45 protein-coding genes, 1 tRNA gene and 1 pseudogene are annotated in these 50,249 nt (G+C 64.1%); 35 read left to right on the forward strand and 12 right to left on the reverse strand.

Annotated elements, in window-relative coordinates; genetic code table 11:
* Positions 1-68: 68 nt before the first annotated feature.
* Genes Q0687_RS11530 through Q0687_RS11550 form a run of 5 tightly spaced genes read right to left on the reverse strand, consistent with a single transcriptional unit; the run spans position 69 to position 6,835 of the window.
* Complete coding sequence (locus Q0687_RS11530) at positions 69-1,046, reverse strand: cation diffusion facilitator family transporter (RefSeq protein WP_298876267.1); 978 nt, start codon at positions 1,044-1,046, stop codon at positions 69-71.
* Positions 1,039-4,260: a CusA/CzcA family heavy metal efflux RND transporter gene (locus Q0687_RS11535; RefSeq protein ID WP_298876270.1), complete on the reverse strand. Its 3,222-nt coding sequence runs from the start codon at positions 4,258-4,260 to the stop codon at positions 1,039-1,041. Before Q0687_RS11535 ends, Q0687_RS11530 begins: the two co-directional genes overlap by 8 nt.
* Positions 4,253-5,230 carry a divalent metal ion exporter adaptor subunit IhpB gene (gene ihpB, locus Q0687_RS11540; protein WP_298876273.1) on the reverse strand — a complete coding sequence of 326 codons (978 nt, stop codon included), beginning with the start codon at positions 5,228-5,230 and terminating at the stop codon, positions 4,253-4,255. The genes Q0687_RS11535 and ihpB overlap by 8 nt, the downstream gene beginning before the upstream one ends.
* Positions 5,227-6,501, reverse strand: coding sequence for a divalent metal ion exporter subunit IhpA (gene ihpA / locus Q0687_RS11545; protein ID WP_298876276.1), 1,275 nt, complete (start codon positions 6,499-6,501; stop codon positions 5,227-5,229). The genes ihpB and ihpA overlap by 4 nt, the downstream gene beginning before the upstream one ends.
* Before the next feature lie 58 nt (positions 6,502-6,559).
* A complete protein-coding gene (locus tag Q0687_RS11550) occupies positions 6,560-6,835 on the reverse strand; it encodes a hypothetical protein (RefSeq protein ID WP_298876392.1) in 276 nt (91 codons plus the stop codon).
* Between the two features lie 445 nt (positions 6,836-7,280).
* Here Q0687_RS11550 and Q0687_RS11555 point away from each other — a divergent pair, with 445 nt between their 5' ends.
* Positions 7,281-8,174: a hypothetical protein gene (locus tag Q0687_RS11555; RefSeq protein WP_298876279.1), complete on the forward strand. Its 894-nt coding sequence runs from the start codon at positions 7,281-7,283 to the stop codon at positions 8,172-8,174.
* An 11-nt stretch (positions 8,175-8,185) separates the two neighbouring features.
* On the opposite strand, the gene pepT is transcribed toward Q0687_RS11555, so the two are convergent.
* Positions 8,186-9,433 carry a peptidase T gene (gene pepT, locus Q0687_RS11560; RefSeq protein ID WP_298876282.1) on the reverse strand — a complete coding sequence of 416 codons (1,248 nt, stop codon included), beginning with the start codon at positions 9,431-9,433 and terminating at the stop codon, positions 8,186-8,188.
* Positions 9,434-9,551: 118 nt separating this feature from the next.
* Positions 9,552-9,881 (reverse strand): HU family DNA-binding protein, encoded by a 330-nt coding sequence (locus Q0687_RS11565; RefSeq protein WP_298876284.1) that lies wholly within the window; start codon positions 9,879-9,881, stop codon positions 9,552-9,554.
* 232 nt (positions 9,882-10,113) lie between these two features.
* On the opposite strand from Q0687_RS11565, the gene Q0687_RS11570 reads away from it, so the two are divergent.
* Positions 10,114-10,190, forward strand: a tRNA-Asp gene (locus Q0687_RS11570).
* A 193-nt stretch (positions 10,191-10,383) separates the two neighbouring features.
* On the opposite strand, the gene Q0687_RS11575 is transcribed toward Q0687_RS11570, so the two are convergent.
* Positions 10,384-10,587: a hypothetical protein gene (locus Q0687_RS11575; RefSeq protein ID WP_237861871.1), complete on the reverse strand. Its 204-nt coding sequence runs from the start codon at positions 10,585-10,587 to the stop codon at positions 10,384-10,386.
* 217 nt (positions 10,588-10,804) lie between these two features.
* Here Q0687_RS11575 and Q0687_RS11580 point away from each other — a divergent pair, with 217 nt between their 5' ends.
* Positions 10,805-11,710 (forward strand): alpha/beta hydrolase, encoded by a 906-nt coding sequence (locus tag Q0687_RS11580; protein ID WP_298876291.1) that lies wholly within the window; start codon positions 10,805-10,807, stop codon positions 11,708-11,710.
* Positions 11,711-11,716: 6 nt separating this feature from the next.
* Here Q0687_RS11580 and Q0687_RS11585 read toward each other — a convergent pair whose 3' ends face one another.
* The gene (locus Q0687_RS11585) at positions 11,717-13,009 is read right to left on the reverse strand and encodes an MFS transporter (protein ID WP_363323945.1); all 1,293 of its coding nucleotides are present in this window, start codon (positions 13,007-13,009) and stop codon (positions 11,717-11,719) included.
* Positions 13,010-13,069: 60 nt separating this feature from the next.
* On the reverse strand, positions 13,070-14,260 hold the full coding sequence (locus Q0687_RS11590) for an aromatic ring-hydroxylating dioxygenase subunit alpha (RefSeq protein WP_298876299.1): 1,191 nt from the start codon (positions 14,258-14,260) through the stop codon (positions 13,070-13,072).
* A 202-nt stretch (positions 14,261-14,462) separates the two neighbouring features.
* Between Q0687_RS11590 and Q0687_RS11595 the strand changes: the two genes are divergently transcribed.
* The 25 genes and pseudogenes from Q0687_RS11595 (at position 14,463) to mtnK (ending at position 39,722) form a co-directional block, all read left to right on the forward strand.
* Positions 14,463-14,978, forward strand: coding sequence for a MarR family transcriptional regulator (locus Q0687_RS11595; RefSeq protein WP_298876302.1), 516 nt, complete (start codon positions 14,463-14,465; stop codon positions 14,976-14,978).
* A 172-nt stretch (positions 14,979-15,150) separates the two neighbouring features.
* A pseudogene (locus Q0687_RS11600) lies at positions 15,151-17,395 on the forward strand (TonB-dependent siderophore receptor).
* 22 nt (positions 17,396-17,417) lie between these two features.
* Positions 17,418-18,554 carry a PepSY-associated TM helix domain-containing protein gene (locus Q0687_RS11605; protein WP_298876304.1) on the forward strand — a complete coding sequence of 379 codons (1,137 nt, stop codon included), beginning with the start codon at positions 17,418-17,420 and terminating at the stop codon, positions 18,552-18,554.
* A gap of 467 nt (positions 18,555-19,021) precedes the next feature.
* Entirely contained in the window at positions 19,022-19,387 is a 366-nt protein-coding gene (locus Q0687_RS11610; protein WP_092290902.1) for an NADH-quinone oxidoreductase subunit A, read from the forward strand.
* The gene (locus Q0687_RS11615; protein WP_298876312.1) at positions 19,378-19,965 is read left to right on the forward strand and encodes an NADH-quinone oxidoreductase subunit B; all 588 of its coding nucleotides are present in this window, start codon (positions 19,378-19,380) and stop codon (positions 19,963-19,965) included. The genes Q0687_RS11610 and Q0687_RS11615 overlap by 10 nt, the downstream gene beginning before the upstream one ends.
* Positions 19,966-19,976: 11 nt before the next feature.
* Positions 19,977-20,591, forward strand: coding sequence for an NADH-quinone oxidoreductase subunit C (locus tag Q0687_RS11620; protein WP_298876315.1), 615 nt, complete (start codon positions 19,977-19,979; stop codon positions 20,589-20,591).
* A gap of 2 nt (positions 20,592-20,593) precedes the next feature.
* Positions 20,594-21,790: an NADH-quinone oxidoreductase subunit D gene (locus tag Q0687_RS11625; RefSeq protein WP_298876318.1), complete on the forward strand. Its 1,197-nt coding sequence runs from the start codon at positions 20,594-20,596 to the stop codon at positions 21,788-21,790.
* Positions 21,790-22,752 (forward strand): FkbM family methyltransferase, encoded by a 963-nt coding sequence (locus Q0687_RS11630; protein WP_298876320.1) that lies wholly within the window; start codon positions 21,790-21,792, stop codon positions 22,750-22,752. Before Q0687_RS11625 ends, Q0687_RS11630 begins: the two co-directional genes overlap by 1 nt.
* A gap of 10 nt (positions 22,753-22,762) precedes the next feature.
* Entirely contained in the window at positions 22,763-23,374 is a 612-nt protein-coding gene (nuoE, locus tag Q0687_RS11635) for an NADH-quinone oxidoreductase subunit NuoE (protein WP_298876323.1), read from the forward strand.
* Positions 23,375-23,412: 38 nt separating this feature from the next.
* Positions 23,413-23,577 carry a hypothetical protein gene (locus tag Q0687_RS11640; RefSeq protein WP_298876326.1) on the forward strand — a complete coding sequence of 55 codons (165 nt, stop codon included), beginning with the start codon at positions 23,413-23,415 and terminating at the stop codon, positions 23,575-23,577.
* A gap of 15 nt (positions 23,578-23,592) precedes the next feature.
* Positions 23,593-24,918, forward strand: a complete 1,326-nt coding sequence (gene nuoF / locus Q0687_RS11645) for an NADH-quinone oxidoreductase subunit NuoF (protein WP_298876328.1) — start codon at positions 23,593-23,595, stop codon at positions 24,916-24,918.
* A gap of 5 nt (positions 24,919-24,923) precedes the next feature.
* Positions 24,924-26,999, forward strand: a complete 2,076-nt coding sequence (nuoG, locus tag Q0687_RS11650; protein WP_298876331.1) for an NADH-quinone oxidoreductase subunit NuoG — start codon at positions 24,924-24,926, stop codon at positions 26,997-26,999.
* Positions 27,000-27,003: 4 nt separating this feature from the next.
* Positions 27,004-28,071, forward strand: a complete 1,068-nt coding sequence (nuoH, locus tag Q0687_RS11655) for an NADH-quinone oxidoreductase subunit NuoH (RefSeq protein ID WP_128961317.1) — start codon at positions 27,004-27,006, stop codon at positions 28,069-28,071.
* Between the two features lie 14 nt (positions 28,072-28,085).
* The gene (nuoI, locus tag Q0687_RS11660) at positions 28,086-28,574 is read left to right on the forward strand and encodes an NADH-quinone oxidoreductase subunit NuoI (RefSeq protein WP_027529879.1); all 489 of its coding nucleotides are present in this window, start codon (positions 28,086-28,088) and stop codon (positions 28,572-28,574) included.
* Between the two features lie 134 nt (positions 28,575-28,708).
* Positions 28,709-29,347 carry an NADH-quinone oxidoreductase subunit J gene (locus tag Q0687_RS11665; RefSeq protein WP_298876341.1) on the forward strand — a complete coding sequence of 213 codons (639 nt, stop codon included), beginning with the start codon at positions 28,709-28,711 and terminating at the stop codon, positions 29,345-29,347.
* A complete protein-coding gene (gene nuoK, locus Q0687_RS11670) occupies positions 29,344-29,652 on the forward strand; it encodes an NADH-quinone oxidoreductase subunit NuoK (RefSeq protein WP_008547737.1) in 309 nt (102 codons plus the stop codon). Before Q0687_RS11665 ends, nuoK begins: the two co-directional genes overlap by 4 nt.
* Before the next feature lie 8 nt (positions 29,653-29,660).
* Entirely contained in the window at positions 29,661-31,736 is a 2,076-nt protein-coding gene (gene nuoL / locus Q0687_RS11675) for an NADH-quinone oxidoreductase subunit L (protein ID WP_298876344.1), read from the forward strand.
* Positions 31,737-33,245 (forward strand): NADH-quinone oxidoreductase subunit M, encoded by a 1,509-nt coding sequence (locus tag Q0687_RS11680; RefSeq protein WP_298876347.1) that lies wholly within the window; start codon positions 31,737-31,739, stop codon positions 33,243-33,245.
* Between the two features lie 22 nt (positions 33,246-33,267).
* Complete coding sequence (gene nuoN, locus Q0687_RS11685) at positions 33,268-34,704, forward strand: NADH-quinone oxidoreductase subunit NuoN (RefSeq protein WP_298876350.1); 1,437 nt, start codon at positions 33,268-33,270, stop codon at positions 34,702-34,704.
* A 1-nt stretch (position 34,705) separates the two neighbouring features.
* The gene (locus Q0687_RS11690) at positions 34,706-35,512 is read left to right on the forward strand and encodes a biotin--[acetyl-CoA-carboxylase] ligase (RefSeq protein WP_298876354.1); all 807 of its coding nucleotides are present in this window, start codon (positions 34,706-34,708) and stop codon (positions 35,510-35,512) included.
* Positions 35,512-37,182 carry a ribonuclease J gene (locus tag Q0687_RS11695; RefSeq protein ID WP_298876357.1) on the forward strand — a complete coding sequence of 557 codons (1,671 nt, stop codon included), beginning with the start codon at positions 35,512-35,514 and terminating at the stop codon, positions 37,180-37,182. The genes Q0687_RS11690 and Q0687_RS11695 overlap by 1 nt, the downstream gene beginning before the upstream one ends.
* Before the next feature lie 43 nt (positions 37,183-37,225).
* Positions 37,226-37,630 (forward strand): methylmalonyl-CoA epimerase, encoded by a 405-nt coding sequence (gene mce, locus Q0687_RS11700; protein ID WP_298876360.1) that lies wholly within the window; start codon positions 37,226-37,228, stop codon positions 37,628-37,630.
* Positions 37,631-37,639: 9 nt separating this feature from the next.
* Positions 37,640-37,915 carry a DUF1467 family protein gene (locus Q0687_RS11705; RefSeq protein WP_298876363.1) on the forward strand — a complete coding sequence of 92 codons (276 nt, stop codon included), beginning with the start codon at positions 37,640-37,642 and terminating at the stop codon, positions 37,913-37,915.
* A 141-nt stretch (positions 37,916-38,056) separates the two neighbouring features.
* The gene (locus tag Q0687_RS11710) at positions 38,057-38,404 is read left to right on the forward strand and encodes a hypothetical protein (protein ID WP_298876366.1); all 348 of its coding nucleotides are present in this window, start codon (positions 38,057-38,059) and stop codon (positions 38,402-38,404) included.
* Between the two features lie 31 nt (positions 38,405-38,435).
* Entirely contained in the window at positions 38,436-39,722 is a 1,287-nt protein-coding gene (mtnK, locus tag Q0687_RS11715) for an S-methyl-5-thioribose kinase (RefSeq protein WP_298876369.1), read from the forward strand.
* 90 nt (positions 39,723-39,812) lie between these two features.
* Here mtnK and Q0687_RS11720 read toward each other — a convergent pair whose 3' ends face one another.
* On the reverse strand, positions 39,813-40,652 hold the full coding sequence (locus Q0687_RS11720; protein ID WP_298876372.1) for a hypothetical protein: 840 nt from the start codon (positions 40,650-40,652) through the stop codon (positions 39,813-39,815).
* 276 nt (positions 40,653-40,928) lie between these two features.
* On the opposite strand from Q0687_RS11720, the gene Q0687_RS11725 reads away from it, so the two are divergent.
* The 6 genes from Q0687_RS11725 (at position 40,929) to Q0687_RS11750 (ending at position 47,729) form a co-directional block, all read left to right on the forward strand.
* Positions 40,929-42,518, forward strand: a complete 1,590-nt coding sequence (locus Q0687_RS11725) for an ABC transporter substrate-binding protein (protein WP_298876375.1) — start codon at positions 40,929-40,931, stop codon at positions 42,516-42,518.
* Positions 42,519-42,579: 61 nt separating this feature from the next.
* Entirely contained in the window at positions 42,580-43,503 is a 924-nt protein-coding gene (locus tag Q0687_RS11730) for an ABC transporter permease (protein WP_298876401.1), read from the forward strand.
* Positions 43,500-44,321, forward strand: a complete 822-nt coding sequence (locus Q0687_RS11735) for an ABC transporter permease (RefSeq protein ID WP_298876377.1) — start codon at positions 43,500-43,502, stop codon at positions 44,319-44,321. Before Q0687_RS11730 ends, Q0687_RS11735 begins: the two co-directional genes overlap by 4 nt.
* Positions 44,318-45,298 (forward strand): ABC transporter ATP-binding protein, encoded by a 981-nt coding sequence (locus Q0687_RS11740; RefSeq protein WP_298876380.1) that lies wholly within the window; start codon positions 44,318-44,320, stop codon positions 45,296-45,298. Before Q0687_RS11735 ends, Q0687_RS11740 begins: the two co-directional genes overlap by 4 nt.
* Positions 45,291-46,343 carry an oligopeptide/dipeptide ABC transporter ATP-binding protein gene (locus Q0687_RS11745; RefSeq protein ID WP_298876383.1) on the forward strand — a complete coding sequence of 351 codons (1,053 nt, stop codon included), beginning with the start codon at positions 45,291-45,293 and terminating at the stop codon, positions 46,341-46,343. Before Q0687_RS11740 ends, Q0687_RS11745 begins: the two co-directional genes overlap by 8 nt.
* A 255-nt stretch (positions 46,344-46,598) precedes the next feature.
* Positions 46,599-47,729 carry a sterol desaturase family protein gene (locus Q0687_RS11750; RefSeq protein WP_298876385.1) on the forward strand — a complete coding sequence of 377 codons (1,131 nt, stop codon included), beginning with the start codon at positions 46,599-46,601 and terminating at the stop codon, positions 47,727-47,729.
* A gap of 74 nt (positions 47,730-47,803) precedes the next feature.
* Here Q0687_RS11750 and chrA read toward each other — a convergent pair whose 3' ends face one another.
* Entirely contained in the window at positions 47,804-49,042 is a 1,239-nt protein-coding gene (gene chrA / locus Q0687_RS11755; RefSeq protein ID WP_298876388.1) for a chromate efflux transporter, read from the reverse strand.
* Here chrA and Q0687_RS11760 point away from each other — a divergent pair.
* Complete coding sequence (locus tag Q0687_RS11760) at positions 48,991-49,941, forward strand: hemerythrin domain-containing protein (protein ID WP_298876390.1); 951 nt, start codon at positions 48,991-48,993, stop codon at positions 49,939-49,941. The genes chrA and Q0687_RS11760 overlap by 52 nt on opposite strands.
* Positions 49,942-50,249 lie beyond the last annotated feature (308 nt).

Here is a 50,249-nt window from a genome sequence, read left to right on the forward strand (position 1 = left end):
GGGCCGTCGCCCTTCGAGGGCCGCTGAAGAAGCGGCCACCTCAGGGTGACGGTGAGAGATTGGGACCCTCACACCACATCGTCGGGCGCCAGCGCACATCCGTTATCCGGATGCCTCTCGATCTGCAGCGTGGTGTGGCCGATGCGGAAGCTCGTCTTCAGCTGCTGCGCGGTCTCCATCAGGAACGCATCGACGGTGCCTGCGGGCATCACGAGATGACAGGTCAGCGCGGTCTCGGTGGTGGAAATCGGCCAGACGTGGAGATCGTGGATCGCCGAGACGCCGGGACGCGCCAGCAGGAACGCCTTGATCGCGGCGAGGTCGGTGCCCCTGGGCGCGGCCGCCATGGACATGTCGATGGAGCCGCGCAACAGGTTGGTCGTGCCCCAAAGGATGCTGGCGCAGATGACGAGGCTGGTGACGGGGTCGAGCCAGAGCCATCCGGTCCAGATGATCAGCGCCGCCGAGATCACGACGCCGAGTGAGACCGCGGCGTCGGCAGCCATGTGCAGATAGGCGCCCTCGATATTGATGTCGTCCTTGCGACCGCTCGCAAACAGCATCGCGGTAAAGCCGTTGACGAGGATGCCGATGCCGGCGACCACCATCACGGTCACACCCGCGACCGGCTCCGGCTCGCGCAGCCGCAGGATCGCCTCCCAGCCAATTGCGCCGGTTGCGACGAGGAGAAACACGGCATTCGCGAGTGCCGCGAGGATCGTGGAGGCGCGAAAGCCATAGGTGAAGCGGCCGCTCGGCGCGCGCTTTGCCGCGACCGAGGCGCCCCAGGCCACGACGAGGCCGAGCACATCGGACAGATTATGGCCGGCGTCGGCGAGCAGTGCGGTGGAATTGCCGAGATAGCCGTAGACCGCCTCAGCCACGACCAGCGCGGTGTTGAGCGTGATGCCGATCGCGAACGCCTTGCCGAAATTGGCGGGCGCATGGACATGCGCGTGACCGTGACCCTGGGAATGATCGTGGCCGTGATTATGCGCGTGGTCGTGGTCATGGTGGTGATGACCGTGATGGTCGTGGCTACCCAAACCTGGCGCTCCCGGCTTCAGTCAAATCAGGTGCCATTGTAGGCGTTTCGCCCGCGCCGTCACGCCGGAACAGCAGATAGAGCGCTGGCAGCACCAGCAATGTCAGGACGGTCGAAGAGATGATGCCGCCGATCACGACGGTGGCGAGCGGCCGCTGCACCTCGGCACCGGCGCCGGTCGCAAGCGCCATCGGCACGAAGCCGAGGGAGGCAACCAGCGCCGTCATCAGCACCGGGCGCAGCCGTGTCAACGCGCCCTCGCGCACGGCCTCGGCGACCGGACGCCCCTCGCTGCGGAGCCGTTCGATGAAGGCGATGATGACGAGGCCATTGAGCACGGCGACGCCTGACAGCGCGATGAAGCCGACCCCGGCGCTGATCGACAGCGGAATGCCGCGCAGCAGGAGCGCTGCGACACCGCCGGTCAGCGCCAGCGGCACACCGGAGAACACCAGTGCGGCGTCCGCCGCCGATCCCATTCCCATGAACAGCAGCAGGAACACCAGCGCGAGCGCCACAGGCACCACGATCGTCAGCCGCTTGCTGGCGGAGACCAGTTGTTCGAACTGGCCACCCCAGCCGATCCAGTAGCCCGGCGGCAGCTTGACCTTTTCGGCAAGGGCGGCTTGCGCTTCCGTCACGAAGGAGCGCAGGTCACGCCCGCGCACATTGGCCATGACAACCACGCGGCGCTTGCCGTTCTCGCGGCTGATCTGATTGGGGCCGGGCGCGATCTCGATCGCGGCCACGGAGGACAGCGGCACATAGCGGAGCGCCGAACCCGATGCGCCAGACCAGGCGGTTTTCGTGACGGTCGCTGCATCCTCGGCCGGCGGCAGCGGAATCGGCAGCGATCTGATCGCGTCAGGGTCGGCCCGCAGGCTCTCCGGCAGCCGCACCACGATGTCAAAGCGGCGGTCGCCCTCGAACAGCTTTCCGACCGGTTTGCCACCGATCGCGATCTCGACGAGGTTCTGCACTTCGCTGAGGCTGAGGCCGTAGCGTGACAGCGCCTGGCGGTCGAGCTTGACGGTGAGGATCGGCAGGCCCGCGATTTGCTCGGTCTTGACGTCGGCCGCGCCCTCGATGCCACGCACGACGCCATTGACCTGCTGCGCAACATTGGCCAGCACATCGAGATCGTCGCCAAAAATCTTGACGCCGACGTCGCTGCGGATGCCGGCGATGAGCTCGTTGAAGCGCATCTGGATCGGCTGGGTCATGCCGTAGGCGGTGCCGGGCAGGGTGTTGGCGGCGCGTTCGATCGCCTCGATCACCTCATTCTTCGGCTTGGCGGGATCGGGCCATTCCTCGCGCGGTCTCAGCGTGACATAGGTGTCGGCGACGTTCGGCGGCATCGGATCGTTGGCGATCTCCGCGGTGCCGATCTTGGAGAAGATGGTTGCCACCTCCGGAACCTGCTTCACCGCCTTCTCCAGCCGCAACTGCATGTCGACGCTCTGGGTCAGGCTGGTGCCGGGAATCCGGATCGTCTCGATGGTGATGTCGCCTTCATCGAGGCTCGGGATGAACTCGCCGCCCATCCGCGTTGCGGCAAACAGGCTGGCGGCGACGATCAGCACGACGCCGAGCGCGACGCTGCGCCGATAGCGGATGGCGCGATCGAGCAGCGGCAGATAGACGCGCTTCGCCGCGCGCATGAAGATGTTCTCCGTCTCCGAGACCTTGCCGGTCACGAAGATCGCAACCGCGGCCGGGACGAAGGTGACCGACAGCAGCGCGGCGCCGGCGAGCGCCATCAGCACGGTCAGCGCCATCGGCGTGAACATCTTGCCCTCGGTCCCGGTCAGAGTCAGGACCGGGAGGTAGACCACGGCTATGATGAGCGTGCCGAACAGGCTCGGCTTGATCACCTCGCTGCTCCCCTCGGCAATGGTCTGGAGCCGTTCCTCCAGCGTCAGCAACCGGCCGCGCCGGTGCTGCTCGAAAGCCAGCAGCCGCAGGCAGTTCTCGACGATGATGACCGCGCCGTCGACGATGATGCCGAAGTCGATGGCACCTAAGCTCATCAGGTTGGCGCTCACCTTGCTCTCGACCATGCCCGTGATGGTGAACAACATGGAGAGCGGGATGACGCAGGCGGTGATCAGCGCGGCGCGGATATTGCCGAGGATCAGGAATAGAACCGCGATGACGAGTGCAGCGCCCTCGACGAGATTTTTCTCGACGGTCTGGATGGTCGCTTCGACCAGATGCGTGCGGTCGTAGACTGCGTGCGCGATCACACCGTCGGGCAGGGATTTCGCGATCTCGCCCAGCCTTGCGGCGACGCGCTGGGCCACCGCGCGGCTGTTCTCGCCGATCAGCAACATGGCCGTCCCGAGCACCGTCTCGCTGCCGTTCGCCGTGGCCGCGCCGGTGCGCAGGTCCTGACCCTCCCTGACCTCGGCGACGTCGCGGATGCGGACCGGTACGCCGCCGCGCGAGCCGATCACGATGTCGCTGATATCGGCGATGTCGGCAACCTGGCCGGGGGCGCGAACGAGATATTGCTCGCCATTGCGCTCGATATAGCCGGCGCCGACATTGGCATTGTTGGCCGCGAGCGCGGTCATGATGTCGCGGAAGCCGAGCTTGTAGGCCATCAGGCGGCCGGGGATCGGCAGCACGTGGAATTGCCGCTCATAGCCGCCGATCGAGTTGACCTCGATCACGCCGGGAATGGTGCGCAACTGCGGCTTGATGATCCAGTCCTGGATGGTGCGGAGTTCCGTCGGCGTGAAATCGGCGCCGCTCGGCGACTTCGCGCCGGCCTTGGCTTCGACCGAATAGACATAGATCTCGCCGAGCCCGGTCGAGATCGGTCCCATCGCGACTTCGGTGCCGGCAGGCAATTGATCCCTGGCCTGCTGGATGCGCTCGTTGACGAGCTGCCGCGCGAAATAGATGTCGGTCCCATCCTGGAATACGACCGTGACCTGGCTCAGGCCGTAACGCGAGATCGAGCGGGTGTAATCGAGTTTTGGCAGGCCGCCCATCGCGGTCTCGATCGGGAAGGTGATGCGCTGCTCGGCCTCGAGCGGCGACAGGCCCGGCGCACGCGTGTTGATCTGCACCTGAACGTTGGTGACATCAGGGACGGCATCGATCGGCAGACGGGTGAAATTCCAGACACCGAAGGCGCCGGCTGCGAGCGCAAGCAGCACCACCAGCCAGCGCTGGCGGACAGAGAAAGAGAGGAGCGCGTCAATCATGATCGGCGTCTCCCTTGCCCATCTCGGCCTTCACGACAAAGCTGTTGTCCGCGACGTAATGCTCTCCCACGGTGAGCCCCGCTTTGATCTCGACGAATTGCGGATCGGAATCGCCAAGCTCAACCGGGCGCGCCTCGATCTTGTCGCTGTCCTCGCGCACGAAGACGATGGTCCTGTTCTCCAGGGTCTGGATCGCGCTGCGCCGAACCGCGACCGCGACATTGCGGGCGGCGAGGACCAGCCGCGCCGTGACGAACAGGCCGGGACGCAGGCGTCCGTCGGGATTTGGCAGCACGACGCGGGCGAGCGCGGTCTGGGTCTCGCTCGAGCCGATCGGCGCGATGTAGGAGATCTTGCCCTTGATATCGCCGCGTCCGTCGTCGGGATCGATCAGCACCTCGTCGCTGAGGCGCACCCGCTTGAGGTCCTGCCGGTAGATCGAGAGGTCGACCCAGATGGTCGAGAGGTCGGCGACGACGAAGGCCGGCTTCTGCTCCGAGGCATATTCGCCGAGCGAAATCTGCCGGTCGATGATGGTGCCTGGTATCGGCGCCTTCAGCTCGTAGACGGTGAGGCTCTGGTTACTCTCGATGCTCGCGAGCAGGTCGTCCTTGCCGACCTTGTCGCCGATGCGCTTCTGGATCGATTTTGCGAGGCCCGGAAAGCGCGGGGTGACCTGCACGACCGCTTCCTGGTTGGCGCGCAGGATGCCGTTGAAGGAGAGCGTGTCGGTCAGCGTGGCGCTCGCGGCTTCCGCCAGCGTCACGCCGGCGGCGGCCAGCTTGACGTCGGAGATACGAATGCGGTCGGCGCCATGCTCGTCCTGCTCGACATGATCGTTCGGCTTCTCCGGCTTCTTCTCCTCGGCGTGCTCGGTTGGGGCCACCCTGGCTGCCGCAAGCATGGAATAGCCGTAAGCGCCGAGCGCGGCGGCAATGACGGCAATGACAAGGGTCGAGGATGTCTTCATCGCGCGCTCTCCCGGGCCAGCGCAAAGGGATTGCCGACGAGGCCTTCGATGGTCGCGACGCCTGCGTGGAAGTTCTGCAGCGCCTCTTGTTCGCGGAGCCGCGCCTGCGTCACGCTCGCCTGGGCGTCGAGCACTTCGAGCAGGGTAAAGCGACCCTGGCCGTAGCCTTGCGAGATCGCCTCGGCCGCCTCAGTTGCTTTGGGGATGGCGGTCTCGCGCAACACAGCGAGCTCACGCAGCGAGCCTTGGACCGAGTCATAGGCGCGTCCGGCGACCACGATCAGCGTGTTGCGGTTGGCCTCGCGCTCGGCCCGGGTCTTGGCGAGGCTTTCCTGCGCCGAGAGAATGTTGCCCTGGTTCTGGTCGAATACGGGGATCGGCACCGAGACGGTGAGACGCACGGCGTCGTCATTGGTCTCATTGAAATGACGCCAGCCGGCCGCGATCCTGACGTCGGGATAGGGTTTGAGCCGGGCCATCAGCAGCTCGGCATTGCGCTGCGCATAAACCGCGGTCCAGCGCACCAGCTGCGGATTGGCATCGATGGCTGTGACCACCGACTGGAAGGTCGGCGGCCGTCCCGTGATGTCGAGCCGGCCGGAGACCTCGCCGAATTTTGCCAGGGGATCGCCCATCAGCACCGCAAGCTCGCGCCGGGCGCTCGCCAGCATCGCCTTGAAGCGCTCGCGGTCGGCTTTCACCAGCGCGGAGGCAACCTCGGCGCGGCCGGTCTCGGCCGGAGAGGAGGCCCCGGCCTCGACGCGGCGATGCAGCAGCGGCGTCAGTCTATCGATTGCCGCGACCTGCTCGTCGAGGATCTGGATCCGCCGCTGCGCACTGAGCACGCTGAGGAAGGCGATCGCGGTCTCAGACAGCACTTCCAGTCTGGTCGCCTTGCGCTGGATCGCCGCAACTTCGATGCCGGCCGTGCCCGCGGCAATTCGGGCATCTCGCTTGCCGAACAACTCGAAGGCCTGGCTGATCTGGAGCGTGGTCTCGGCCGACTTCGTGCCGCGATAGATGCCGGAGCCAAACGAATTGTCCTGCTCATAGGACAGTTCCGGATTGAGCAGGGCGCCGGCCTGGATGCGCTGGCCGGTGGCGATACCGACATCACGCTCCGCCGCCGTGAGGCGGGGGCTCGCGGCCAGCGCGCGCGAGAGCGCGGCGCGCATGGTCAGGGTCTGGGCGTGCGAAGACAGCACCTGAGATGGGCTGATGAGAATAGCCATCGCGCACGCAAGGCGCGCGGCCGTCCGTCGGCAAGACATGAAGGTGACCTGTGAACAAGAGCATCATGGGCGCGCGGCGCCCGGCTGATCAGTTCAATCAGGACTTGGGGGGCGGGGAGTCCGTATCGGAAGCAATTCCGATCAGCGCCGACACGCGTTGCTGAACCGGCGCGGCCATGAGATCTGCAATCGCGTCGGATTGCTGCGGCTGCACGACAGCGACGGAAAAACAGCCGTGGCAGTGATGGCCTGCCAGCGCCTTGTGATCGCTATGGCCTCCATGGTCGAGGAACGATGCGATCCCCGAGCCGCCTGAGGGGCTGGTGACATCGATGTCGTGCGCGCCATGGAGCACGCCCGCAAGCAGGTACATCGTTGCAACCGCGACAGCCACCAGCCCGCGCCAGCTGCGCAGGGTCCAATAGCTACGGGGGCGGCTGATCGCGGGCACGAAATCACTCAGTTCCTGATCCGCCTCCGGTAGCATGACTGCCGGAACAGTGTCGACCCGCAACATTGTTACGTGTGGGGAACTCGATGTCGCACGGCAAGAACGAAAAGGCCCCAGCCTGGGGCTAACCGGCTGAGGCCTCTTGTGCTCACAATCTTCATCCGTTGGGACTTGCAGAGACAATTCAGGTCCCGCTGGTTCGTTCCGCACCGCTTGCAAAATTTAGGAACGTTCTCCGCTCCCCCTCATTAGCGCCCCGGAGCTGATGAGGAGGAAGGGACTATGGACGGACTGATCTATCTGATCGGCCTGATCGTCGTGATCATGGCGATCTTGTCGTTCTTCGGCCTGCGTTGAGAGACCTGCTATGGCGATCGAAACTCTCATGCAGGATAATGTGACGGAGGGCGGCTTCATCGCCGCCGAGGAGCGGCGGAGCATCCAGTGGAGCTCCGTCATCGCCGGCGCTTTTGCGTCGGGCGCAATGTCGTTCATTCTGGTCAGCTTTGGCGTGGCCATCGGCCTCGGTGTCAGCTCGGCCTCGCCGACCTGGCGCGATGCCTCGTCCGCGCTGGCTCTGTTGTCCGGACTGTATCTGATCATCCAGGCGATCGTCAGTTTTGGCTTCGGCGGCTACATCGCCGGCCGCACGGCTCGGCCGGCGCCCGCCTTGGCAACGATCGAGGAGGACGGCGAGCGGCGCGACGGGCTGCACGGGCTGACGTCATGGGCGCTCGCCGTGTTGATCGGTGCGGCGCTGCTGGCGATCATCGGTGCGGCGGCGCTCGACCGGTCTCCGATGCGCAGCGGAGCCGGCAATGCGACCTCCGCCGAGCCTTTGCTCAGCTATGAGCTCGACAAGCTATTCCGCGCCCCACGCCGGCCACCTAACACCGACATGCGGGAAGCCCGTGCCGAAGCCGGCCGTATTCTGATGACCACATCGAGCCACAGTGGCATCAGCGTCGATGATCGCGCCTATCTGATTCAGCAGGTTGCCGCGCTGACGGGATTGGGTGCGCCCGACGCCGAACGGCGTGTCGATGCTTCGATCGTCGAGGCCCATGCCGCAATCAGCCGCGCCAGGCGCAATTCCGTGATCGTCGCCTTCTCGATTGCAGCGGCGGCGCTGATCGGCGCCGCGGTGGCCTGGGCCGCGGCCGTGGCGGGTGGGCGGCACCGCGATGGCGAGCCGCTGCCGAACTGGATGGCAAGCTCCAACCGCTTCCATCGCAGGCGGCGCGCGATGCCGGTGCCGTAAAGGAGAAGGCCTTAGGCCTTCTCCTCCCAGATCATCGCCAGATGCACGATGGTCTGGACGGCCTTTTCCATGTCCTGCCGGCTCACCCATTCGAGCCGCGAGTGAAACGCGTGCTCGCCGGCGAAGATGTTGGGGCAGGGCAGGCCCATGAAGGAGAGGCGCGAGCCGTCGGTGCCGCCGCGGATCGCGGTGCGCATCGGGCGCAGGCCGGCCCGGCGGATCGCCTCGATCGCATATTCGAGGATATGCGGGTACCGATCGATCACCTGCTTCATGTTGCGGTACTGCTCTCGCACCTCGAACTTGTAGGTCGAGCGCGGGTAGTCCTTCATCACGTCCTTGACGATGCCCTCGAGCAGGGCCTCCTTTTCCTTCAGCCCTTCCTCGGTGAAGTCGCGGACGATGAAGGAGAGCCTCGCCTGTTCCAGCGCGCCTTCGATGCCGACCGGATGCAAGAAGCCCTGCTTGCCTGAGGTCGTCTCGGGCGAGCAGCCCTCCTTCGGCAGACGCTCGACGATGGCAGCGGCGATCTTGATGGCGTGCTCCATCTTGCCCTTGGCGTATCCAGGATGCGCGCTGACGCCCGTGATGGTGATGGTGGCGCCGTCGGCGGAGAAGGTTTCGTCCTCGACGCTGCCGGCGCTCTCGCCGTCCATGGTGTAGCCGAAGTCGGCGCCAAGCTTCTTGATGTCGACATTGTCGACGCCGCGGCCGATCTCTTCATCCGGCGTGAACAGGATCTTGATGGTGCCGTGCTTCACATCGGGATTGTTGATGAAGAAATGCGCGGCATCCATGATCTCGGCGACACCTGCCTTGTTGTCGGCGCCGAGTAGCGTGGTGCCGTCGGTGGTGATGATGTCGTTGCCGATCTGGTTCTTCAGCGCGTGATGCTCGGTGAAGCGGATCACCTGGGTGATGTCGCCGGGCAAGGTGATGTCGCCGCCGCGATAGTTCTTCACGACCTGCGGCTTGACACCTTTGCCGGTGACGTCGGGCGACGTGTCCATGTGCGAGCAGAAGCAGATCACCGGCACCTTCTTGTCGGTGTTTGCCGGGATCGTCGCGTAGACGTAGCCATAATCGTCGAGATGAGCATCCGTGATGCCCATGGCCTTCAGCTCGGTGACGAGAACGCGGCCGAGATCCTTTTGCTTCTCGGTCGAGGGCGAGGCCGGGGAATGCGGATCGGATTGGGTGTCGATGGTGACATAGCGCAGGAAGCGCTCGGTCACGGTATGCGTGAAGGTCAGGGACATTTCTGGTCAAACCGCCGGGGCTTTGGGGGAGCAGGTGTTGGGAAGCAGCGGGTATACCAGAAAGCGGGCGGCGTTGCGGCACCAGCGACGCCGGTCAGGCTTAACGAAGCGTAAGCGCTCAGATCGCCTCTTTCAGCTCCTTGACCGGGCGGAACGCGACCTTCTTGCTGGCCTTGATGTGGATGGCTTCGCCCGTGGCCGGATTACGGCCGGTGCGGGCGGCGCGCTTGCGGACCTGGAGGATGCCGAGCCCGACGATGCGGACGCGGTCGCCCTTCTTGAGGTGCTTGGTGATCAGGTCGACCATGTCGGTCAGGACCGCCTCGGCGCGCTTCTTCGAGAGGTCCTGGCTTTCCGCGATATCGGCGGCCAGGTGCTTTAGAGTGACGGTGGCGGGAGCGGCTGCCTTCTTCGCCGAATCCTTCTTACCCGAGTCCTTCTTACCCATGTCTGGCCTCCTCGATTCTTGCGGGGTCACGGGGAGAGGGCCTCGGAACCTTGCAAGTGACGGAAGGCGTAGACGATTCGGGACCGGACTGACTACATCGCGGGGCGAGGAAGGGCTGATCCCCGCACGTTGACGGTGCGACACGGGACTATTCCGGCTGTGGATGCCAACGTCCTTGACTTCACAATGTCACGCCTTTAAGTCCCCCCTCGTTCCGCGGACATCGCGTCACGCGGGAGTAGCTCAGTTGGTTAGAGCGCCGGCCTGTCACGCCGGAGGTCGCGGGTTCGAGCCCCGTCTCTCGCGCCATTTTTGGCGGACTTCTTCAGCCCCCTCGCATCCGACATCAGAATCCACACCACGCTGCGGTGCGATTCTGGCCGTCGGGCGATGAATTCACTTGGTCTCTCAAAGTCTTGGACGCTGATCTTCAGCTGACGCCGGAAAGCAAAAGGCCGCCCAAGGCGGCCATTGCATTCCAAATCGGACCTTTTTCTCGCAATCAGCGGATCTCGGAGGTCCCCGAGCTCGTGATCGCCACCGGCTTGCCGGCCTTGATCACGTGGGTGGACTGGGCGGTCTGGCTGAATTCGGCATTGGTGCGGGCTGCGATCCCGAAAGCGGCCACAGCGATGCCGGCCACCAGCGCCACCACCACGATCTTCAGGTGGGTACCCCGATCTGCAGAGTGAATTGAGTGGTTCATCGAAGCCTCCCGACGGGCTTTGGCGCCGTCTGTAGCTTCATGTCTTAAGGACCATCTGTTTCCGGATCGTTTCGCGGGTTCCGCAAAATGGTTTCATCTGTGGCAATTTTGCTGCTTTCCATCGCGCAGTCTTACCTGCCGCGTAATCGCACATGCCCCGTCCGTTCGTCATGATCGCTCCCATCGGCCGCGAACAATCCGGCGAGGGAGAAGCATCATGAACCGTCGAACCGTGCTCGAAGCCAGTTTTCTCGGAACCGCTTTGGCGGCGACGTCGGGCGCCAGCGCGTCAGCGGCGGCTCAGCCGGCTGCGCGATCGCCCTATGTGACTGCCAGGGACGGCACGAAGCTGTTCGTGCAGGACTGGGGCAACGGAAAGCCTGTGCTGCTGCTGTCGGCCTGGACCTTCAATGGCAGCGCCTGGGGCACCCAGATCGCAGCGCTGAACGAGAAAGGCTTTCGCTGTATCGCGCCCGACCGGCGCGGCCACGGCCGGTCCGAGATGCCGTCATCGGGCTACGATTTGGAGACGCTGACCAATGACGTCGCTGACATCATCGAGGCGCGCGATCTGAGCGACGTCACCCTGGTCGGTTTCTCCATGGGGACGAACGAGGCGGTGAACTATCTGGGGCGATACGGCTCGGACCGGATCGCAAGGCTGGTGCTGGTCTCACCGACAACGCCGTTCCTGGTCAAGACCGAGGACAATCCGGATGCGGTCCCGATGGCGATGATCGAGGCCGACAACGCGGCCGTCGCGCGCGACTTCGCCAAATGGATCGCAGCGAATGAAGCGCCGTTCTTCCTGCCCGAGACACCGGAGATCACGCGGACCTGGATCCGCGAGATGATGCTGAGCGTGCCGCTGCCGGTGGCGCTGGCGTGCCGCAAGGCAATCAGCTTCGCCGATCTCCGTGCCGCCGCGGCGAAGATCGATCGCCCGACGCTGATCCTTCATGGCGACAAGGATGCCAGCGCGCCGCTGCCCTTGACCGGCGCCAAGACTGCAAAGCTGATCAAGGGCAGCAAGCTGACCATCTACGAGGGCGGACCGCATCCGCTGCCGCTGACACATGGCGAGCGGGTGATTGCGGACATGCTGGCGTTCATGGCCGCCTGAGCGGGCTCAACTCGCCCTGACGATGTCGGCGCGGATGGTCCGCGCCGCCCAGACGAACAGCAACGCGCCGAGCGTGGTCGTGACTGCCGCCGAGAGCAGGGAATAGCGCACGGCGTCCGCGCCGTACGCGCCCTTCAGCGCGTCATTAACCACGCCGACGGCGAGGGGGCCGACGCCCTGGCCGAAGCAGGTCGCGGTGAGCGCGATCAGCGCCGAAGCCAGCGCCCGCATGCTCGGTTTTGCAACCGTCTGCGCGATCGCAAAGATCGGGCCGAGATGGAAGCCGACCAGGAACGAGGTCAGCGCCAGCATGGCGACCATCATCGCAAAATCCTGCGTCAGCATGCACACAGCAAAGACGGGGCCGGCGAGGCCCGAGGTGATCGCCGGCGCCCACAGCTTCCAGCGGTCGTCGCGGCGGCTCACTTGCGCCACCATGAAGCCGCCGAGCAGGGTGCCCGCCATGCCGGCGAGGCCCTTGAAGGTGCCGGCGTAGGTGCCGATCTCGGCGCTCGACAAATGATGCACGCGCGCCAGGAACGGCGGGATCCAGGCGGCCGTGGCGTAGTTCGTGTAGGTCGTGAGACAGAAGCCGACCAGCACGATCACAAAACTTTGCTGCGAGGCGAGGAAGCGCAGCGTCGGTCCGAGCGGCTCGGGCACGAAGCTTTCCTGCATCGCGCCGCGCTTCGGCTCGGAGATCGTCAGCCACAGGATAGCCGCCAGCAGGATGCCGGGCAGGCCCGCGACGTAGAAGGCCATCCGCCAGCCATAGTGCTGGTTGATATAGCCACCGATGAAATAGCCGAGAAAGACGCCGAGATAGGTGCCGATGGCGTAGATGCCGAGCGCGCGCGGGCGCTCGTTCTTGGCAAAGAGGTCGGCGACGATCGATTGCGAGGCCGGTGAGCCCGCGGATTCGCCGATGCCGACGCCGATCCTCGCAAACGCGAGCGCCGTCACGCTCGACGCGGCGCCGCACAGCGCCGTCATCGCGCTCCAGAACGCGAACGCCAGCGCCACGATGTTGCGGCGGTTGAGCCGGTCGGCGACGCGTGCGATGGGAATGCCGAGCAACGAATAAAACAGCGCGAAGCCGAAGCCCGCGAGCAGGCCCATCATGGTGTCGCTGAGCTGGAACTCCTTCTTGATCGGCTCGATCAGGACATTGAAGATCGTGCGGTCGAGAAAGTTCAGCGCGTAGATGGTGGTGAGCAGGGCCAGCACGTAATAGCGCCGCGCCGTGGGTTTCTCCGCGGCGGTCGTCTGCACCGACATTTGTGACGTCATCTCGACCATCGCTCCCCCCAATGTGTCTTTGTTATCGTTGTCGGTCCAGCCCCCGATCGGAGCGGGAGATCAGCCTTCGCGGATGTAATTCCCCGCTTCGAATTCCACCGGTGGCGCGCTTGCTTCGAAGGACACTCCGATCGGGTCACGCCCCGCTTCCATCGCTTCCAGCTGCTCGCCCAGCATGCGCCGGATCATCAGGATGCCGCGGTCGCTCTGGCCGAAATGCTCCTCGGAATGAACGGTCACCGGGCCCTGGCCGACCTGGGCCTCGTAATCGCCCGGGAATTGCTGGTGCTCCTGCTCCGTCATGTCCCACCAGAATTTTCCGTTGAACTTCGAGCGCATGCGGCCGATGTCGCCTGATGTCTTGACGCGGCCGGCGACGTAGATGCGGAACGAGGTGTCATCGATCGGCAGCGTCCAGCCGATTGACTCGACGCGGGCGAATTGTGCGACGCGCGGATTGGGCACGACGCGGAGAGTGGGGAGGGCGGCTTCGGTGACGCGATAAAACACACGGCCGTCGTCCTGCTTGCGGATCGAGCGCACGGCGATGCCGCGCGGCGTCTTGTCGAACGTCACCTCCGGCATCGAGGCCATCATGTTGGTGAATTGCGGGCCCGAGAACGAGCCGTGCAGGACAGGCACGTGATAGGGATCGACAACGTTCTCGAAATGCTGGAGCCAGTTGCAGGGAATGACCGCTGGTCCGCCGCCGCCGATCGATGAATCGTCGGCCTCGACGAACTCGCCGTCGTCCATGTTGTCCAGGCACTCGTAAGCCGGCAACACCGGGCGTTTCCCGGCCGGGCCCATATAGGCGAAGATCAGCCCGTAACGTTCCTCGACCGGATACCAGGGCTGGCGCACCTTGTCCTTGAACTGGCCGCCATCGGGCTCGCAGGGCTGCTCCAGGCAATGGCCCTCGGTGTCGAACTTCCAGCCGTGATAGCAGCAGCGGATGCCATCGTCCTCGACCTTGCCGTAATAGAGCGTGGTGCCGCGGTGACAGCAGCGGGCGTGGAGCAGGCCGACGCGGCCGTTCCTGTCGCGGAACAGGATCAGATCCTCGCCGAGCGCGCGCACTTTCTTCGGGGTGTCGGTGGCGTCGCTGACAAGACCGACCGGATGCCAGTAGCGGCGCAGCAATTCGCCCATCGGCGTGCCGCGCACGACCGAGGTGAGCTCGGTGCGCGTATGCGCCGGCTTCATCGCATAGGCCGTGCCGAGATCGCGATCCCGCTGGGTGATCGTCATGTCTGGTCCTCCCGCCACAGGCCTTGGGTGGCCCGGTCGCTTTTGATGCGTTGACCCCAGTGAAAAATAATTCGATGACAATGTCAACGATCTTGCGCCTCGGATCCTGGTCGGGAGAGATTTTGGAGGTTGCGCTACCAAGGCTCGACGACCACTTGGCACGTCCGGGCTTTCTTGGCAGAGGTGGACCATGAGCCAGCCAATGAGCCAGACATCGAGCAGGGACGGGTCGACATCGTCCGATACGGACGACAATCATTCACCGGCCCCGATCACCGTGATGCTGTCGTCGCGGCTGATGGTGCTGGCCAATCTGCTCAAACGTGGCGCTATCCTGCGCTACAAGCGTCTCGCCGGCTTGTCCTCCGTCGAGTTCGGCCTGGTCGCCTCGCTCGGCCGCCGGCCGCCGATGAGCGTGGCGCGGCTCGCGGAAGCCGTCGGCCAGGACAAGGGCCAGATCAGCCGCGCGCTGGCGGAACTCGTCGCGCGCAAGCTGATCGCGAAGTCGGCAAATCCGAAAGACAGTCGCGAGGTGCTGGTGTCGCTGACGGCGGCCGGTCTCGCCGCGCATGACGTGATCGTCGAAGGCGCGCAGGAACGCAACAGGATGCTGCTTGCGCAATTGAGCAGCGATGAGCTCGAGAAATTGCTCGCGCAGATCGATCGTCTCACCGCGACTGCAGAGGCGATGCTCGAAGCCGAGAAGATTTCGCGCTGATCTCTCGGCAATCTCCGGACATGTTGGATCGCTTCTAAGAGAGCCTCTAAGAGGCTTTCAATTAGGGGAACTGCACGCGCTCCCCTAAGCGTCACCGCAACGCATGCCGTCCTGGCGACAGGCGGCATGACGAGCAGTTGCACATCGGGGTGGCGCGTTGGACAGTCTTGGAATGCTGCGGTCCGCCGTATTGGCGTCCGCATCCGCTTGGGTTTTGATGCCGCAGGCATCGCTTGCACAATCATCGGCACCATCAGGCGCGCAAAGCCTGCCGCCGGTGAACGTGGCTGCACCGGAGCAGCGCCGCCGCCCGGCCGCATCTTCGCCGCGCCGCGCGCAGAGCCAGGTGCAGGTCGCCAATAGCCGCAAGCCACAGCCGCAACGCAATGTTGGTGTCGTCGAGAACCCGCGCGGCCCGGTGCAGGGCTACGTCGCAAGGCGCAGTTCGTCCAGCACCAAGACCAACACGCCGATCATGGAAACGCCGCAGGCGGTGTCGGTGATCGGCGCCGATCAGATCCGCGACCAGAAGCCGAACAAGCTCGACGAGGTGCTGCGCTACACCGCCGGCGTGCGCGCCGGCACGTTCGGCGCCGATACCCGCAACGACTGGTGGCTGATCCGTGGCTTCAAGTCCGATGATATCGGTCTGTTCCTCGACGGCATGCAGCTGTTCTACACGTCCTATGCGAGCTGGAAGCTCCAGCCCTCCAACATGGAACGGGTCGAGGTGCTCCGCGGTCCCTCGGCCGTGCTCTATGGCGGATCGAGCCCGAGCGGCATCGTCAACGTCATCAGCAAGACGCCGCCGACCGAGCCGGTCCGCACCGTCGAGACCGGCGTCAACAATTTCGGCAATGCCTATGTCGGCTTCGATGTCGGCGGCCCCGTCGCCACGCAAGCCCAGGACGGTAAGCAGGACGGCAAGCTGTTCTACCGTATCGTCGGCCAGGTCCAGAACGGCGGCACGCAGGTCAACTTCACGCCCGACAACAACTACTTCATCGCGCCGTCGTTCACCTGGAAGCCGGATGCCGACACCACGTTCACGGTGCTGGCTTCGGCCTCGAAGCAGGACACCCGCGGCATCAATTTCCTGCCCTATCAGGGCACGGTGACAAGCGCGCCGTTCGGCAAGATCCCCACCAGCTTCTTCGCCGGCGATCCCGGCGTCGACAAGTTCACGCGCGAGCAGGAGATGCTCGGCTACCAGTTCGAACGCAATCTCACCGACGACCTCACGTTCCGGCAGAATGCGCGCTTTGCCCATGTCGACCTGACCTATCGCGGTTTCATCGGCAACGGTTGGGACAACATCAACACGGCCACGATGGGCCGCTACAATTGGTACGCAAAGAACACCGCCAACCAAGCCAATCTCGACAACCAGCTGGAGTACCGCTTCGGCACCGGTCCGGTGAAGGGTTGATCTGAAGGGTTATCAGATCGACGACTATCAGGCGTTCAACTTCGGCACCGTGCCGTCCATCAACGTCTTGAATCCCGCCTATGGCCTGGACATTCCGCTCACGGGCGCACCATTCCGCAACTTCCTGATCACACAGAAGCAGGCCGGCACCTACGTCCAGGACCAGATGAATCTTGGCAACTTCACGCTGGTGTTGAGCGGCCGCAATGATTGGGTCGAGACGACGCAGGCGGCGCGCGACACCGGCGCAAACATGGCCCAACGCGACGACAGCAAATTCAGCGGGCGCGCCGGGCTGATTTACAATTTCGACAACGGCATCGCGCCCTACGTCTCCTATGCGACGAGCTACAATCCGATCATCGGCCTCAACGCGCAGAACCAGCTGTTCCTGCCCGAGACCGGCAAGCAGGCCGAGATCGGCGTAAAGATCGCACCCAAGGGGTTTGACGGCTATTTCACGGCGTCGGTGTTCGACCTGAAGCGGCAGAACGTGGCGACCACCGATCCCACGAATGTGCTGCTGCAGAACCAGACCGGCGAGGTGACCTCGCGCGGGATCGAGCTTGAAGCGGTGGCCAACGCGACGAAGGAGCTGAAGCTGATCGGCTCCTTCACTTCCTACCATCTGTTCACCAGCAAGGACCTCGATCCGACGCTGATCGGCAAGACGCCGACCAACACGCCCGAGATGCTGGTCTCGGGCTGGGCGGACTACACGTTCAGGGACGGACCACTGGAGGGCTTCGGTTTCGGCGGCGGCGTGCGCTACGTCGGCTCGTCCTGGGCCGACGCCGCCAACACGCTCGAGGTTCCCGCCGTCGTGCTCGGCGACCTTGCCGCTCACTACGAATGGCGGAACTGGCGCACCGCGCTCAACGTGATCAACCTGACCGACAAGATCTACGTTGCGAGCTGTGCTTCGGCCTCGTCCTGCTTCTACGGCGACCGTCGCCGCATCACCGCCAGTGTCTCCTACAAATGGTAGGATCGGGCGAGGGGAGGGATTTGTGAAGGCGCGCACGGTCAGGCTCTGGTCCGTGATCCACACCTGGACCAGCCTGACCTCGACATTGTTCCTGCTGTTGCTCTGCCTGACCGGCTTGCCGCTGATCTTTCATCACGAGATCGATGAGCTCCTGGGCTACGCCCCCCGGCCCGAAGCTCATGCGAGCGCGGCGCCCGCGACGCTCCAAGTCGTCGCCGACGCCGCGCTCGCCGCCGATCCAGGCCGCGTGTTGCAGTATGTTTCCTGGGACAAGGACGAGCCCGGGATCGTGATGGCCTTCACCAACAGCGCACCTGATGGTGCGCCCGACAACGCGACTGTACGAGCTTTCGACGCTGTCTCGTCCAGGTTGCTCGGTCCGGTCGGCGTCGGGCCGATGCTGATCGTGCTCAAGCTCCACACCGACATGTTTGCAGGACAAGCCGGAAAGCTGTTCCTCGGCGCGATGGGAATGCTGTTTGCCGTCGCGATCGTCTCCGGCGTGGTGCTGTACTGGCCGTTCACCCGTCGTCTGCGCTTTGCCACCATCCGCGATCGTCCCTCGCGCCGGGTTCGCTGGCTCGACTGGCACAATCTGATCGGCGTGGTGACGGTGGCCTGGGCGCTGGTGGTGGGCCTGACCGGCGTCGTCAATACCTGGGCCGAACTGATGCTCAGCCAGTGGAAGGCGACCGAGCTCGCCAGCATGGTAGCGCCCTATGCCGGCAAGCCGCCCCCTGTGCATCTCGCCTCGCTCGACCATGTGGTGGCGTGCGCGAAGCAAGCCGCTCCGGGCATGGAGGTCGCTTTCATCGCGTTCCCGGGAACGCCGTTCACCTCCTCACACCATTTCGCCGCCTTTATGCGCGGTGACACGGCCCTGACGGCTCGGCTGCTCAAGCCGGTCCTGCTCGATGGTGAAACCGGGGAGGTCGCCGATGCCAGGGCGCTCCCTTTCTATCTCCAGGCGCTGCTGATCTCGCAGCCGCTGCATTTCGGCGATTATGGCGGCACGCCGCTCAAGCTGATCTGGGCCGCGCTCGACGGGCTCACCATCATTGTGATCGGCAGCGGGCTCTATCTCTGGCTGGCGCGGCGGCGGAAGAGGGCGCCGGCCGGGAGTGACTCATTCGCCAGGCGAGCCCCGGCCTCGTCATGATGCATGGCTCCTCTGACCGCGCGCGCCTGTGGATACGTGTCTTTGCGGCACCTATCCTGCTCGCTGCCGCGACCGTGACAGGTCTCTTGGCTGCGTTGCTGTGGGGAACGGTTGGCCAGTATGTCGCCTGGGTGACGGTGGGGGCGCCGGTGGCGGTCGTTGCCGGGGTTTGGGTGAGCCACCTTACCCAAAAAACCTAGTCATTTTCACCGACGGATAGGCGGCGTGGCCTCTGCGCCGCAGTCTCAGAACTGCTGCCCTGCAAAATTGTGGCCGGCCTTGCTGGGTCCTGCGATCTGCTCCATACCAGCGCGGGGTGATTCCGGGATTTCCGCCGGTTTGGGAGCAGCAAAGGGCCTGAAAAGAGCGTGTCTTGCGCCCATTGGTGCACTGCGCTAAGGCTCAGAATAATTCCAAATCGGACGAATCCGTGGCTGTCCCGAGGCTGCGGGAAAAAGGGCTCGTCAATGAGCGGCATTCTACAGAACTATCTTCCACTCGTCGTATTCATAGGGGTAGCGGCCATCATCGGCCTCGTGCTCCTGATCGCGCCCTTCATCGTGGCGTTCCAGCAGCCGGATCCGGAAAAGCTGTCGGCGTATGAGTGCGGTTTCAACGCCTTCGACGATGCCCGCATGAAGTTCGACGTCCGCTTCTATCTGGTCGCCATCCTCTTCATCATCTTCGACCTCGAAGTGGCGTTCCTGTTTCCGTGGGCGGTGGCGTTCGGCAAGCTCGGCGCGACCGGCTTCTGGTCCATGCTGGTGTTCCTCGCCGTGCTGACGGTGGGCTTCGCCTATGAATGGAAGAAAGGCGCACTCGAATGGGATTGAACCCTGTATCGTCCTCCGGTCCGGTCGTCGCACCGGCCCCGAAGGGCATCCTGGACCCGTCGACCGGCAAGCCGGTCGGGGCCAATGATCCGTTCTTCCTCGAGGTCAATTCCGAGCTGTCGGACAAGGGCTTCTTCACGGCTGCAACCGACGACCTCATCACCTGGGCGCGTACCGGCTCGCTGATGTGGATGACCTTCGGTCTCGCCTGCTGCGCGGTCGAGATGATGCAGGTGTCGATGCCGCGCTACGACGTCGAGCGCTTCGGCTTTGCCCCGCGTGCCTCGCCGCGCCAGTCCGACGTGATGATCGTCGCGGGCACCCTGACCAACAAGATGGCGCCGGCGCTGCGCAAGGTCTACGACCAGATGCCGGAGCCGCGCTACGTCATCTCGATGGGCTCCTGCGCCAATGGCGGCGGCTACTATCACTATTCCTACTCGGTCGTGCGCGGCTGCGACCGTATCGTGCCGATCGACATCTACGTGCCGGGTTGCCCGCCGACCGCGGAAGCGCTGCTCTACGGCGTGCTGCTGCTGCAGAAGAAGATCCGCCGCATCGGCACCATCGAACGCTAAGGTTTTACGTCATGGACGACGCCAAGCTCGACGCCCTCGGCCAGACGATCGTGAGCGCGCTTCCGGGCGCTGCCACCGGTTATCATGTGGTCTTCAACCAGCTCACGGTTGATGTCGAGGCCAGCAAGATCGTCGAGGTGGTCAAGTACCTCCGCGACGATCCGAACTGCCGTTTCGTCAACTTCACCGACATCACGGCGGCCGACTATCCGTCGCGCGAAAAGCGCTTCGACGTGATCTATCACTTCCTGTCACCGACCCTGAACACGCGCATTCGCCTCAAAGCCCAGGCCGACGAGACCACGCAGGTGCCGTCGCTAATCGAGGTGTTCCCCGGCGCCGACTGGTTCGAGCGCGAGGCCTATGACCTCTACGGCGTGTTCTTCGTCGGTCATCCCGACATGCGCCGCATCCTCACCGATTACGGTTTCGAGGGGCATCCGTTGCGCAAGGATTTCCCGCTCACCGGCTTCCTCGAGGTCCGCTACGACGACCAGGAGAAGCGGGTGGTGTACGAGCCCGTCCGGCTCAACCAGGAATTCCGCAAGTTCGACTTTTTGTCTCCCTGGGAAGGCGCTGACTATCCGGTGCTTCCGGGCGATGAAAAAGCAGGACCGAAGGTCTGATCATGAACGAGCAACCTGAACAGCTTCGCAACTTTACGATCAACTTCGGACCGCAGCATCCGGCGGCGCACGGCGTTCTTCGTCTTGTGCTTGAATTGGATGGTGAGGTCGTTGCGCGCGTCGACCCGCACATTGGTCTCTTGCATCGCGGCACCGAAAAACTGATCGAGCAGAAGACCTATCTGCAGGCGATCCCTTATTTCGACCGGCTCGACTACGTCGCGCCGATGAACCAGGAGCACGCCTTCTGCCTCGCCGCCGAAAGGCTGCTCGGCATCGAAGTGCCGCGCCGCGGCCAGTTGATCCGCGTGCTCTATTGCGAGATCGGCCGCATTCTCTCGCACCTTCTCAACGTCACCACGCAGGCGATGGACGTCGGCGCGCTGACCCCGCCGCTGTGGGGCTTCGAAGAGCGCGAGAAGCTGATGGTGTTCTACGAGCGCGCCTCGGGCAGCCGCATGCATGCGGCCTTCTTCCGCGTCGGTGGCGTGCATCAGGACCTGCCGCAGAAGCTGGTCGACGACATCGAGGCCTGGTGCGATCCGTTCCTCAAGGTCGTGGACGATCTCGATCGTCTGCTCACCGCCAACCGCATCTTCAAGCAACGCAACGTCGACATCGGCGTGGTGCCGCTGAAGGAAGCCTGGGAGTGGGGTTTCTCGGGCGTGATGGTGCGCGGCTCGGGCGCGGCCTGGGACCTGCGCAAGTCGCAGCCCTATGAGTGCTACGCCGAAATGGATTTCGACATTCCGATCGGCAAGAACGGCGACTGCTACGACCGCTATCTGATCCGCATGGAAGAGATGCGCCAGTCCGTGCGCATCATGCGGCAGTGCATCCAGAAGCTGAACGCGCCTGACGGGAAGGGGCCCGTTGTCGTCGAGGATAACAAGGTCGCGCCGCCCCGTCGTGGCGAGATGAAGCGCTCGATGGAAGCGCTGATCCACCATTTCAAGCTCTACACCGAAGGCGTGCATGTGCCGGAAGGCGAGATCTACGCCGCGGTCGAGGCGCCCAAGGGCGAGTTCGGCGTGTATCTGATCTCCGACGGCACCAACAAGCCCTACAAGTGCAAGATCCGAGCGCCGGGCTTTGCCCATCTGCAGGCGATGGACCACATCTGCCGCGGCCATCTGCTCGCCGACGTCTCGGCCATTCTCGGCTCGCTCGACATCGTGTTCGGAGAGGTCGATCGGTGATGGCGCAGGCGCCAATCCAGTTTGACCGCGCCTCGGGGGCCCTTGAAGGGGCCAACCTGTGGGAGCGGACGGCTGCCTTGGCGCTGGTGACGGGATCGAAGATCTCGTCGCACTTCTCGCATATGGGCTACATCGCCTGCGCGAATTTGCTGCGGAAAACGCTGCCCGAGCGCAACATCGCGATCAAGCTGAACCCGGACGCCGTGTTCGAATTCCCCTACGGCGACGGCTATTGGAGCAAGCTGCTCAACCGCTCGTACAATTACGAGGACGAGCTGGAGCTGTTGTTCACGGACTCCATCGACGTCGACTACACGCTGCTCGATTGCGGCGCCAATTACGGCTACTGGTCTGTGCTGGTGTCGAGCAAGCCGTTCGGCGCGCACAAGTCGATCGCGATCGAACCGTCGGGCCAGAACTATCCGAAGCTTGCCAACAATGCTGATATCAACGGCAATCGCTTCGAGACCATGAAATGCGCGATCGGCGCCGCCCGCGGCACCGCGCGTCTGTCAGGCACCAAGCACGAAGCCTTCAGCATCGCCGGCGATGCATCGGCTGGTGGTGAGGAAGTGCCTGTCCTCGCGCTGGATAACCTCATCGACGACGGCAAGATCGCGGCATCGGGCAAATACCTGATCAAGCTCGACGTCGAGGGCGTCGAGATCGAGGCGATCAAGGGCGGCGCCCGGCTGCTCGAAACCGACAGCGTCATCATGTGCGAGGAGCACGGCAGCGACCGCTCGCACGCGGTGTCGCGCTACATCCTCGAACAGACCCCCCTAAAGCTGATCGTGCTCGATCCGAGCACTAACCGGCTGGAGACCGTGACCGAGCTGTCGATCCTCGACCGCATCAAGGTCTCGACCCATGTCGGCTACAACGTTTTCGGCACCGCAAGCGCGTTCTGGCAGGACAGGATCAACGCCCTGAATGCCAAAACCGCGCGCCGTATGCAGTGAGAGATAAGACATGTCCGTTCGCCGATTAGCACCGAAGGAAGTCCAGCCCGCGAGCTTCGCGTTCACGGAGGAGAACCTCGCGTTCGCCAAGCAGCAGATCGCGAAATATCCGGCCGGTCGGCAAGCCTCGGCTGTGATCGCCATTCTTTGGCGGGTCCAGGAGCAGCACGAGGGCTGGGTGTCGGAAGCCGCGATCCGCGCCGTCGCCGACCTGCTCGAGATGCCCTATATCCGCGTGCTCGAAGTCGCGACCTTCTACACGATGTTCCAGCTCGCTCCCGTCGGCAAGAAGGCCCACGTCCAGGTCTGCGGCACCACGCCGTGCCGGCTGCGCGGCGCCGAAGACCTCATCCATGTCTGCGAGAGCCGCATCCATCACGATCCCTTCCATCTCTCCAAGGACGGCAATTTCAGCTGGGAAGAGGTGGAGTGTCTGGGCGCCTGCGTGAACGCGCCGATGGTGCTGATCGGCAAGGACACCTATGAGGACCTGACCGCGGAGAGCTTCGGCAAGGTGCTCGACGGTTTTGCTTCGGGCAATCCGCCGAAGCCCGGTCCGCAGAACGGCCGCCAGTTCTCCGCACCGATGGGTGGGCCGACCACGCTGAAGGAGACCTCCTGATGGGTCTTCCGCCCAAAGCAAACCGGAGGAGCGAAGCCATGAACAAATGGGGCTTCGTCGCCATGCACTCCGCGCTCGCTGCCACCTTCATGTTCCTGCTGCAGCGCTTCGTGCTGAACGCGACGCAGGAATCCAGTCTGCTCTGGGCGCTGACCTTCGCCGTCTGCGCCGCCGGGCTTGCCTACAAGCAGGCCAATCGTTGATCGGAAAGCACTGACATGCTCGAGGACAAGGACCGCATCTTCAAGAACCTCTACGGCCTCCATGATTGGGGGCTCGAGGGTGCGCGGCGCCGCGGCGCCTGGGATGGTACCAAGACCATCATCGACAAGGGCCGCGACTGGATCATCAACGAGATGAAGGCCTCGGGCCTGCGCGGCCGCGGCGGCGCCGGCTTCCCGACCGGTTTGAAATGGTCCTTCATGCCGAAGGAATCGACCGACGGACGGCCGAGCTATCTCGTCGTCAACGCCGACGAGTCCGAGCCGGGCACCTGCAAGGATCGCGAGATCATGCGGCACGATCCGCATCTCTTGATCGAGGGCTGCCTGATCGCCAGCTGTGCGATGAACGCGCACACCTGCTACATCTATGTCCGCGGCGAGTTCATTCGCGAGCGCGAGCATCTGCAGGCCGCGATCGACCAGGCCTATGACGCCAAGCTCGTCGGCAAGGACAACGTCAACGGCTGGCCGTTCGACATCTACGTTGCGCACGGCGCCGGCGCTTACATCTGCGGTGAAGAGACTGCGCTGCTCGAAAGCCTCGAAGGCAAGAAGGGCCAGCCGCGCCTGAAACCGCCGTTCCCGGCCAATGTCGGCCTGTTCGGCTGCCCGACCACCGTGAACAACGTCGAGTCCATCGCAGTTGCGCCCGACATCCTGCGTCGTGGCGCCGCCTGGTTCGCCGGCATCGGCCGTCCGAACAATGTCGGCACGAAACTCTTCTGCATCTCCGGTCACGTCGAGCGGCCCTGCAACGTCGAAGAGGCCATGGGCATTCCGTTCCGTGAGCTGATCGACAAGCATTGCGGCGGCATCCGCGGCGGCTGGGACAACCTCAAGGCCGTGATCCCCGGCGGCTCCTCCGTGCGCATGGTGCCGGCCGAGCAGATCATCGACACGCCGATGGATTTCGACAGTCTCAGCAAGGTGCGCTCGGGCCTCGGCACCGCGGCCGTGATCGTGATGGACAAGTCGACCGATCTGATCCGCTCGATCGCCCGCATCTCCTATTTCTACAAGCACGAGAGCTGCGGCCAGTGCACGCCGTGCCGCGAAGGCACGGGCTGGATGTGGCGCGTGCTGACCCGCATGGCCGAAGGCCGCGCCCACAAGCGCGAGATCGACATGCTGCTCGAGGTGACAAAACAGGTCGAAGGCCACACCATCTGCGCGCTCGGCGACGCAGCCGCCTGGCCGATCCAGGGCCTGATCGCGCATTTCCGTCATGAGATCGAAGCGCGCATCGACCAGTATTCGCACAAGGCCGACATCGACGATGCCGGCGTCCGCGATCCCGTGAACATGGTCGCGGCGGAGTAGAGAGAATGACCAAGCTCATCATCGACGGCAAAGAGATCGATGTCCCCGCCGAGTACACGCTGCTTCAGGCGTGCGAGGCGGCCGGTGCCGAGATTCCGCGCTTCTGCTATCACGAGCGCCTGTCGATCGCCGGCAATTGCCGGATGTGCCTCGTCGAGGTGAAGGGCGGCCCCAAGCCGGTCGCATCCTGCGCCTGGGGCGTGCGCGATTGCCGTCCCGGCCCGAAAGGCGAGCCGCCGGAGATTTCGACGCGTTCGCCGATGGTGAAGAAGGCACGCGAAGGCGTGATGGAATTCCTTCTGATCAACCATCCGCTGGACTGCCCGATCTGCGACCAGGGCGGCGAGTGCGATCTGCAGGACCAGGCGATGGGCTATGGTGTCGACACCAGCCGCTTCGCCGAGAACAAGCGCGCGGTCGAGGACAAATATCTCGGCGCGCTTGTCAAGACCTCGATGAACCGCTGCATCCAGTGCACGCGCTGCGTCCGCTTCTCGGCGGAAGTCGCCGGTGCGCCCGAGATGGGTGCGACCGGTCGCGGCGAAGACATGGAGATCACGACCTATCTCCAGCACGCGCTGACCTCGGAACTGCAGGGCAACCTCGTCGACATCTGCCCGGTCGGCGCGCTGACCTCGAAGCCTTATGCATTCGCGGCGCGTCCGTGGGAGCTCGGCAAGACCCAGTCGATCGACGTCATGGACGGCGTCGGCTCGGCCATTCGCGTCGACACCCGCGGCCGCGAAGTGATGCGCGTGCTGCCGCGCATCAACGAGGCCGTGAACGAGGAGTGGATCTCCGACAAGACCCGCCACATCGTCGACGGCCTGCGCACCCAGCGCCTCGACCGGCCCTATATCCGTGAAGCCGGCAAGCTGCGCGCGGCGAGCTGGCACGAAGCCTTTGCTGCGATCGCGGCCAAGGCGGCCCGCACCGACGGCAAGCGCATCGGCGCGATCGCGGGCGACCTTTCCGGCGTCGAAGAGATGTTCGCGATCAAGGATCTGCTGGCGAAATTCGGCTCGGCCAATCTGGCGGTGCAGGGCGGCGACGCCTTCGATCCCGCGCTCGGCCGCGGCTCCTACATCTTCAATCCGACGCTGGCTGGTGTCGAGCAGGCCGATGCGCTGCTCATCGTCGGCGCCAATCCGCGGAAAGAGGCGGCGGTGTTCAACGCCCGCATCCGCAAGCGCTGGCGCGCCGGCGGCTTCAAGGTCGGTGTGATCGGCGCCAAGGCCGATCTCACTTACGACTACGATCATCTCGGCGCAGGCACCGAGACGCTCGGTGAGCTCGCTGCCGGCAAGCATTCCTTCATGGACGTGCTGAAGAACGCCAAGAGCCCGATCATCCTGGTCGGCGCGGGCGCGGCCTCGCGCCACGACGGCGCTGCCATTCTCGCCGCCGCCGCCAAGCTCGCGCTCGACGTCGGCGCGGTGAAGGACGGCTGGAACGGCTTCGGCGTGCTGCACGAGACCGCTTCGCGCGTCGGCGCACTCGACATCGGCTTCGTCGCCGGTCAGGGCGGGCTGAACGCTGCGCAGATGACGACCTTCGGCACGCTGGACCTGCTGTTCCTGCTCGGCGCCGACGAGATCAAGGCGCCGGACGGCACCTTCGTCGTCTACATCGGCACCCATGGTGACCGCGGCGCGCATCGTGCCGACGTGATCCTGCCGGCGGCCGCCTATACCGAGAAATCCGCGATCTACGTCAATACCGAAGGCCGCGTGCAGATGACCGGTCGCGCCGCGTTCCCGCCGGGCGAAGCCCGCGAGGACTGGGCGATCATCCGTGCGCTCTCCGAAGCGCTCGGCAAGAAGCTCGGCTATGACTCGCTTGCCGCGTTGCGCCAGGCGATCTTCAAGGCCGTGCCGCATCTGATCCGCCTCGACCAGATCGAGGCCGGCTCCGCCGACCAGATCAAGAAACTGGCGGGGAAGGGCGGCTCACCGGAGAAGGCACCGTTCAAGGCCGTCGTCGAGGACTTCTATTTGACCAACCCAATCGCGCGTGCGTCCGCCGTGATGGCGGAATGCTCGCGGCTTGCCTCCGGGCAGATGCTGACCGCAGCGGAGTGAGCCGATGGAATTCTTCGAAAGCGCATTCTGGACCGGCTTCCTCTGGCCGCTGATCATCATGATCGCGGAGAGCGTGCTGGTGCTCGTCGTCCTGCTGGTGGCGATCGCCTATATTCTGCTCGCCGACCGCAAGATCTGGGCGGCGGTGCAGATCCGCCGCGGCCCGAACGTGGTCGGGCCGTGGGGCTTGTTCCAGTCCTTCGCCGATCTGCTGAAGTTCGTGCTGAAGGAGCCGATCATTCCGGCCGGCGCCAACAAGGGCGTGTTCCTGCTCGCGCCCCTGGTCTCCTGCGTGCTTGCGCTCGCGGCCTGGGCGGTGATCCCGACCAATCTCGGCTGGGTGATCTCCGACATCAATGTCGGCATCCTCTTCATCTTCGCGATCTCGTCGCTGTCGATCTACGGCATCATCATGGCCGGCTGGTCGTCGAACTCGAAATACCCGTTCCTTGCGGCGCTGCGTTCGGCGGCGCAGATGGTGTCCTACGAAGTCTCGATCGGCTTCGTCATCATCACGGTGCTGCTCTGCGCGGGCACGCTGAACCTGTCGGCCGTGGTTGAGGCCCAGCATGTCCGCGGCCTGGCCAGCCTGATCGGGCTGCCGCAGCTCACGATCCTGAATTGGTACGTCTGGCCGCTGTTCCCGATGTTCGTGGTGTTCTACGTCTCGGCGCTGGCGGAAACCAACCGTCCGCCGTTCGACCTGGTCGAAGCGGAATCCGAGCTGGTCGCCGGCTTCATGGTCGAATACGGCTCGACGCCTTACCTCTTGTTTATGCTTGGCGAGTACGTCGCGATCGTCACGATGTGCGCGATGGCGACCATCCTGTTCCTCGGAGGCTGGTTGCCGCCGGTGGACCTGCCGCCCTTCAACTGGGTGCCGGGGATCATCTGGTTCTCGCTGAAACTGTTCTTCATGTTCTTCCTGTTCGCGATGGCAAAGGCGATCGTGCCGCGCTACCGCTACGACCAACTGATGCGCCTCGGCTGGAAGGTCTTCCTGCCGCTGTCGCTGGCGATGGTGGTCGTGGTGGCCGGCGTGCTGCAGTTCGCCGGCATCGCGCCGAAGTGAGGGCCGTCATGGGTATCAACATCAACGCCACTGCACGCTCGCTCCTGCTGTCGGAATTCGTCTCGGCGTTCTTCCTCGCCATGCGCTATTTCTTCCAGCCGAAGCCGACGCTGAACTATCCGTTCGAGAAGGGCCCGATCTCGCCGCGCTTCCGCGGTGAGCATGCGCTGCGCCGCTATCCGAACGGCGAAGAGCGCTGCATCGCCTGCAAGCTGTGCGAGGCGATCTGCCCGGCTCAGGCCATCACCATCGAGGCCGGCCCGCGCCGCAACGACGGCACCCGCCGCACCGTGCGCTACGACATCGACATGGTGAAGTGCATCTATTGCGGCCTCTGCCAGGAGGCCTGTCCGGTCGACGCCATCGTCGAAGGTCCGAACTTCGAGTTCGCGACCGAGACCCGCGAGGAACTGTTCTATGACAAGGCCAAGCTGCTCGCCAACGGCGATCGCTGGGAACGCGAGATCGCGAAAGCGATCGAGCTCGACGCGCCGTACCGGTGAGGTGAGGGCATGATCCTTCCCGCCATCCTTTCGTCATTCCGGGGCGCGCGAAGCGCGAACCCGGAATCTCGCGCTACAATCTCTGGATTCCGGGTTCGCGCTGGCGCGCGCCCCGGAATGACGGGAGTTTCTCGATGATCCTTCCCGCGCTGTTCTTCTATCTCTTCGCCGCCGTCTGCGTCGCCTCGGCCGTGATGGTGATTGTCTCGCGCAATCCCGTACACTCCGTGCTGTACCTGATCCTGGCCTTCGTCAACGCATCGGGCCTGTTCGTGCTGATGGGCGCCGAATTCCTCGGCATGATGCTGATCGTCGTCTATGTCGGCGCGGTCGCGGTGCTGTTCCTGTTCGTGATCATGATGCTCGACGTCGACTTCCTCGAGCTGCGCGAAGGCTTCATCCAGTACCTGCCGGTCGGCGTGGTGATCGGCGGCATCTTTCTGTTCGAGCTGCTCCTGACCGTCGGCGCCTGGGTCATCAACCCGACCGTGAGCAAGACCATCACGGCACCGATCCCGACCAACGTCTCGAACACCGAGGCGCTCGGACTCGTGCTCTATACGAAGTACATCCACTACTTCCAGCTCGCTGGCATGGTGCTGCTGGTCGCCATGATCGGCGCCATCGTGCTGACGCTGCGCCACAAGGCGAGCGTGAAGCGGCAGGACATCAACGTTCAGAACGCACGTACGCCCGACATGGCGATGGCGATGCGCAAGGTGGCACCGGGGCAGGGGCTCTCGGACGCCGATGCGTCGGAGTGGGTGAAATGACGATCGGGCTCGGACACTATCTGGCGGTCGGCGCGATCCTGTTCACGCTCGGGATCCTCGGCATCTTCCTGAACCGCAAGAACATCATCGTCATCCTGATGTCGATCGAGCTGATCCTGCTCTCGGTCAACATCAACCTGGTGGCATTCTCGACCTTCCTCGGCGACATCGTCGGTCAGGTCTTCGCGCTGCTGGTCCTGACCGTTGCGGCTGCCGAAGCCGCGATCGGTCTCGCCATCCTGGTGGTCTATTTCCGCAACCGCGGCTCGATCGCGGTTGAGGACGTCAATCTGATGAAGGGCTGAGCTCTCAAATGGTTCAGGCAATCGTTTTCCTGCCGCTGCTGGGCGCCATTCTGGCCGGCCTGATCGCGCTCGTCGGCGCACATGGCCGCAATCCCTCGGGCGACGAGGTCGAGCATCACGGCGATCACGGCCATGGCGATGCGCATGCATCCGCGGCTCATGACGATCATGGGCACGACGATCACGCCCACGACGACCACGGCCCGGTCGAACCGGCGGCCGCGGGCTCGCGCGGCGCCGAGCTGATCACCACGGCACTGCTGTTCGTCTCGGCCGCGCTGTCCTGGATGACGCTGGTCGATGTCGGCTTCAACGGCCACGACGCCCGGTATCAGCTCTTGCCTTGGATCTTCTCCGGCGAGCTCGAGGTCTGGTGGAGCTTGCGCGTCGACACGCTCACCGCCGTGATGCTGGTGGTGGTCACGACCGTGTCCTCGCTCGTGCACCTCTATTCCATCGGCTACATGGACGAGGATCCGAACCGGCCGCGCTTCTTCGGTTATCTCTCGCTCTTCACCTTCGCCATGCTGATGCTGGTGACGGCCGACAACCTCGTGCAGATGTTCTTCGGCTGGGAAGGCGTGGGTCTGGCGAGCTATCTCCTGATCGGCTTCTGGTACCAGAAGCCGTCGGCGAACGCCGCCGCGATCAAGGCCTTCGTGGTCAACCGCGTCGGCGATTTTGGCTTCGCGCTCGGCATCTTCGCGATCTTCATGCTGACGAGCTCGACCGATTTCGAGACCATCTTCCATGCCGCGCCCGGCCTCACCGGCAAGACCATCGACTTCCTCGGCTGGCATGCCGATGCGCTGACGCTGACCTGCCTGCTGCTGTTCATGGGCGCGATGGGCAAGTCGGCGCAGTTCCTGCTGCACACCTGGTTGCCGGACGCGATGGAAGGCCCGACGCCCGTGTCGGCGCTGATCCACGCCGCGACCATGGTCACCGCGGGCGTGTTCATGGTGGCGCGCCTGTCGCCATTGTTCGAACTCGCCCCGAATGCCCAGGCCGTCGTGATGTTCTTCGGCGCCACCACGGCGTTCTTCGCCGCGACCATCGGTCTCGTCCAGAACGACATCAAGCGCATCGTCGCCTATTCGACCTGTTCGCAGCTTGGTTACATGTTCGTGGCGATGGGAGCAGGGGCCTATTCGGTCGGCATGTTCCATCTGTTCACGCACGCCTTCTTCAAGGCGCTGCTGTTCTTGGGCTCCGGCTCGGTGATCTACGCGATGCACCACGAGCAGGACATCCGCAACATGGGCGGCCTCTGGAAGAAGATCCCGTATACGTTCGCGGTAATGACCGTCGGCACGCTGGCGCTGACCGGCTTCCCGCTGTTCGCCGGCTACTTCTCCAAGGACGCGATCATCGAAGCGGCCTATGCCTCGCATAATCCGTTCTCGACCTATGCCTACCTGCTGACGATCGTGGCCGCCGGCCTGACCTCGTTCTATTCCTGGCGTCTGGTGTTCAAGACCTTCTTCGGCGAACCGCACGACCAGGAGCATTACGAGGCCGCGCATGAGAGCCCGATCTGGATGCTGATCCCGATCGGCGTGCTGGCCGTCGGCTCGGTTCTTGCCGGCTTCCCGTTCAAGGAGCTGTTCACCGGACCGCACGGCGTGGAGGAGTTCTTCCGCGACTCCGTGAAGATGAACCCGCACATCCTCGAGGATATGGAGCACATGCCGCATCTGCTCGGCTGGCTGCCCTTCGTGATGATGGTCGGTGGGTTCCTGGTGTCCTACACCTTCTACATCCGCAAGCCCTACCTCCCGGTCGAGCTCGCGAACACGCAGCCGATGCTCTACAAGTTCCTGCTCAACAAATGGTACTTCGACGAGCTCTACGACCTCATCTTCGTCCGTCCGGCGAAGTGGATCGGCTACCAGCTCTGGAAGAAGGGCGACGGCTTCATCATCGACGGCTTCGGCCCCGACGGCATTTCGGCCCGCGTGCTGGATGTCACCCGCAACGTCGTGAAGATCCAGACCGGCTATCTCTATCACTACGCATTCGCCATGCTGATCGGCGCCGCCGGCCTGATCACCTGGTTCATGTTCGGCTTTGGAGGCCAGTAAATGACAACCTGGCCCATCCTTTCGGTCACGACGTTCCTGCCGCTGGTCGGCGCGCTGATCGTTTACCTGAGCCGCGGTGATGACGAGGCGAGCAAGCGCAATTCGCGCTGGATCGCGCTGTGGACCACGCTGATCACCTTCGCGGTGTCGGTGATCCTGGTCATGCGTTTCGATCCCGGCAATGCCGACTTCCAGTTCGTGGAAAAGTCGGCCTGGCTCGCCACCGGCATCACCTACCACATGGGCGTCGACGGCATCTCGCTGCCGCTGGTGATCCTGACCACCGCAATCATGCCGTTCTGCATCATCGCGAGCTGGAAGGCGATCACGAACCGCGTCCGCGAATACATGATGGCGTTCCTGATCCTGGAAACGCTGATGATCGGCACCTTCTCGGCGCTCGATCTCGTGCTGTTCTATCTGTTCTTCGAAGGCGGCCTGATCCCGATGTTCCTGATCATCGGCGTCTGGGGCGGTCCGCGCCGGGTCTATGCGTCGTTCAAGTTCTTCCTCTACACGCTGCTCGGCTCGGTCTTGATGCTGCTCGCCATCATGGCGCTGTACTGGAACGGCGGCACCACCGACATCCCGACCCTGATGCACACCGCCGTGCCGCGGTCGTTGCAGACCTGGGCCTGGCTCGCCTTCTTCGCCTCCTTCGCGGTGAAGATGCCGATGTGGCCGGTGCACACCTGGCTTCCCGATGCGCACGTCGAGGCGCCGACCGCGGGCTCCGTGGTGCTCGCCGCGATCCTCCTGAAGATGGGCGGCTACGGCTTCCTGCGCTTCTCGCTGCCGATGTTCCCGCTGGCTTCGCATGACTTCGCGCCGCTGATCTTCACCATGTCCGCGATCGCCATCATCTACACCTCGCTGGTGGCCTTGATGCAGGAGGACATGAAGAAGCTGATCGCGTACTCCTCGGTCGCGCACATGGGCTTCGTCACCATGGGCATCTTCGCCGGCACCATGCAGGGTGTCGCCGGCGGCATGTTCCAGATGATCTCGCACGGCATCGTCTCCGGCGCGCTGTTCCTCTGCGTCGGTGTCGTCTACGACCGCCTGCACACCCGCGAGATCGCGGCCTATGGCGGCCTCGTCAACCGGATGCCGCTCTACGCGCTGACCTTCATGGTCTTCACCATGGCCAATGTCGGTCTGCCCGGCACGTCAGGCTTCGTCGGCGAGTTCATGACCCTGCTTGGCACCTTCAAGGTCTCGATCCCGACCGCGTTCTTTGCCACGACAGGCGTGATCCTTTCGGCCGCCTACGCGCTGTGGCTCTACCGCAAGGTCGTGTTCGGTGCGCTGGTCAAGCCGACGCTGACGAGCATGAAGGATCTCACCTTGCGTGAATGCGTGATCCTGTTCCCGATGATCGCGCTGACGATCCTGTTCGGCGTCTATCCGAAGCCGGTGCTCGACATGTCGGCCGCGTCGGTCCAGCAACTCGTCAATAATTACAACACCGCTGTGACGGCCGTGAAGGCCGCCGCACTGCTCCAGTGATCGGGCAGGTCAGGATATCGCCATGAGCATTACGACTGCAGGTTATCAACTGGCGCCGGTGCTGCCCGAGCTCGTGCTCGCAATCGGCGCCATGGCGCTTCTGATGCTCGGCGCTTATCGCGGGCAGGGGACCACCGGCACGGTCACGACGCTCGCCGTGCTGCTGCTGATCGTGGTCGGCGTGCTCGAATACATGGTGCCCGCGGGCAAGCAGGTGACCTTCGGCGGCAGCTTCATCGTCGATGACTTCGCCCGCTTCATGAAGATCCTGGCGCTGATCGGCTCGACGGTGACGCTGATCCTGTCGACCGAGTTCCTGGCGGACGCCTCGCGGCGCATCTTCGAATATGCGATCCTGGTGCTGCTTTCGACGCTCGGCATGATGGTGCTGATCTCGGCCGGCGATTTGATCTCGCTCTATCTCGGCCTCGAATTGATGTCGCTCGCGCTCTATGTCGTGGCGGCCTCAAACCGCGACAATGCCAAGTCGACCGAAGCCGGGCTGAAGTATTTCGTGCTGGGCGCGCTGTCGTCAGGCATGCTGCTGTACGGCGCCTCGCTGGTTTACGGCTTCACCGGTACGGTCAGCTTCGCCGGCATCGCAACGGCCGCGACCGCTGCGAATGTCGGCCTGGTGTTTGGCCTGGTGTTCCTGCTCGCCGGCCTTTGCTTCAAGGTCTCGGCCGTGCCCTTCCACATGTGGACGCCGGACGTGTACGAGGGCGCACCGACCCCGGTGACCGCGTTCTTCGCCTCGGCGCCGAAGGTCGCAGCGCTCGCCGTCTTCACCCGAGTCACGCTGACTGCATTCCCCGGCATCGTCTCGCAGTGGCAGCAGATCCTGGTGTTCGTGGCGATCGCCTCGATGGTGCTCGGCTCGTTCGCCGCGATCGGCCAGAGCAACATCAAGCGCCTGATGGCGTATTCCTCGATCGGCCACATGGGCTTTGCCCTGGTCGGCCTTGCCTCCGGCACGGTCGAGGGCGCGCAGGGCGTCTTGATGTACATCGTGATCTATGTCGCGATGACGCTCGGCTCGTTCTCGATCATCCTCGCCATGAAGCGCAACGGTCAGGCCGTCGAGCAGATCAGCGATTTCGCAGGTCTCTCCCGCACCAATCCGCTGCTCGCCTTCATGTTCGCGATGCTGCTGTTCTCGCTCGCGGGCATTCCGCCGCTCGCCGGCTTCTTCGCCAAATGGTACGTCTTCGTCGCCGCCATCAAGGCGAATTTGTTCACGCTCGCCGTGATCGGCGTGCTCTCCAGTGTGGTGGGCGCCTACTACTATCTGACCATCGTCAAGACGATGTATTTCGACGAGCCGGCCGGTCAGGTCGATCCTGTCCGGTTCGAGGTCAAGTCGGTGCTGGCGGTTGCGGGCCTGTTCAACATCCTTTTCGCGCTGTTCGCGGGCCCGGTGGTGAGCGTCGCCTCCGCCGCAGCCAAATCGCTGTTCTAGGATGGGATTCGCGCTCGGTCCTCGCGCATTGGCCGCAGGCTACAAGCTCGCCGCCCTTGAACGGACCGGCTCGACCAATGCTGACGCCATCGAAGCCGCCCGCGCAGGCGAGCGCGGCCCGATCTGGTTCGTCACCTCAGAGCAGACGGCCGGCCGCGGCCGCCGCCAGCGTCCCTGGATCGCACCCAAGGGCAATCTGGCCGCCAGCGTCCTCGAAGTCCTCGACATCGCCCCGGCGGTTGCGGCCACGATCGGCTTTGCGGCCGGGCTCGCCGAGGAGGCTGCCCTCGAGAAGGTCAGCCTCGAGGCCGTGCTGCGGCTCGGCGAGGGGAGGCCGCGCTACGCCCTGAAATGGCCGAACGACGTCCTGGCCAACGGCAAGAAGCTGGTCGGCATTGGCCTTGAGGCCGAAGCCGTCGGCGATCGCCTCGCCATCGTCGTGGGCATCGGCACCAACATCGTGGCGGCGCCGGAGGGCACGCCGACACCGGCCGTGTCGCTGGCCGCCCTCGGCGTCCAGATCAGCGCGGAGGAGCTGTTCTCGGCCCTCTCGGACGCCTGGGTCGAATTCCGTGGCATTTGGGACAATGGCCGCGGCTTTGCCGAAATCCGTAAGCTGTGGCTGGAGCGGGCGGCCCGACTTGGCGAGCCGATCGCGATCCACACGGGAATCATGGTGATTGAAGGCATTTTCGATACGATCGACGAGACCGGCTGCCTGATCGTCCGCACCTCCGAGGGCCGCCGCGTGCCGATCGCGGCCGGCGAGGTCTTCTTCGGCCCGGTCCGTTCGGTGGGAGCTGCGTGATGGCGAGGCCTGACGAACTGGTGTTTGCGCCCCTCGGCGGTGTCGGCGAGATCGGCATGAACCTGTCGATCTACGGCCTTGGCAACCGCCACCAACGCGCCTGGCTCGCGGTCGATCTCGGCGTCTCCTTCGGCGACGAGGAGCATCTGCCCGGCATCGATCTGATCATGCCGGACATCTCCTTCCTGGAGAAGGAACGCAAGAACCTGATGGGCCTGGTGCTGACCCATGCCCATGAGGATCATTTCGGCGCCATCATCGACCTCTGGCCGAAGCTGAAATGCCCGATCTACGCGACGCAGTTCAGCGCGGCGCTGTTCGAGGCCAAATGCGCCGCCGAGCGCAATGCGCCCGTCATCCCGGTTACGGTGGTTCCGTCAGGCGGTCGCATCGATGTCGGCCCATTCAACATCGAGTTCATCCCGGTCGCACATTCGATTCCGGAAGCGCATGCGCTGGCGATCCACACCGACGCCGGCGTGGTGCTGCACACCGGCGACTGGAAGATCGACCCGACCCCGACGCTGGGACGTCCGACCGACGAGAAGCGGCTGCGCGAGCTCGGCGAGGAGGGCGTGCTCGCTTTGATCGGCGATTCCACCAACGCGGTGCGCGACGGTCGTTCGCCGTCCGAGGCCGAAGTCGCCCGCACGATCATCGATCTCGTCAAATCAGCGAAAGGCCGTGTGGCGGTCACGACGTTCGCCTCCAACGTGGCGCGCATCAAGGCCGTGGCTGACGCGGCAAAGGCGGCGGACCGCGAGGTCGTGGTGGTCGGCCGCGCCATGGAGCGCGTGGTGCAGGTCGCGCGCGAGACCGGCTATCTCGACGGCGTGCAGAATTTCCGCTCGCCCGAGGTCTACGGCCATCTGCCGCAGGACAAGGTGCTGGCGCTGTGCACCGGCAGCCAGGGCGAACCGCGCGCTGCGCTCGCCCGCATCGCCAATGACGATCATCCCGAGATCACGCTCAACCGCGGCGACAGCGTGATCTTCTCCTCGCGCACCATTCCAGGCAACGAGAAGGCGGTCAGCTCGATCGTCAACAATCTCGTGCTCCAGGGCGTCGAGATCATTACCGACCGCGACGCTCTGGTTCACGTGTCGGGCCATCCCCGCCGCGACGAATTGCGCGATCTGATTTCCTGGGTGAAGCCGCAGCTGCTGATCCCGGTCCATGGCGAAGCCCTGCACCTGAACGAGCACGCAAAACTCGCGCGCGCGGCCGGCGTGCCGCGCGTGCTGGTCATCCGCAACGGCGACCTCGTCAAGCTCGGCCCCGGCGATCCCGGCGTAGTCGGCGAGGTGCCGTCGGGTCGGCTCTACAAGGACGGCACCATCCTGGAAGACGCAAAATCCCGCGCGGTGGTCGAGCGCCGCCGCATGGCGTTCTCCGGCTGCGCCTTCGTCGCCATCGCCATGACCGCGCAGGGCGAGCTGGCCGACGAGCCCGAGGTCGATCTGGTCGGCATCCCCGAGAAGAACAGGGCGGGCGAGCTGTTCGACGACATCGTCTTCGATGCCGTGATGTCCACAGTCGAAGGCCTGCCAAAGGCGCGCCGCAGGGATCCGGACGCGCTGGCGGAATCGGTACGGCGCGCTGTCCGGGCCGTCATCAATGAACATTGGGGCAAAAAGCCCCCCTGTCTGGTTCACGTCCTGACAGTGTAGGTTGGGCGTGGTCTTTCGGATCATGCCCTGAGGGAGAACAAACATGCTGGGTCGCCTCAATCACGTCGCGATCGCGACCAAGGATGCCGTCAAGGCCGCGAGGATCTACGGGACGGCGTTCGGTGCCCAGATCTCCGAGGCCGTGCCGCTGCCCGAGCATGGCGTCATCACGGTGTTCGCGACGCTTCCCAACACCAAGATAGAGTTCATCGAGCCGCTCGGCGAAGCGTCCCCGATCGCAAAATTCGTTGAGCGCAATCCCGATGGCGGCATCCACCACGTCTGTTACGAGGTCGTCGACATCATCGCCTCGCGCGACACGCTGGTGAAGGAGGGCGCGCGCGTGCTCGGCGACGGCGTGCCGAAGTTCGGCGCCCACGGCAAGCCGGTGCTGTTCCTGCACCCGAAGGATTTTTCCGGCGCGCTGGTCGAAATCGAGCAGGCATAAGTCCAGATCATGGCCGCCCAGATTTCAACCGCGCTCGCGATCTACTTTGTCATCTGGTGGATCGCGCTGTTTTTGACGCTGCCGTTCGGCGTGCGCAGCCAGCACGAGGACGGCGGCGGCGCGCCCGGCACCGACCCCGGCGCACCCGTTCTGACCGGCATGAAGCGCAAGCTGATCTGGACCACGATCATCTCTGCGATCATCTATGGTCTCGGCGTTGCCGCCTATCACGCCGGCTATCTCTCGCTCGACCGTCTCTCGAGATTGATGGGAATGCCGTTTTAGGAGAGTAAGGGACCAGGGATGTCAACCAAGCTCGTCATTGCGAGCGCAGCGAAGCAATCCAGAATCCCGCCGCGGCAAGACTCTGGATTGCTTCGCTGCGCTCGCAATGACGGCGGAGATAGTTCGTATATTGGGGGATGAATGACTTTTCAGAGGATTATCGTCGCGCTTCTGGTGCTTGTTGTCGCCGGTCTCGGGGCCATCGGTTATTTCGAATGGAAGATGGCTGTGCAGGTGCGAACGCTCAAAGCGTTCGTCGAGGGCTACGTCTTCAATGACGCCGTGATGGCCTGCGAGCAGGCCAAGAGCTCGACTCCATTCAAATGGAACGGCGGAAAGAGCACCTCGGTGATCGGCCTGAACTCGGTCAAGCTCGATAAATACACCGTCAGTGCCAGCTACACGCTGGTAGCGGACAACGTTTATTGTGATTACGATCCCATCAAAAGAAAGGCCGAGATCGGCTCGAGCTTCCTGGAGCGGGAGTAACGATCCGGCCCATTCATCGGATTGGATTGTCATGGCGCACGGGCAGGGGGATTACAGGATTCTTCAGGAAGCAGCCCTGCGGGATTATCTCGCGGGTCTGCCTGACCTCAAGGCGCTGCTCGGCGGCGAGCCGGCTTCCTGGGCGATCACCGAGGTCGGCGACGGCAATCTCAATCTTGTCTTCATCGTGAAGGGGGCAAGCGGCGGCATCGCCGTGAAGCAGGCGCTGCCTTACGTCCGCCTCGTCGGCGAGAGCTGGCCGCTGCCGCTGTCGCGGGCGCATTACGAATATCTCGCTTTGTCCCGGCAGGCCGCCCTGGCGCCCGGACTTGTGCCGGCCTTGCTGCACCACAACGAAACGCTCGCGCTCACCGTGATGGAGCTGCTCGAGCCGCACATCATCATGCGCAAGGGTCTGGTCGCTGGCACGCGTTACCCGCGTTTCGTCGACGACATCACCACCTTCATGGCGCGGACGCTGTTCTTCACCTCCGATCTGGCGCTCACCGCTGCCGAAAAGAAGGAAGCCATTGCTGCCTTCGCCGGCAATCATGCGCTGTGCAAGATCACGGAGGATCTGATCTTCACCGATCCCTACCGGACCGCAGAGCAGAACCGCTGGACCGCGCCTTATCTCGACGGCCTTGCGGCGGCCTTGCGCGAGGACATGGAGCTGCATGTCGCGATCAGCAGGCTGAAGCTGAAATTCATGGCGAGCCCTGAAGCACTGCTGCATGGCGATCTCCACACCGGCTCGATCATGGCAACAGCGTCGGAGACGCGGGTGATCGACCCGGAATTCGCCTTCTACGGTCCGATGGGGTTTGACGTTGGTGCCGTGCTGGCCAACCTGCTGATGGGCTATTTCGCCTCCGCCGGTCATGAGCGCGCGCCGGGCGAGCGACGCGAATTCGAGACCTGGGTGCTGGAGACGGTCGACCAGGTCTGGAACGAGTTTTCGCGAAAATTCCTCGACCTCTGGCGTTCCGAGGCCAGCGGCGATGCCTATCCGGTCTCGCTGTTTACCGGCCAAAAGGGCGCGATGCGCCTCGAGGCCGAGCGGCAGGCCTACATGCAACGCCTGTTCACCGACACCGTTGGTTTCGCCGCGGCCAAAACCATCCGCCGCATCTTCGGCCTCGCCCACAACATCGATTTCGAGCTGATCGAGGATCCCAGGAAGCGAGCGATCAGCGAAGCCCGCGCCGTCAGGCTCGCGCGCGGGATGATGGTGGAGGCAGCGGCGTTCCGGACCATCGCCGACGTCACCGGTGCTGCGCGAAAGCTGCGGGACTGGCAGCCCGAGCTGTCCGGCTGACGGAGCGCTTCTTTGCGCGCCGTCATAGCGAGCAGCGCGCTCCACACTCCGTCATTGCGCTCGCAATGACGAGGGGAGAGAGCGTCGCGTTCAATACAGCCCTATCGGGAGCGGAGCGCCGTCCGGGCCGACCAGCAGGCCCCAGGTCTCATTGGCGGCGACCTCGAGCTCCCGGCTCTGGGTTGCGCTGCTCTCGGTCATGATCGTGATCGTGTGCTTGCCCGGCGGCAGGGCGATCTTTGGGATGTCTGACTTTTCGCTCGCAGCATCGTCGCTGTAGATCAGCTTTTCGCCCGCATGCGCAGCGAGGCTGATGGTTTGCTCATCGACGGTGACATCGGCCGCATCATCCGTCTCGTTGCCGAGCATCAGTTTCACTTGCCCCTGATTGGGCTGGATGCCCGCCGCCACGGGCCAAGGCTTGCGCAGCGACAGGTCCACGATCGTCTTGTTGTCCTGGCGGAGGAGCCGGAGCGTCGCCGGTCCGTCTGACGTCGTGAAGGCGACCTCGGCCCTGTCGGGCGCGATCACCGCGCTATCGGTCTCGGTCCAGCCGCGCTGTTCGAGCGCGGCGCGATAGAAGCCGAGTACGGCCGCGAGATCGAGCGGCGTCTCGACATGAGCAGACCTGATGAAGGACGCGTTCTTCGCGGTCATCAGCTCCCAGCCGGCTGGCAGCGGCAGACCGGCATCCGACATTTTGGCTTCGAAGGTGCGGCCTGCGGCCCGCGCCAGAATTCCGAGAGCGCCGCAGATCAGCCGTTCGCCCAGATAGTCCGGGACGCAACGGTTCCTGGTCGCCCACCAGGTTTGGTCGACGGCCGCGTCGAAGCCCGTGCTGCGATACCAGCCGACGTGGATGCCGTCAGCGGCGCTGCCCTTGGCCGGATCCGGCGTGACCGGGATCGCCAAGGCAGCCGTCGCAGCCATAAGGCAGGCCGCGACCAAGATACCTAATGCTCGGCGCATCATTTTTTCGCTTTTCCCTGCAGCTCGGACAACGATCCTGAGCTTGGTCGCCTCGATCGCGAAAAATGTTCACGGGGCGGGTCGCGCGATGACGCACCGCGTCATCAGGCCGCTTTCATGATTGAAGCCTGCAACCTGTGTCCAACTGGTATGGGTCACCACGAAAACGAAGCTTGCATTGGACGGGCGACGGATGATCAAATCCCTGATCGGAATACCTGCGTTATTGGGGGACACATGATGTTCAGGATGACTGTAATCGTCGCGGGTTTGGCTCTGGCGCTCACCGCCCCGGCAGAGGCCCAGACCCCCCGCAAGGGCGGAACCATCCGCATGACCGCGCCTTACGGTTCGAGTTTCACCAGCCTCGACATCCACACCACCCAGCGCGCCCAGGACGAGATCTACGCCAAGGCGCTGCATCGTTCGCTCTACATCTGGGATTCGGCGGAAGGAAAACCGGTTCCCGAGCTTGCGAAGGAGGTCGTCGTCTCCGGCGGTGGTCTCGTCTACACCTTCAAGCTCCGCGATGACGCCTATTTCCACAACGGCCGCAAGATGACGGCCGACGACATCATCTGGTCCTTCAACCGCATCATGGACGGCACCAAGGCCTATCCCGGCGCGCGCTTTGTTCGCATCATCGAGGGCGCGGCCGCGGTCGAGAAGGGGCAGGCCAAGGAGATCTCCGGCCTGAAGAAAATCGACGACTTCACCCTCGAGATGAAGCTGACCGAGAAAGTCGATCCCGGCTTCTATTTCTTCACCGCGCTGACCTCGATCTATCCCGCCGACGAAGGCGGCAAGGAGAGCTTCATCCAGCATCCGATCGGTCTTGGGCCGTTCAAGTTCGTCGAGCACGTGCCGGGCTCGCGCATCGTGCTGGAGCGTTGGGACAAGTTCTACAAGCCCGGCAAGCCCTACGCCGACAAGCTCATCGTCTCGATCATGGGTGAGGCTGCCGCGCGCGACGTCGCCTTCCGCAACAAGGAGATCGACACCTCCGTGCTCGGGCCGGCCCAATATGTCGCCTATCAGGCCGACCCCAATCTCAAGGGCACCATTGTCGAGGTCGCCGAGGTCTTCACCCGTTACATGGGGATGAATCCCGCATTCAAGCCGTTCGCCGACAAGCGCGTGCGGCAGGCCATCAACTATGCGATCGACAGCGATCTGATCATCAACAAGCTGGTCAAGGGCAAGGCCTACCGCGCCACCAGCTGGCTGCCGCTGACTTCGCCCGCCTACGACAAGGCGATGAAGCCGTACCCCTACGATCCCGCCAAGGCCAAGCAATTGCTCGCTGACGCCGGCTATCCAAACGGCTTCGAGTTCGAATGGACCACGAGCCAGAATGAAAGCTGGGGCCTGCCGATCGTCTCGGCCGTCATCCCGATGCTGGACAAGGTCGGTATCAAGGTGAAGGTCAAGCAGGTCGAGACCGCGGTGCTGGCGGAGGTGGTTCGCACCGGCGACTACCAGGCCTTCATCTATTCCCAGCAGAGCGGCCCGGATCCGCTGGCCGCGCTGAAATGCTTCCATTCGTCGACGCCGCAGCCGGCCTGCAACTACATGAACTTCAGGAACCCCGACTTCGACAAGATCCTCGATGAGGCAGGGCAGACCTCCGACGTCGGCAAGCGCACCCAATTGCTGCAGAACGCCAATGCGTTCCTCTACGAGGAGGCGCCGGTTTGGTTCTTCAATTACAACAAGGCGGTCATGGCCGTGCAGCCCTGGCTCCACGGGATCCAGCAGAACCCGACGGAGCTGACCCACCAGAACGCCGAGGAGCTCTGGGTCGACGAGACTTCGCCCGCGAAATGACACGCCTTCTCGTGCTCCCTCCGTCGCGATTGAAGCGACGGAGGGAGGGAAGAAAGTGCCGATGCTCTCGTTCCTGATCCGCCGCCTGCTGCAGACCATCCCGACCGTGCTCGCCGTCGTGATGCTGGTCTTCGTGCTGTTCAGCGTCGTTCCCGGCAGCATCGCCTCGACCATGAGCGACGACGTCGATCCCCAGGTCGAGCTGCGCCTGAAACAGCAGCTCGGTCTCGACGACCCCCTTTATGTGCGCTTCGGCAATTACATCGCCAAGCTAGCGACCGGTGACTTTGGCACCTCGTTCCGAACCCGCGAGCCCGTCACCAGCATGATCGCCAAGCGGGCATGGCCGACGCTGCAGCTGATCTTCACGGCGATGGCGTTTTCCGTCGTGGTCGGCGTGCCGCTCGGCTTCATCGCCGCGTTGCGACCGGGCGGGCTCGTTGACACGCTCGCAATGGTCGTGGCGGTGTCCGGCCTGTCCATTGCCAAATTCTGGCTCGGATTGATGATCATGTACGTCTTTGCGTTGAAGCTCGGCTGGCTGCCGAGTTTCGGCTATGGCGATGGCGGCCTGAAATATCTGCTGCTGCCGGCCGTGACGCTCGGCGTCTCGCCGATGGCGCTGTTTGCCCGGACGACGCGCGCCGCGGTGCTCGAGATCATGTCGGCGGATTTCGTCCGCACCGCGCGTTCCAAGGGCATGAGCGAGGTCAGGGTGGTGAAGTGGCACGTGATGCGCAACGCGCTCGTCATCATCCTCACCACCGTCGGCCTGCAATTCGGCGGGCTGATGGGGCAGGCGGTCGTGGTCGAAAAACTGTTCTCCTGGCCGGGCATCGGCTCGCTGCTGGTCGACAGCGTCCTGCAGCGCGATATTCCGGCGGTTCAGGGCTCCATTCTGGTCGTCGTGCTGGCCTTTCTCGCGATCAATTTGCTGATCGATTTGCTCTACGGCGTGATCGATCCCAGGATCAGATACGCATGAAGCTCCGCGCCAATCTCATCATCGGTGGCGCCTTGTTCGCGCTCGCCATCCTGGTCGGCGTGCTTGCGCCCTGGCTGGCGCATACCGATCCCGTGATGGATGCCAACCTCATGAACGCGGAAGAGCCGCCGAGCTGGACCTGGTGGTTCGGCACGGACGACCAGGGCCGCGATATCTATTCCCGCGTGGTCTACGGTGCGCAGGTCTCGCTGACGGTCGGCATCGTCTCGCAGCTCATCAACAGCGTCATCGGCGTCGCGCTGGGCCTCAGTGCCGGCTATTGGGGCGGCTGGTGGGACGATGTCGTCAACGCGCTAACCAATGTCATGCTCGCGATCCCCTCGCTGATCTTCGCGCTCGCCATCATGTCGGTGCTTGGCCCCGGTCTGACCAGCCTGTTGATCGCCCTCGGATTGACCAACTGGTCCTTTACCTGCCGGATCGCGCGAGCTTCGGCGTTGTCGCTGCGGAGCCAGGGCTATGTGCAGGCCGCCACGGTGCTCGGCTATGGCGATTTGCGCATCATGATGACGCAGCTCTTGCCAAACATGCTGGGCCCGATCGTCGTCATTGCCACGCTCGGCATGGGCAGCGCCGTGCTCTCCGAGGCCGCGTTGTCGTTCATCGGCCTCGGCGTCCGCCCGCCGTTTCCGAGCTGGGGGAGCATGCTGTCGGACGCCCGCGACCAGATCACGACGGCGCCCTGGCTTTCGGTGTTCCCGGGGCTCGCCATCTTCCTGACCGTGCTCGGACTCAATCTGCTCGGCGACGGCCTGCGCGACATTCTCGATCCCCAGTCGCGGAGCCGCCGGACATGACGGGCGCACCGCTGATCGAGGTCGAGGATCTGCGCATCGATATCGGCGATGGTCGCAGCCGCGTCGCGGCGGCCGAGGGCGTTTCGTTCCGCATCGATCGCGGCGAGACCTTTGGCCTCGTCGGTGAGTCCGGCTGCGGCAAGAGCATCACGGCGCTCGCGCTGATCGGCCTGCTGCGGCCGCCGCTGTCGATCGGCAGCGGTGTCATCCGATTTGACGGGCACGAAATCCAGCATCTGTCCGCGGCGGCCCAGCGCGACCTGCGCGGCAATCGCATCGCCATGATCTTCCAGGAGCCGATGACCGCGCTCAATCCGGTCTCGCCCGTGGGCCGGCAGATTGCCGAGATGTTCGTGCTGCACAAGGGCAAGAGCTGGCGCGAGGCCAACAAGCTGGCGGTCGAGGCGCTGGCAAGCGTCCGTGTGCCCGCGCCGGAGCGGCGCGTGAACGATTACCCGCATCAGCTCTCCGGCGGAATGCGTCAGCGCGTCATGATCGCCATTGCGCTTGCCTGCGGTCCAGACCTTCTCATCGCGGACGAGCCGACCACCGCGCTCGACGTTACCGTGCAGGCCGAGATCATCGAGCTGATGCGCAATCTCTGCGCCGAGCGCGGCACCGCGATCCTGATGATCAGCCACGATCTCGGCCTGGTCGCCAATGTCTGCCGCCGCGTCGCCGTGATGTATGCCGGTCGCATCGTCGAGGAGCGCGGCTCTACCGATATCTTTCGCGCCCCATCGCACCCCTATACGAAGGGCCTGGTCGACTCGCTGCCGCGGCTCGGCAGCCGCGCTGCGCTCGGCCGTAGCAGGCTCAAGGAAATTGCAGGCGTCGTCCCGGCGATCGCGAATTTCCCCGATGGCTGCCGGTTCAATCCGCGTTGCGCCAGTGCGACGGACATTTGCCGGAGCGTCGTGCCGACGGCGGATTTCCTGGAAGCCGGCGGCTTGGTGCGGTGCCACCACCATGCATGAGCCCAAAAGCAAATCGGGTGAGGCGAGGGGAAACGACGATCTCATTCTCAGCGTCGAGGATCTCGCGGTTCATTTCCCTGTCGGAGGTGGCCTGCTGGGCGGCAACCGGCGCGTGCTCCGCGCCGTCGATGGCGTCGATCTCGAGCTGAAGCGGGGCGAATGCCTTGGCCTTGTCGGCGAATCCGGCTCCGGCAAGTCGACAGTCGCCTTGTCGATCCTGGGCCTGCTGGCGCCGACGCGCGGCCGCATCGTGCTGGACGGGCAGGTGGTGACATCAAGGCCGGCAGTCGATCGCAAGGCGCTCGCGCGCATCGTGCAGATAGTATTTCAGGATCCTTACGCCTCGCTCAATCCGCGCCAGACCGTTCGCCGCACGCTGGAAGATCCGCTGCGCGTTCACGGCGTCGCGTCAAAAAGCGAAATCGAGGACCGCGTCGCGACCATGCTGCGGCATGTCGGCCTGCGGCCCGAGCAGGCCGGCCGTTACCCCCACGAATTCTCCGGCGGCCAGCGCCAGCGCATCGGCATTGCGCGCGCGCTGATCCTCAACCCCAAGATCGTCATCTGCGACGAGCCCGTCTCCGCGCTCGACGTCTCGATCCGCGCCCAGATCATCAATCTGCTGCTGGAATTGAAGGACACGCTCGGTCTGTCCTACATCATGATCAGCCACGACCTCGGCGTCGTCGAGCACATGAGCGACCGCGTCGCCGTGATGTATCTGGGCCGCATCGTCGAGAATGGCGACTGGCGCGAGATCTTTGAACGGCCCGCGCATCCCTATACGCAGGCCCTGATATCAGCGATCCCCGATCCCTTGCACCATGCGCCGCTGGCGACGACAGGCGGCGATCTTCCCAATCCGCTCAACCCGCCGAACGGATGTGCCTTCAGCCCGCGCTGCCGCTACGCGGAGGATGTGTGTCGCCACGAGCCGGGGCCGGCGCTGGAGACGCGGCCCGACGGGCATGCGGTGAGGTGCTGGCGGAGCGAGGAGATTGCGGGACGCATGGCCTCAACCTCGACCGAAAGTGCTCATCCCTAGACCAAAGGGAGCGGGTTTGGGCGGTGCCCGCCCTTGGCCCGGAAGCAGCCGTTTCGTGTTCAGGGGGATGTCGCTTATAAACCCCTAGCGGACCTGGATTGCCGATCCTGTTTCGTCTGCTACGGCCCAAAGCGCACTTCGACTTCTGGCAATTTTAACTCTTATCGGCGAACTATGTATCCTGGACGTTGAATTTGCGTAAGCTCTCGCGCGCCCGTGCCGACGCGCTTCAGAATTTTTCCCGGGAGACCGTTGATGGCTCAAGAAAGTTCGAGGCCGCGCATCGGCGAAGGACGCATCGGCAGTTCTCTCTGCGCCGCGATCGGCGTGCTCAGCGTCGCTGCGGTGCTATGCCTGCGCTACCCCGCCTTTCTGACGACACCTGAGCTGCGCGTCCATTACGACGTCGAGCTGCTCCGCCTCACCCTCGCGATCGCCATGGTCGTCGGTGCCTGGCTCGGCGTCATCGGGATCGTGCTTGGCGGCCCGCGGGTGCAAGCCACGATTGGCCTCAGCGCGCTTTTCCTCGCCACGCTGCTTGGCGGGCCCTACGTGCCGACACCGGATTTTCTCCAGCCGCGCGTCTATCTCGGCCTCGACTGGCTGGTGCTCGATCTCTTCTTCACCGGCGCAGCATTCGTGCTGCTCGAGTGGATATTCCCACGGGTGCGGCCGGAGCAAGGGCCGCTCAGCCCCGGCTGGAGGCTCGATCTCGCCTATTTCGGCGTCAACCATTTGCTGATCGGCATCTTCCTGGTGGTCTCGACACATTTTGCCCATGACTATTTCGCCTGGGCGATCAGCCCGTCGCTGCAGGCGCATGTCGTGGCCCTGCCGGCGATCGTCCGCTTCGTGCTGGTGATCCTGGCGGCCGATGCAGTCGAATACGTCTCCCACCGCGCCTATCACGAGGTGCCGTGGCTGTGGCGAATCCATGCGATCCATCATTCGCCCGAACACATGGACTGGCTCTCGGGATCGCGCCTGCATTTCTTCGAGCCATTGGCAACGCGCGCCCTGGTGCTGGTGCCGATCTTCCTGCTCGGCTTCCCGCAGGACACGATCTTCGCCTATCTCATTTTCATCTCTGTGCAATCGGTGCTGATCCATTCAAACATCAAGATGGATGTCGGCTGGCTGCGATACGTGATCGTCACGCCGCAATTCCATCACTGGCACCACGCGTCGGACGCCGAGGCCATCGACAAGAACTACGCGGCACACACGCCGCTGTTCGATATGCTGGGCAGAACCTGGCACCTGCCCAAAGACCGCTGGCCGGTCAAATACGGTACGGTGAAGCCGATCCCCGGCGGCATGCTCGGCCAGTTCGTGCACCCCTTCGTCGGGCCGGTGAAGGAATTCCTCGAACATCGGGACTCATGAAGCGGCGTGTTCCGCTGTTGCCGGCATGAGAGTCGCAGCGCGATTTCACACTGTTCGCAAAACTTGTGGATCTCTCAAACCAGCGCCATCGCCGCTCCCGCGGCCGCGCTGAAGGCGACGACGACCAGTGGTGGCGCACGCCAGGCGACCAGCAGGACAAAGCCGACAAGGGCGATGCCAAAATCCCGCGGCGAATGCACGCTGGTGGTCCAGACCGGATTGTAGAGCGCAGCGCCGAGCACGCCGACCACCGCGGCGTTGACGCCGCGCATCATGGCCTGCGCGCCGGCACGCTTCCGGAATGAATCCCAGAACGGCAGCGCGCCGAGCAGGATCAGGATTCCCGGCAGGAAGATGCCGACCAGGCCGAGCACGGCTCCGGCCACGCCATGCGGCTCCGGTGAGACCACGGTGCCGAGGTAAGCCGCGAAGGTGAAGAGCGGGCCGGGCACGGCCTGGGCCGCCCCATAGCCGGCGAGAAAGGCGTCGTCGGTCAGCCAGCCCGGGGTGACGAACGCTTCCCGCAGCAGCGGGAGCACGACATGGCCGCCGCCGAACACGAGCGCGCCGGAGCGGTAGAAGGCGTCGAACAGGGCGATGCCCGTGGAGCCGGTCAGGGCGTGAAGTGCGGGCAGACCTGCCAGGAGAACGAAGAATATCCCGAGGGTCATCATCCCCACGGTGCGCGATACCGGCATCTCCACATGTCCGGACGGCGCCGCTGCATCGCTACGGCACAGCCACAGACCGGCGAGCGCGCCGAGGACGATTGCACCGATCTGGGCAATCGACGCCGTGGAGAACAGGATGATCAGCGCGGCCACGACGGCGATCGAAGCACGTTCGCGATCCGGGCAGAGGTTGCGCGCCATGCCCCAGACGGCCTGCGCCACGATGGCGACTGCAGTGAGCTTCAGTCCGTGCAGCAGGCCGGCGCCAACAGGTCCGCCGAGCGCGCCGGCGCCGTAGGCGAACAGGACGAGGATCAGGGCAGACGGCAGAGTGAAGCCGGTCCAGGCCGCGAGCGCGCCGGGATAGCCTGATCGCATCAGGCCGATCGAGAAGCCGACCTGGCTGCTGGCGGGACCGGGCAGGAACTGGCACAGCCCGACCAGATCGGCGTAGGCATGCTCGTCGATCCATTTCCGCCGCACCACGAACTCGTCGCGGAAGTAGCCGATATGGGCAATCGGACCGCCGAAACAGGTCAGCCCCAGCTTTAGGAAGATGCGCAGGACTTCCAGCGGCGAGCTGGCAAGGGATGTTTGACCGGCTGAGGTCTCGGTCGATCGGTCGAATTTGCTCGCGGGCATGGGATCGGGTTCCGGTACGCGCATATCGGGTTTCGATAAAGGATATTGCCGGGGTCGGCTATCGGATTTCGCCGCTGGAACGAGGTCTGCGGTCATCCGTTGAAGCGCCGTCGCCTGGCGCTGAGCGCGCGCGGCGCCGCGACAAATTGGGCTCACAGATCCACGGGAGCGCCGACATGGTCGTCATGCAAAGCAAGCGTCGCTTGCTCGTGCTGGGCGGAGCGCTGGCGGCGGTCGCCGCGCCCGCCCTCATCACCCTGCCGGCCCTTGCTGAACGGAAGGGCGGCGGCGGGAAGCGGAAGGGCGCGGAGAAGAAGGACGAGGACGTCAGTCCGCCTGAGGATCTGATGCGCGAGCACGGCGTGCTCGATCGGGTGTTATTGCTCTACGAAGCCGGTATCCGGAAGTTCGCGTCGAACGACGATTTCGATCCCGAAATGATCACGCAATCCGCCGGGATCATCCGGGACTTCATCAACAACTACCATGAGAAATCGGAGGAGGAGCACGTTTTCCCGCGCTTCAGGAAGGCGGGCCGGATGACCGATCTGGTTGACGTCCTGCTGCGCCAGCATGAAGCAGGCCGGAAGGTGACGGACAATATCCTGAGGCTCGCACCGACTGGCCGAGGCAATACCGACGACCGCAAGCAGCTCGTCGGCGCGATGCAATCCTTCATCACGATGTATCGGCCGCACGCGGCCCGCGAAGACACGGACCTCTTTCCGAAGCTGAAGGACGTCGTCTCCTCGAACGAGTACGATGCGATGGCCGAGGACTTCGAGAAGAAGGAGCACCAGCTGTTCGGCGAGGACGGCTTCGAGAAGATGGCGGCCCGCGTCGCCCAGCTGGAGCAGCAGATGGGCATTCATGACCTGAACCAGTTCACGCCGCGCTGACGCGGGGGCCGAGTTGCTGTGGGCCGGCGTGACCCGCACGATCACCACCGATCGTGGCGTGAAGCTGGCCGCCAGCGTTGCCGGCGGCTTTGGGTCGATTGTGTTGCAAAAGTCGGCTGTAGCAGATTTAGGTGTTAGTCTCTTCCTTGAGAGCCGCGCTCCAAAAGCGCTGGCTCTGACGCATTTTACGCAACTTCGACGCTACGCGACGCGCAGAGCCTGAGCGGGAGGCGGTCGGGCAACCAGTGATGCAAACCGCCTCAGATTCTGGGCGATGGCCGCTAGAACAAATTCATCCTGGGCACCTC

The organism is uncultured Bradyrhizobium sp. (genome assembly GCF_936928535.1).
Taxonomy (GTDB): Bacteria; Pseudomonadota; Alphaproteobacteria; order Rhizobiales; family Xanthobacteraceae; genus Bradyrhizobium.

Excerpts from the sequence above, each read along its gene's own strand:
- ihpB (WP_298876273.1), bottom strand. The coding sequence starts at position 5,230 with ATGAAGACATCCTCGACCCTTGTCATTGCCGTCATTGCCGCCGCGCTC.
- nuoH (WP_128961317.1), top strand. The coding sequence starts at position 27,004 with ATGGAATTCTTCGAAAGCGCATTCTGGACCGGCTTCCTCTGGCCGCTG.
- mtnK (WP_298876369.1), top strand. The coding sequence starts at position 38,436 with ATGGCGCACGGGCAGGGGGATTACAGGATTCTTCAGGAAGCAGCCCTG.
- Q0687_RS11710 (WP_298876366.1), top strand. The coding sequence starts at position 38,057 with ATGACTTTTCAGAGGATTATCGTCGCGCTTCTGGTGCTTGTTGTCGCC.
- Q0687_RS11575 (WP_237861871.1), bottom strand. The coding sequence starts at position 10,587 with ATGAACCACTCAATTCACTCTGCAGATCGGGGTACCCACCTGAAGATC.
- Q0687_RS11585 (WP_363323945.1), bottom strand. The coding sequence starts at position 13,009 with ATGGTCGAGATGACGTCACAAATGTCGGTGCAGACGACCGCCGCGGAG.
- Q0687_RS11580 (WP_298876291.1), top strand. The coding sequence starts at position 10,805 with ATGAACCGTCGAACCGTGCTCGAAGCCAGTTTTCTCGGAACCGCTTTG.
- Q0687_RS11720 (WP_298876372.1), bottom strand. The coding sequence starts at position 40,652 with ATGGCTGCGACGGCTGCCTTGGCGATCCCGGTCACGCCGGATCCGGCC.
- nuoG (WP_298876331.1), top strand. The coding sequence starts at position 24,924 with ATGACCAAGCTCATCATCGACGGCAAAGAGATCGATGTCCCCGCCGAG.
- Q0687_RS11555 (WP_298876279.1), top strand. The coding sequence starts at position 7,281 with ATGGCGATCGAAACTCTCATGCAGGATAATGTGACGGAGGGCGGCTTC.
- Q0687_RS11760 (WP_298876390.1), top strand. The coding sequence starts at position 48,991 with ATGTTTGACCGGCTGAGGTCTCGGTCGATCGGTCGAATTTGCTCGCGG.
- Q0687_RS11725 (WP_298876375.1), top strand. The coding sequence starts at position 40,929 with ATGATGTTCAGGATGACTGTAATCGTCGCGGGTTTGGCTCTGGCGCTC.
- Q0687_RS11615 (WP_298876312.1), top strand. The coding sequence starts at position 19,378 with ATGGGATTGAACCCTGTATCGTCCTCCGGTCCGGTCGTCGCACCGGCC.
- nuoL (WP_298876344.1), top strand. The coding sequence starts at position 29,661 with ATGGTTCAGGCAATCGTTTTCCTGCCGCTGCTGGGCGCCATTCTGGCC.
- Q0687_RS11690 (WP_298876354.1), top strand. The coding sequence starts at position 34,706 with ATGGGATTCGCGCTCGGTCCTCGCGCATTGGCCGCAGGCTACAAGCTC.
- Q0687_RS11535 (WP_298876270.1), bottom strand. The coding sequence starts at position 4,260 with ATGATTGACGCGCTCCTCTCTTTCTCTGTCCGCCAGCGCTGGCTGGTG.
- ihpA (WP_298876276.1), bottom strand. The coding sequence starts at position 6,501 with ATGTCTTGCCGACGGACGGCCGCGCGCCTTGCGTGCGCGATGGCTATT.
- Q0687_RS11705 (WP_298876363.1), top strand. The coding sequence starts at position 37,640 with ATGGCCGCCCAGATTTCAACCGCGCTCGCGATCTACTTTGTCATCTGG.
- Q0687_RS11640 (WP_298876326.1), top strand. The coding sequence starts at position 23,413 with ATGAACAAATGGGGCTTCGTCGCCATGCACTCCGCGCTCGCTGCCACC.
- Q0687_RS11735 (WP_298876377.1), top strand. The coding sequence starts at position 43,500 with ATGAAGCTCCGCGCCAATCTCATCATCGGTGGCGCCTTGTTCGCGCTC.
- Q0687_RS11730 (WP_298876401.1), top strand. The coding sequence starts at position 42,580 with ATGCTCTCGTTCCTGATCCGCCGCCTGCTGCAGACCATCCCGACCGTG.
- Q0687_RS11610 (WP_092290902.1), top strand. The coding sequence starts at position 19,022 with ATGAGCGGCATTCTACAGAACTATCTTCCACTCGTCGTATTCATAGGG.
- nuoK (WP_008547737.1), top strand. The coding sequence starts at position 29,344 with ATGACGATCGGGCTCGGACACTATCTGGCGGTCGGCGCGATCCTGTTC.
- Q0687_RS11745 (WP_298876383.1), top strand. The coding sequence starts at position 45,291 with ATGCATGAGCCCAAAAGCAAATCGGGTGAGGCGAGGGGAAACGACGAT.
- Q0687_RS11620 (WP_298876315.1), top strand. The coding sequence starts at position 19,977 with ATGGACGACGCCAAGCTCGACGCCCTCGGCCAGACGATCGTGAGCGCG.
- Q0687_RS11630 (WP_298876320.1), top strand. The coding sequence starts at position 21,790 with ATGGCGCAGGCGCCAATCCAGTTTGACCGCGCCTCGGGGGCCCTTGAA.
- Q0687_RS11740 (WP_298876380.1), top strand. The coding sequence starts at position 44,318 with ATGACGGGCGCACCGCTGATCGAGGTCGAGGATCTGCGCATCGATATC.
- Q0687_RS11625 (WP_298876318.1), top strand. The coding sequence starts at position 20,594 with ATGAACGAGCAACCTGAACAGCTTCGCAACTTTACGATCAACTTCGGA.
- Q0687_RS11695 (WP_298876357.1), top strand. The coding sequence starts at position 35,512 with ATGGCGAGGCCTGACGAACTGGTGTTTGCGCCCCTCGGCGGTGTCGGC.
- nuoF (WP_298876328.1), top strand. The coding sequence starts at position 23,593 with ATGCTCGAGGACAAGGACCGCATCTTCAAGAACCTCTACGGCCTCCAT.
- mce (WP_298876360.1), top strand. The coding sequence starts at position 37,226 with ATGCTGGGTCGCCTCAATCACGTCGCGATCGCGACCAAGGATGCCGTC.
- Q0687_RS11750 (WP_298876385.1), top strand. The coding sequence starts at position 46,599 with ATGGCTCAAGAAAGTTCGAGGCCGCGCATCGGCGAAGGACGCATCGGC.
- Q0687_RS11680 (WP_298876347.1), top strand. The coding sequence starts at position 31,737 with ATGACAACCTGGCCCATCCTTTCGGTCACGACGTTCCTGCCGCTGGTC.
- Q0687_RS11590 (WP_298876299.1), bottom strand. The coding sequence starts at position 14,260 with ATGACGATCACCCAGCGGGATCGCGATCTCGGCACGGCCTATGCGATG.
- Q0687_RS11550 (WP_298876392.1), bottom strand. The coding sequence starts at position 6,835 with ATGTACCTGCTTGCGGGCGTGCTCCATGGCGCGCACGACATCGATGTC.
- chrA (WP_298876388.1), bottom strand. The coding sequence starts at position 49,042 with ATGCCCGCGAGCAAATTCGACCGATCGACCGAGACCTCAGCCGGTCAA.
- nuoE (WP_298876323.1), top strand. The coding sequence starts at position 22,763 with ATGTCCGTTCGCCGATTAGCACCGAAGGAAGTCCAGCCCGCGAGCTTC.
- Q0687_RS11565 (WP_298876284.1), bottom strand. The coding sequence starts at position 9,881 with ATGGGTAAGAAGGACTCGGGTAAGAAGGATTCGGCGAAGAAGGCAGCC.
- pepT (WP_298876282.1), bottom strand. The coding sequence starts at position 9,433 with ATGTCCCTGACCTTCACGCATACCGTGACCGAGCGCTTCCTGCGCTAT.
- nuoN (WP_298876350.1), top strand. The coding sequence starts at position 33,268 with ATGAGCATTACGACTGCAGGTTATCAACTGGCGCCGGTGCTGCCCGAG.
- Q0687_RS11665 (WP_298876341.1), top strand. The coding sequence starts at position 28,709 with ATGATCCTTCCCGCGCTGTTCTTCTATCTCTTCGCCGCCGTCTGCGTC.
- Q0687_RS11595 (WP_298876302.1), top strand. The coding sequence starts at position 14,463 with ATGAGCCAGACATCGAGCAGGGACGGGTCGACATCGTCCGATACGGAC.